The 57,671-nt window shown below is 33.6% G+C and carries 54 protein-coding genes, 2 pseudogenes and 1 other annotated feature (1 of these 57 running past the window's edge); of the genes and pseudogenes, 8 read left to right on the top strand and 48 right to left on the bottom strand.

The genetic code is table 11. The features are described 5' to 3' along the window. From ACFVR2_RS00880 to cymR, 20 genes and pseudogenes are all read right to left on the bottom strand, one after another. Positions 1-800: the 5' end (the start) of a peptidoglycan D,D-transpeptidase FtsI family protein gene (locus ACFVR2_RS00880; protein ID WP_387358027.1), read on the bottom strand. It extends 961 nt beyond the left edge of the window; 800 of the gene's 1,761 nt are visible here — the first part of the coding sequence; its start codon is at positions 798-800; its stop codon lies beyond the left edge, outside the window. A 73-nt stretch (positions 801-873) separates the two neighbouring features. Further along, the gene (gene greA / locus ACFVR2_RS00875; protein WP_098860253.1) at positions 874-1,350 is read right to left on the bottom strand and encodes a transcription elongation factor GreA; all 477 of its coding nucleotides are present in this window, start codon (positions 1,348-1,350) and stop codon (positions 874-876) included. A 211-nt stretch (positions 1,351-1,561) separates the two neighbouring features. Further along, the gene (udk, locus tag ACFVR2_RS00870; RefSeq protein WP_056472723.1) at positions 1,562-2,197 is read right to left on the bottom strand and encodes a uridine kinase; all 636 of its coding nucleotides are present in this window, start codon (positions 2,195-2,197) and stop codon (positions 1,562-1,564) included. A 20-nt stretch (positions 2,198-2,217) separates the two neighbouring features. Beyond that, complete coding sequence (locus ACFVR2_RS00865) at positions 2,218-3,495, bottom strand: peptidase U32 family protein (protein ID WP_387358025.1); 1,278 nt, start codon at positions 3,493-3,495, stop codon at positions 2,218-2,220. A 106-nt stretch (positions 3,496-3,601) separates the two neighbouring features. Then, positions 3,602-4,534 (bottom strand): peptidase U32 family protein, encoded by a 933-nt coding sequence (locus ACFVR2_RS00860; protein ID WP_387358023.1) that lies wholly within the window; start codon positions 4,532-4,534, stop codon positions 3,602-3,604. Continuing rightward, positions 4,527-5,186 (bottom strand): O-methyltransferase, encoded by a 660-nt coding sequence (locus tag ACFVR2_RS00855; RefSeq protein WP_129688114.1) that lies wholly within the window; start codon positions 5,184-5,186, stop codon positions 4,527-4,529. Before ACFVR2_RS00855 ends, ACFVR2_RS00860 begins: the two co-directional genes overlap by 8 nt. 234 nt (positions 5,187-5,420) lie before the next feature. After that, the gene (gene mltG, locus ACFVR2_RS00850) at positions 5,421-6,515 is read right to left on the bottom strand and encodes an endolytic transglycosylase MltG (protein WP_387358021.1); all 1,095 of its coding nucleotides are present in this window, start codon (positions 6,513-6,515) and stop codon (positions 5,421-5,423) included. A 122-nt stretch (positions 6,516-6,637) separates the two neighbouring features. Then, positions 6,638-6,928 (bottom strand): DUF1292 domain-containing protein, encoded by a 291-nt coding sequence (locus tag ACFVR2_RS00845; RefSeq protein ID WP_056472710.1) that lies wholly within the window; start codon positions 6,926-6,928, stop codon positions 6,638-6,640. A gap of 103 nt (positions 6,929-7,031) precedes the next feature. Beyond that, a complete protein-coding gene (gene ruvX / locus ACFVR2_RS00840) occupies positions 7,032-7,448 on the bottom strand; it encodes a Holliday junction resolvase RuvX (protein WP_387358019.1) in 417 nt (138 codons plus the stop codon). Between the two features lie 3 nt (positions 7,449-7,451). Further along, positions 7,452-7,718 carry an IreB family regulatory phosphoprotein gene (locus ACFVR2_RS00835; protein WP_056472706.1) on the bottom strand — a complete coding sequence of 89 codons (267 nt, stop codon included), beginning with the start codon at positions 7,716-7,718 and terminating at the stop codon, positions 7,452-7,454. Positions 7,719-7,832: 114 nt separating this feature from the next. Beyond that, complete coding sequence (gene alaS, locus ACFVR2_RS00830) at positions 7,833-10,484, bottom strand: alanine--tRNA ligase (RefSeq protein ID WP_387358017.1); 2,652 nt, start codon at positions 10,482-10,484, stop codon at positions 7,833-7,835. Between the two features lie 356 nt (positions 10,485-10,840). Continuing rightward, positions 10,841-11,908, bottom strand: coding sequence for an AI-2E family transporter (locus ACFVR2_RS00825; protein WP_387358015.1), 1,068 nt, complete (start codon positions 11,906-11,908; stop codon positions 10,841-10,843). 267 nt (positions 11,909-12,175) lie between these two features. Then, positions 12,176-12,478, bottom strand: a pseudogene (locus ACFVR2_RS00820) (RNA-guided endonuclease InsQ/TnpB family protein); the annotation flags it as partial. A 160-nt stretch (positions 12,479-12,638) separates the two neighbouring features. Beyond that, on the bottom strand, positions 12,639-12,773 hold the full coding sequence (locus ACFVR2_RS00815; protein ID WP_082459514.1) for a DUF3918 family protein: 135 nt from the start codon (positions 12,771-12,773) through the stop codon (positions 12,639-12,641). 13 nt (positions 12,774-12,786) lie between these two features. After that, positions 12,787-12,975, bottom strand: a complete 189-nt coding sequence (locus tag ACFVR2_RS00810) for a hypothetical protein (RefSeq protein WP_248268342.1) — start codon at positions 12,973-12,975, stop codon at positions 12,787-12,789. Positions 12,976-13,087: 112 nt separating this feature from the next. Continuing rightward, the gene (gene recD2, locus ACFVR2_RS00805) at positions 13,088-15,445 is read right to left on the bottom strand and encodes an SF1B family DNA helicase RecD2 (protein WP_387358013.1); all 2,358 of its coding nucleotides are present in this window, start codon (positions 15,443-15,445) and stop codon (positions 13,088-13,090) included. A 33-nt stretch (positions 15,446-15,478) separates the two neighbouring features. Then, on the bottom strand, positions 15,479-16,138 hold the full coding sequence (locus tag ACFVR2_RS00800) for a tetratricopeptide repeat protein (RefSeq protein ID WP_387358011.1): 660 nt from the start codon (positions 16,136-16,138) through the stop codon (positions 15,479-15,481). A 207-nt stretch (positions 16,139-16,345) separates the two neighbouring features. Further along, on the bottom strand, positions 16,346-17,464 hold the full coding sequence (gene mnmA / locus ACFVR2_RS00795) for a tRNA 2-thiouridine(34) synthase MnmA (RefSeq protein WP_387358009.1): 1,119 nt from the start codon (positions 17,462-17,464) through the stop codon (positions 16,346-16,348). 28 nt (positions 17,465-17,492) lie between these two features. Beyond that, positions 17,493-18,638: a cysteine desulfurase family protein gene (locus ACFVR2_RS00790; RefSeq protein WP_387358007.1), complete on the bottom strand. Its 1,146-nt coding sequence runs from the start codon at positions 18,636-18,638 to the stop codon at positions 17,493-17,495. A 54-nt stretch (positions 18,639-18,692) separates the two neighbouring features. After that, entirely contained in the window at positions 18,693-19,109 is a 417-nt protein-coding gene (gene cymR / locus ACFVR2_RS00785) for a cysteine metabolism transcriptional regulator CymR (RefSeq protein ID WP_387358005.1), read from the bottom strand. Between the two features lie 448 nt (positions 19,110-19,557). On the opposite strand from cymR, the gene ACFVR2_RS00780 reads away from it, so the two are divergent. Further along, positions 19,558-23,679, top strand: coding sequence for a S8 family serine peptidase (locus tag ACFVR2_RS00780; RefSeq protein WP_387358003.1), 4,122 nt, complete (start codon positions 19,558-19,560; stop codon positions 23,677-23,679). A 71-nt stretch (positions 23,680-23,750) separates the two neighbouring features. On the opposite strand, the gene ACFVR2_RS00775 is transcribed toward ACFVR2_RS00780, so the two are convergent. Both ACFVR2_RS00775 and ACFVR2_RS00770 read right to left on the bottom strand, forming a co-directional pair. After that, complete coding sequence (locus ACFVR2_RS00775) at positions 23,751-23,963, bottom strand: hypothetical protein (protein WP_088013666.1); 213 nt, start codon at positions 23,961-23,963, stop codon at positions 23,751-23,753. Between the two features lie 43 nt (positions 23,964-24,006). Further along, positions 24,007-24,339: a DUF4257 domain-containing protein gene (locus tag ACFVR2_RS00770; protein WP_056472677.1), complete on the bottom strand. Its 333-nt coding sequence runs from the start codon at positions 24,337-24,339 to the stop codon at positions 24,007-24,009. Positions 24,340-24,648: 309 nt separating this feature from the next. Here ACFVR2_RS00770 and ACFVR2_RS00765 point away from each other — a divergent pair, with 309 nt between their 5' ends. Both ACFVR2_RS00765 and ACFVR2_RS00760 read left to right on the top strand, forming a co-directional pair. Next, the gene (locus tag ACFVR2_RS00765; RefSeq protein ID WP_387358001.1) at positions 24,649-26,409 is read left to right on the top strand and encodes a hypothetical protein; all 1,761 of its coding nucleotides are present in this window, start codon (positions 24,649-24,651) and stop codon (positions 26,407-26,409) included. Positions 26,410-26,534: 125 nt separating this feature from the next. Further along, positions 26,535-27,167 carry a DUF2306 domain-containing protein gene (locus ACFVR2_RS00760; protein WP_387357999.1) on the top strand — a complete coding sequence of 211 codons (633 nt, stop codon included), beginning with the start codon at positions 26,535-26,537 and terminating at the stop codon, positions 27,165-27,167. Between the two features lie 43 nt (positions 27,168-27,210). On the opposite strand, the gene ACFVR2_RS00755 is transcribed toward ACFVR2_RS00760, so the two are convergent. Beyond that, entirely contained in the window at positions 27,211-28,500 is a 1,290-nt protein-coding gene (locus ACFVR2_RS00755; protein ID WP_387357997.1) for a replication-associated recombination protein A, read from the bottom strand. 137 nt (positions 28,501-28,637) lie between these two features. On the opposite strand from ACFVR2_RS00755, the gene ACFVR2_RS00750 reads away from it, so the two are divergent. After that, positions 28,638-29,069 (top strand): SANT/Myb-like DNA-binding domain-containing protein, encoded by a 432-nt coding sequence (locus ACFVR2_RS00750; RefSeq protein ID WP_387357995.1) that lies wholly within the window; start codon positions 28,638-28,640, stop codon positions 29,067-29,069. 99 nt (positions 29,070-29,168) lie between these two features. Beyond that, positions 29,169-29,387, top strand: coding sequence for a hypothetical protein (locus ACFVR2_RS00745; protein WP_387357993.1), 219 nt, complete (start codon positions 29,169-29,171; stop codon positions 29,385-29,387). Between the two features lie 67 nt (positions 29,388-29,454). Here ACFVR2_RS00745 and ACFVR2_RS00740 read toward each other — a convergent pair whose 3' ends face one another. From ACFVR2_RS00740 to ACFVR2_RS00680, 13 genes are all read right to left on the bottom strand, one after another. Then, positions 29,455-29,703 carry a hypothetical protein gene (locus ACFVR2_RS00740; RefSeq protein WP_056472663.1) on the bottom strand — a complete coding sequence of 83 codons (249 nt, stop codon included), beginning with the start codon at positions 29,701-29,703 and terminating at the stop codon, positions 29,455-29,457. A 91-nt stretch (positions 29,704-29,794) separates the two neighbouring features. Next, positions 29,795-30,562, bottom strand: coding sequence for a tRNA threonylcarbamoyladenosine dehydratase (locus ACFVR2_RS00735; protein WP_387357991.1), 768 nt, complete (start codon positions 30,560-30,562; stop codon positions 29,795-29,797). A gap of 165 nt (positions 30,563-30,727) precedes the next feature. Next, positions 30,728-32,497: an aspartate--tRNA ligase gene (gene aspS, locus ACFVR2_RS00730; RefSeq protein WP_387357989.1), complete on the bottom strand. Its 1,770-nt coding sequence runs from the start codon at positions 32,495-32,497 to the stop codon at positions 30,728-30,730. A 19-nt stretch (positions 32,498-32,516) separates the two neighbouring features. Beyond that, positions 32,517-33,782 (bottom strand): histidine--tRNA ligase, encoded by a 1,266-nt coding sequence (gene hisS / locus ACFVR2_RS00725; RefSeq protein WP_387357987.1) that lies wholly within the window; start codon positions 33,780-33,782, stop codon positions 32,517-32,519. Positions 33,783-33,849: 67 nt separating this feature from the next. Continuing rightward, positions 33,850-34,077, bottom strand: a binding site (T-box leader). Positions 34,078-34,149: 72 nt separating this feature from the next. Next, complete coding sequence (locus ACFVR2_RS00720) at positions 34,150-34,323, bottom strand: hypothetical protein (RefSeq protein WP_088013656.1); 174 nt, start codon at positions 34,321-34,323, stop codon at positions 34,150-34,152. A 403-nt stretch (positions 34,324-34,726) separates the two neighbouring features. Continuing rightward, positions 34,727-34,906 carry a hypothetical protein gene (locus ACFVR2_RS00715; protein WP_387357985.1) on the bottom strand — a complete coding sequence of 60 codons (180 nt, stop codon included), beginning with the start codon at positions 34,904-34,906 and terminating at the stop codon, positions 34,727-34,729. 133 nt (positions 34,907-35,039) lie between these two features. Further along, entirely contained in the window at positions 35,040-35,480 is a 441-nt protein-coding gene (gene dtd / locus ACFVR2_RS00710; RefSeq protein WP_387357983.1) for a D-aminoacyl-tRNA deacylase, read from the bottom strand. Between the two features lie 15 nt (positions 35,481-35,495). Further along, positions 35,496-37,691 (bottom strand): RelA/SpoT family protein, encoded by a 2,196-nt coding sequence (locus ACFVR2_RS00705; protein WP_387357981.1) that lies wholly within the window; start codon positions 37,689-37,691, stop codon positions 35,496-35,498. Positions 37,692-37,853: 162 nt separating this feature from the next. Continuing rightward, the gene (locus tag ACFVR2_RS00700) at positions 37,854-38,366 is read right to left on the bottom strand and encodes an adenine phosphoribosyltransferase (RefSeq protein WP_387357979.1); all 513 of its coding nucleotides are present in this window, start codon (positions 38,364-38,366) and stop codon (positions 37,854-37,856) included. Beyond that, positions 38,366-40,717: a single-stranded-DNA-specific exonuclease RecJ gene (gene recJ, locus ACFVR2_RS00695; protein ID WP_387357978.1), complete on the bottom strand. Its 2,352-nt coding sequence runs from the start codon at positions 40,715-40,717 to the stop codon at positions 38,366-38,368. Before recJ ends, ACFVR2_RS00700 begins: the two co-directional genes overlap by 1 nt. 39 nt (positions 40,718-40,756) lie before the next feature. After that, the gene (locus ACFVR2_RS00690; protein WP_387357977.1) at positions 40,757-41,668 is read right to left on the bottom strand and encodes a cation diffusion facilitator family transporter; all 912 of its coding nucleotides are present in this window, start codon (positions 41,666-41,668) and stop codon (positions 40,757-40,759) included. 135 nt (positions 41,669-41,803) lie between these two features. Continuing rightward, positions 41,804-44,041, bottom strand: coding sequence for a protein translocase subunit SecDF (gene secDF, locus ACFVR2_RS00685; RefSeq protein WP_387357976.1), 2,238 nt, complete (start codon positions 44,039-44,041; stop codon positions 41,804-41,806). A gap of 102 nt (positions 44,042-44,143) precedes the next feature. Then, on the bottom strand, positions 44,144-44,419 hold the full coding sequence (locus ACFVR2_RS00680) for a post-transcriptional regulator (protein ID WP_387357974.1): 276 nt from the start codon (positions 44,417-44,419) through the stop codon (positions 44,144-44,146). Positions 44,420-44,575: 156 nt separating this feature from the next. On the opposite strand from ACFVR2_RS00680, the gene spoVB reads away from it, so the two are divergent. Next, complete coding sequence (gene spoVB / locus ACFVR2_RS00675; protein ID WP_387357972.1) at positions 44,576-46,132, top strand: stage V sporulation protein B; 1,557 nt, start codon at positions 44,576-44,578, stop codon at positions 46,130-46,132. Positions 46,133-46,637: 505 nt separating this feature from the next. Here spoVB and ACFVR2_RS00670 read toward each other — a convergent pair. Continuing rightward, on the bottom strand, positions 46,638-47,288 hold the full coding sequence (locus ACFVR2_RS00670) for a DUF421 domain-containing protein (protein ID WP_335412581.1): 651 nt from the start codon (positions 47,286-47,288) through the stop codon (positions 46,638-46,640). Between the two features lie 224 nt (positions 47,289-47,512). On the opposite strand from ACFVR2_RS00670, the gene ACFVR2_RS00665 reads away from it, so the two are divergent. After that, complete coding sequence (locus ACFVR2_RS00665) at positions 47,513-47,896, top strand: TIGR04086 family membrane protein (protein WP_069035161.1); 384 nt, start codon at positions 47,513-47,515, stop codon at positions 47,894-47,896. Positions 47,897-48,058: 162 nt separating this feature from the next. Here the strand turns inward: ACFVR2_RS00665 and yajC are convergent, their stop codons facing one another. The 6 genes from yajC to ruvA form a co-directional block, all read right to left on the bottom strand. Then, positions 48,059-48,331 carry a preprotein translocase subunit YajC gene (gene yajC, locus ACFVR2_RS00660; protein ID WP_387357969.1) on the bottom strand — a complete coding sequence of 91 codons (273 nt, stop codon included), beginning with the start codon at positions 48,329-48,331 and terminating at the stop codon, positions 48,059-48,061. A 27-nt stretch (positions 48,332-48,358) separates the two neighbouring features. Further along, positions 48,359-49,498: a tRNA guanosine(34) transglycosylase Tgt gene (gene tgt / locus ACFVR2_RS00655; protein ID WP_056472622.1), complete on the bottom strand. Its 1,140-nt coding sequence runs from the start codon at positions 49,496-49,498 to the stop codon at positions 48,359-48,361. Positions 49,499-49,518: 20 nt separating this feature from the next. Next, entirely contained in the window at positions 49,519-50,547 is a 1,029-nt protein-coding gene (gene queA / locus ACFVR2_RS00650; RefSeq protein ID WP_387357967.1) for a tRNA preQ1(34) S-adenosylmethionine ribosyltransferase-isomerase QueA, read from the bottom strand. Between the two features lie 87 nt (positions 50,548-50,634). Continuing rightward, positions 50,635-50,832 (bottom strand): DUF2905 domain-containing protein, encoded by a 198-nt coding sequence (locus ACFVR2_RS00645; protein WP_056472616.1) that lies wholly within the window; start codon positions 50,830-50,832, stop codon positions 50,635-50,637. Further along, positions 50,829-51,830, bottom strand: coding sequence for a Holliday junction branch migration DNA helicase RuvB (gene ruvB, locus ACFVR2_RS00640; RefSeq protein WP_387357964.1), 1,002 nt, complete (start codon positions 51,828-51,830; stop codon positions 50,829-50,831). The genes ACFVR2_RS00645 and ruvB overlap by 4 nt, the downstream gene beginning before the upstream one ends. A 5-nt stretch (positions 51,831-51,835) precedes the next feature. Continuing rightward, positions 51,836-52,453 carry a Holliday junction branch migration protein RuvA gene (gene ruvA, locus ACFVR2_RS00635; RefSeq protein ID WP_387357961.1) on the bottom strand — a complete coding sequence of 206 codons (618 nt, stop codon included), beginning with the start codon at positions 52,451-52,453 and terminating at the stop codon, positions 51,836-51,838. 194 nt (positions 52,454-52,647) lie between these two features. Here ruvA and ACFVR2_RS00630 point away from each other — a divergent pair, with 194 nt between their 5' ends. Continuing rightward, entirely contained in the window at positions 52,648-53,259 is a 612-nt protein-coding gene (locus ACFVR2_RS00630) for a GNAT family N-acetyltransferase (protein ID WP_387360410.1), read from the top strand. Between the two features lie 72 nt (positions 53,260-53,331). On the opposite strand, the gene ACFVR2_RS00625 is transcribed toward ACFVR2_RS00630, so the two are convergent. From ACFVR2_RS00625 to ACFVR2_RS00605, 5 genes and pseudogenes are all read right to left on the bottom strand, one after another. Next, on the bottom strand, positions 53,332-53,841 hold the full coding sequence (locus tag ACFVR2_RS00625) for a BofC C-terminal domain-containing protein (RefSeq protein ID WP_387357959.1): 510 nt from the start codon (positions 53,839-53,841) through the stop codon (positions 53,332-53,334). 179 nt (positions 53,842-54,020) lie between these two features. Next, complete coding sequence (locus ACFVR2_RS00620) at positions 54,021-54,479, bottom strand: GNAT family N-acetyltransferase (RefSeq protein WP_387357957.1); 459 nt, start codon at positions 54,477-54,479, stop codon at positions 54,021-54,023. Between the two features lie 27 nt (positions 54,480-54,506). Beyond that, positions 54,507-55,088 carry a TetR/AcrR family transcriptional regulator gene (locus ACFVR2_RS00615; protein ID WP_387357955.1) on the bottom strand — a complete coding sequence of 194 codons (582 nt, stop codon included), beginning with the start codon at positions 55,086-55,088 and terminating at the stop codon, positions 54,507-54,509. A gap of 612 nt (positions 55,089-55,700) precedes the next feature. Further along, entirely contained in the window at positions 55,701-56,474 is a 774-nt protein-coding gene (locus tag ACFVR2_RS00610; RefSeq protein WP_387357953.1) for a YhcN/YlaJ family sporulation lipoprotein, read from the bottom strand. 242 nt (positions 56,475-56,716) lie between these two features. Then, positions 56,717-57,671 (bottom strand): annotated as a pseudogene (locus ACFVR2_RS00605) (hypothetical protein); the annotation flags it as partial.

Below are 57,671 nucleotides of genomic sequence, written 5' to 3'. Positions count from 1 at the left end.
TTTACGTCAATTAGCACTGCAGCACCTTTTTGAAGTTTAGCTTGGTCAACAGCTTGTTCTAAAATTTGTTGTAAATCTTTATCTAGTGTAGTAGAAAGGGAAACTGGATAAAATGGATTACTAGGTTTTGCATATTTTACTTCGTTTCCAAACATCGGTTTACCTAAATTATCTACGTGAAGCATTAAATTAGATGTGCCATCAGATTTTAAGAAATCTTCAAACTGAGCCTCTAAACCAATTACCCCAAATTCTTTAGGCTTATAATCTCGATCACTTTCATACTGTTTTTCATATTGTTCTTTATTTTCTCTAGCTATTCCAATTAGGTGTTCTGCCAATTGTTTATCGTCTTTGTCTTGAGACAACATGGAAATTAATCCAGAAACATGTAAATTATTTATTTCATCAATTTTTTCAGATGTTAATGTTTTTGTCATTCCTTCTAATGTAAAAGGTTCTTTTTTACCATTAAACTGATTTTTAATATTTGCAACCGGAACACCTGTAATCGACGATAATTTTTCAATCGGCCAATCGATTGTTTTTAAAAATGGAAATAGAATAACTTTTGGAGTGTAAGCTGCACTTAATAATTTTCCATTTCGGTCAAGTATTTTTCCACGTCCATTATCAATCCGAAACTGAAATGTTCTTTGAGCAACACTTCGTTCGATTAAATTTACCTTTTGTGGGCCAAAATTCTTTTGATGAAGCACACTAATATCTAAACATCTGTATCCGATTAAAGAAAATAGTAATGAAAATAGTATTAATATGGCTTTTATCCGTCTATGCATATAAAAAACACCTCATCTACAGTGTAGACGGGGTGTTCTTTTTTCAAACAATTAAATTGTTAAACAAATCAAATTATTTAACAGCAAGTATTCTTACTTGCATATCTCCACCTGGAGTATTAATTGTTACTTCTTCACCAACAGTTTTGCCTAATAAGCTTTTTGCGATTGGAGAATCATTTGAAATTTTACCTTCAAATGGATCAGCCTCAGCACTACCAACAATTGTGTAAGTTTCTTCGTCACCAGCTGGTAATTCTAAGAAAGTTACAGATTTACCTAAAGTTACTGTATCTGATGCATCATTATTTTCAGTAATAATTTCAGCATTACGGATCATATTTTCTAAAGTTGTAATACGACCTTCAACAAATGCTTGTTCATCTTTTGCAGCATCGTATTCAGAGTTCTCTGAAAGGTCACCAAAGCTACGAGCAATTTTAATACGCTCTACTACTTCAGCACGCTTTACTGTTTTTAAATTTTCTAATTCTTGTTCTAATTTTTGTTTCCCAGCTAAAGTCATAGGGAATTTTTTTTCGTTAGCCATTTTGTACACTCCTTTTAGTATCCACCGTTTCTTTTATGTAGAACTTCTAAATATATGTTTATACAATATAGTTGTACAAACAGTGTATGAGAATAATTCATGAAACATTCAACTTATGAAAACGCATTCTTTTATATAGAAAGATGAAGAAGTGAGTGCTTCTCCATCTTTCCAAAATTATTTTTAGGAATTATTCTCTCATATGAACGTATTATAATACACTTACTCTTTCAAGTATAGTCTGAATTTTTGTAGCCATTAAATCAATAGCCACAAAGTTCTGACCGCCTTCTGGTATGATAATATCTGCGAATTTCTTAGATGGTTCACAGAATTGATTATGCATAGGGCGTACAACATTTACATATTGATCTACTACAGAATCAACTGTTCTTCCACGTTCTTTTATATCTCGTTGTATTCTACGAAGGATTCGTAAGTCAGCATCCGTATCTACAAATATCTTTATATCCATTAAATCACGTAAACGCTCGTCTTCTAATACTAGAATACCTTCTAAAATAATAACTTCTTTTGGCTCTACAGGGATTGTTTCTGAAGATCTTGTATGAATTGTATAGTCATATACAGGTTTTTCAATTGCTTTGTATTGCAATAAATCTTTTATATGCTCAATAAACAAATCATTATCAAATGCTAATGGATGGTCATAATTTGTTTTCAATCTTTCTTCCATTGGTAAATGCGTTTGATCTCTATAATAAGAATCTTGCTGTATCATTAAAATTGAATGACCTTTAAATTGATCATAGATTGCTTTTGTTACAGAAGTTTTACCAGAGCCAGTCCCTCCAGCAATTCCAATTACAATGGGCTTATTCCCCATACTTCAATCCCTCTTTCTTATCAAACTAACTTTTTTCTCATCATGTTGTAAGGATAAACTTTTTGATCCACTTTAATTTTTACAATTTCTAATGGATGTCTTGCAGCGTCTACTTCTGCTCCTTCTTCATTAACAATTACACCAACTGTTTGTTTGAAGTTGTCCATTTCAGGTCCAAAGAATTCAATTTGGTCACCTGGTTTGAAGTAGTTACGTTGTTGGATTGTTGCGATACCAGTTTCATCATCATAGTCTAATACAAGACCTGCAAAATCATACGTTGTTTTTTTGCTATGATTTCCATACATTTGCTCTTTCATTCCTGGCAACCCTTCAAAGAATGAAGAAGCAGTGTCACGATTAGCACATTTATCTAGTTCTTCAACCCATTCTTCTTTGAATTCAAAGTTTTCTGGGTCAGTACAATATGCATCAATTATTTTACGATAAACAGATACTACTGTTGCTACGTAATGAATTGATTTCATACGTCCTTCAATTTTTAAACTATCTACACCCATTTCAATAAATTTAGGAATTGAACGTAATAAATTTAAATCTTTAGGGCTCATTGCAAATGGAGCATCTTCTTCAGCAAATAAAGCATTTTCAGAAGCATCCGGATTTTGTGACTCAGTTTGAACTAAATCGTAATCCCAACGACATGATTGACAGCATCCACCACGGTTTGAATCACGTGCAGTCATATGATTACTTAAAGTACAACGACCAGAATAAGCAATACACATTGCTCCATGAATAAATGTTTCAATTTCAACGTCTACTTTTTCTTTTATTTCTTTTATTTCTTCAAAGCTCGTCTCACGTGCTAATACTAATCGATGTAACCCTTCTTCTTTCCAGTATTGTGCAGCACGATAATTTGATAAAGATTGTTGAGTACTTAAATGTACCTCTAATTTAGGAGCAGCCTCTTTACATGTTTCAATAATATATGGGTCAGCTACTATAATACCTGTAACTCCTGCAGCTTCAATCCCTTGTAAATACTCAACTAATCCGTCCATGTTTTCGTTATGAGCAAATATATTTGTTGTTACATAAATTTTCGCATTAAATTTGTTTGCAAATGCTACCCCTTCAGCCATTTCTTCTATAGAGAAGTTATCTGCATTCGAACGTAAACCAAACTCTCTACCACCGATAAATACAGCATCTGCGCCGTATCTTACTGCAATTTTTAATTTTTCTAAATTACCAGCCGGTGCTAATAGCTCAGGTTTCTTCACGATTACACGTTTGCCATCAACTATTTTATCTAATTGTCCAATTGCCATTATTAATCCTCCTCTTTAATACAGGACTAATGTCCAAGGCTCTAAAATACCGCTTCACTAGAATTCCCTGGCTGTCCTGCTATTCCATGATTTGATCTTGCTTCTATTAATACACCGTTTCTTTAAAGAAGAATCCTGTGTCCAATGGTCTATTTACAGGTTGAATTGCTTCGATTTTGTCGAAAAGGTCGTCTTTAATTTCTTCGTAAGCTTCACGGTCTTCTACACATAGATCGATAGCTTGTCTGTATAGTTTTGTTACTTCAATGATATACTCTGAAGATTTTAAGACTCCGTCAATTTTGAATGAATCAATACCTGCATCAACTAATTCTTCTAACTCATTAACTATACAAATATCATTTGGACTCATAATATGAGTTCCATTTTGATCTTCAAAAATTGGATATTTATTATTACGCTCGTGGTCAACTAGGAACATATTTTCTTCATATTTCTTTTGTTGAACGATTTCTAAATTCTTTCCTTGGTATTCAAAATAGTTACCGACAAGTGAACGTTTTGATTGGAACATAGCAGTCATCCCATGTACTTGTACTTCGATTTCTACTTTAGCATTTTCTTTAATTTCAGCGACAGCTTCAAAGCTTAATTCTCTAGCTAATACCGCACGTTTAGATCCACGTTTTCCCCAGTAATTACATGTAAACCAGTTAGTTGCCGTTGTTTCTGTATTCCAATGTAATTGCATATTAGGTGCAATCGCACGTACAGACATAAGAACTGCAGGATCTCCGAATACAATTGCATCCACATTTGCATCTCTTAAAAAAGCAATATAATCTTCAATTTCATCAAGAATTTCATTATGGTAGACGCCATTCATCGCTACATATACTTTTACATTTTTTTTATGTGCAATTTCTACTGCTTCTTTTACAGCTTCACGATTAAATTCGCCCGCTAAGCGTAATCCAAAACGTTGTTCACCAATAATAACCGCGTCTGCACCAGCATCAGCTAATTTATCTATATCATTTAGGTTAGTTGGCGTAACTAATAATTCAGGCTTAATCATTATTAACTCCCCTTTTCTTACTAATAGCAACTCCATCACCAATTGGTATAATTGTTGAATCATACTTAGGGTGATTCATTAGCCATTCATTGTAATTTTGAATCTTTTTTATTAAAGCTTTCTTTCGTCGATCATCAACAAGATCCGCACTTTCAGCAACTTGCCCTTTAAATAAAACATTATCTGAAATGATAACTCCTCTGTCTGATAACAAAGGCTCATATAATTCAAAAAATCGTTTATACTGAGCTTTAGCTGCGTCGATAAAAATAACATCAAATTGTCTGTTTTCAGGCAACTTTTCTTTTAAAAGTAAAGCATCACCTTCTAAAAGTAGAATTCGATTGCTGTAATCACTTCGCTCAATAAACTCTTTTGCTTTTCGAATTCTCTCTGCATTTCGCTCCATTGTAACAATCTTCACATTTGGAAACTCTTTTGCCATTCGAATACTTGAATAGCCTATTGCACTACCAATTTCAAGAATGGAAGTTGGCTGTATTAAATAAAGTAAACCAAGCATAAATTCCATACCTGCTTTATCCATTATCGGCACATGATGCTCAAATGCATAAGTTTCCATTTCTTCTATAAAAGGTTCTCTATGTTTATAAAAATTCGCCAAGTATTGACGAACTAAAACGTCATTCATTGCTTATAAAGCCTCCAATAGAAATACAACCTTGTCTAAAAACAAGGTGTAAGTAAAATTTCTGTGTATCTGAATTTTTTTAGACCCGTAATATTCTAACATAAAAAAAAGACCCTTGGCTAGTACCAAGAATGGTTGCAACGCTTTCACTATTTTTAAATTTACAAAATTCCTCAGTAGACTATTTATACTACTGAGGAATTTAATATTTTTTATACAAGTATTTCCAACTTTTTATTTTATATGCTTTTCTTTTTCAGTATTGTGCTCTGCTAACGATTTTGTAAAGATTACTTTACCTGTTTTATCAGCAAGGAAATATAAATAATCTGATTTAGCAGGCTCAAGAGCAGCTTCTATACTATCAACGCCAGCACTTGCGATTGGTCCTACTGGTAACCCTTTAACATAGTAAGTATTATAAGGAGATTTAACTTCTAAATCTTTATATAATACACGTTCTTTATGTTTACCAAGTGCATACAAAACTGTTGGATCCGTTTGTAATGGCATTCCTATTTTTAGTCGGTTATAAAATACACTTGAAATTAACTTTCGATCTGTTGTACCAGTGGCTTCTTCCTCAATTAACGAGGCCATTGTTAACGTCTGATGAGGAGTAAGCTTTTGGTTACTCATTTCTGTTTTATATAGGTCTAATGTTTTCATTGTTTGTTTTAACATTGGTGTAATAATTTCCTCTAAACTTGGAGTATAATCCCCATACATATAAGTTGAAGGATATAAGTACCCTTCTAATGGATAGCGAATTCCAGGTTTAAAAACATCATTCGTTATTAATTGAGGAAACTTTTTTTGTAGCCCCTGAATAAATGCTTTATCATTCAACTGTTTTAGTACAGCTGCTTGATCTAGTTTAAAACCTTTTGCAATAATCGCTGCAATTTCGTTTAATTGAGAACCTTCAGGAATCATTAAATCCTTAACAGCAACTTGATATTTACCACCTACCTGTAAGTGGTTTACAATCGTTGCAACTCCTTGGTTTTCGCTAAAATGATAATTCCCTGATTTTAGACTAGCGTTGTTATGCAACTTCACATATAGTTTAAAAATTGATGTATTTTTTATTAAGTTTTTCTTTTTAAAAATTGCTGCAATATTATCAACAGAGCTTCCTTCAGGAATTGTTACTAATTTAATTTGTTTATTTGCTGAATTAACAGGTTTTAACATATATTTATATGATGCAAAACCCGCTCCAACTACGACAATACAAGCAATAATTAAATATGTAAAAATAAGCATAATCCTGCTTTTTTTATTTGTATTCTTGTATCCATTTTTATCATAATCGTTAAATGACAAACTTATCTACCTCCTTTTCCACGTTATAGTATACTACAAATATGTGCTAAATCGGCAATTTTCTACATAAAAAAAATGCTAAACACTTTTATAAGTGATTAGCATTTTTAAATCCAGAGATATTATTCTCCTTCTTCTTCGTCAAAGAAAGTGTTTAATACTTCTTCAACCATTTCCCACTCTTCGTCAGATTCGATTGGATATAACTCTCCATCTTCACCATCTTCTGCAGGAATAAAGCTAGATGCATGGTAGATTGGGTCTCCATCTTCATCAAACTCTTGTCCAACTGGACTATAAATTACGTATGATTTACCATAATCATCTGATTCAAAAGTCATGATAATATTACAAAGAATCTCATTACCTTCCTCATCGATGATTGTAATTTGTCTGTCTTCACCGTGTTCCATTTATATCACCTCTATTATTTTAATCCTTTTATGTATTAGTATAAAAGTGAATAGGTGGAGGGGCCGTCAACACTTGTTGTCGGCCAATCTCCATTCTTCTTTATCACTTTATACTATCTAAGTAGTTTTGTAAAATAACTACTGCCGCCATTTTATCGATTACTTGTTTTCTTTTCTTGCGACTTACGTCAGCAGAGATTAGAAATCGTTCGGCAGCCATTGTTGAAAGTCTTTCATCCCATAGTATAACCGGAAGTTTGAATTCTTCTTCAATCATTTTTCCAAAGCGCGTACATGCTTCACCGCGTTCTCCAATACTTCCGTTCATATTTTTAGGTAAACCTACCACTACTTTTTCGATTTCGTAGCTATCAATGATTTCTTTTAGTCGGTCTAGTCCAAATTTCTGACGTTCTTCATCAATTCTGACTGTCTCAATACCTTGAGCTGTCCAACCAAGAGCATCACTTACAGCTACACCAATTGTTTTTGTACCTACATCTAGCCCAAGTGCTCTCATTAATTATTCTCCACGATGTTGTTGTAAGTAAGATTTAACTAATTCCTCAATGATTTCATCACGTTCTAATTTTTTCATCATACTTCTTGCGTCATTGTGACGAGGAATGTATGCAGGATCACCTGATAATAAGTATCCTACTATTTGATTGATTGGATTATAGCCTTTTTCTTGTAACGCGTCATGAACCTTTAACAATACTTCATTAACTCGTATATCTTGACCTTCATCTTGCAAACTAAACTTCATCGTTTTATCAAATGAATCCATACAAAGCACCCCACTTATCCGTATATTTTTAGCTAATTACATTGTACCATTTTTATTACGCAGTTACGAATCAGCTGAAAATTTTTATATCTGTTATTGTACACGATTTTTGTATTATTTTGAAATCGTGTTCATCCATTTTTCAACAAAAGCAACAGCCTCATCTAATTTCGAAGGATCCTTACCGCCAGCTTGAGCCATATCAGGACGGCCTCCGCCTCCTCCGCCACAAATTGAAGCAGCTTCTTTTATTAGATTTCCTGCATGATATCCTTGACCTACTAAATCTTTTGTGACACCAGCAATTAAGTTTACTTTACCTTCATTAGCAGAACCAAGTAATACAACAACAGAACCAATTTTATTTTTAAGGTCATCAACCATTGTGCGAAGACTATTCATATCTGCTCCATTTACTTTAGCAGCTACAAATTTTACTCCATTTACTTCTTTCACGTTATTACTAATATTTCCTGCTTCAATATTGCTTAATTTTGAAGAAAGTGATTCATTTTCTTTTTGTACTTGTTTTAAATCTGTTTGTAAAGTTTCAATACGAGCAACAACGTCTTTCGTATTTGATTTTAATAGACTAGCTGCCTCTTTTAGTTGACCAATTTGTTCTTGCATATATTCGTAAGCTGATTTGCCAGTTACTGCTTCAATACGGCGCGTACCAGCTCCAATTCCTGACTCAGAAATTATTTTAAATGTACCGATCGATGCTGTGTTATCTACATGACATCCACCACATAGTTCAAGACTATAATCTCCAACTTGTACTACTCGTACTACATCACCATACTTTTCACCAAATAATGCCATTGCACCCATTGCTTTTGCTTCAGCAATTGCTTTTTCAGAAATTTGAACTGGAATGCTTTCCCAAATTTTTTCATTCACAATTTTTTCAATTGTTTCAAGTTCTTCAGACGTTACTTGACCGAAATGCGAGAAGTCAAAACGTAAGCGTTCTTGGTTTACTAATGAACCAGCTTGATTTACATGAGTTCCAAGTACATCCTTTAATGCTTGGTGTAATAAGTGAGTAGCTGTGTGGTTCTTTACAATACTTGAACGGTTAGCTTTATTAATTGTTGAATCAACTTTAGCACCAACTGATAAAGCTCCTTCAACAACTTTCACTCGATGTAAATTTTGTCCGTTTGGGGCTTTTTGAACATCAAGCACTTCTACTTTTAAACCAGGAGCAGTTAAAGTTCCACGGTCTGCAATTTGACCTCCACTTTCAGCGTAGAAAGGAGTAACATCAAGAATTAAATGAGCTTCTTCTCCATTTGCTACATCTTCAACTTTTTCTCCGTCTTGTACTAGAACAAGAACTGTAGAATTAACCGAACCTTCGCTATACCCTACAAAAGTTGAAGTTTCTTTGATTTCACGAAGTGCTTCACTTTGTACCTGCATTGAGTCAACATCTTGTCTTGCAGAACGAGCACGCTCACGTTGTTTCTCCATTTCAACTTCGAAACCGTCATGATCTACGGTTAATCCTTCTTCTTCTGCATACTCTTCTGTTAATTCAATCGGGAATCCGTAAGTGTCATAAAGACGGAAAACATCTTCACCTTTAATTACAGTACTTCCTTTAGCTTTTGCATCCTTCATTACATTTGTAAGAAGTGATAATCCTTCATGTAATGTTTCATGGAAACGTTCTTCCTCATTTTTAATTACTTTTTGAATGAACGGTACTTTTTCTTTCACATTTGGATAGAAGCTTTCCATGATTTCTGCAACAACTGGAACAAGCTCAAACATAAATGGACGTTCAACACCTAATTTTTTAGCAAAACGAACTGCACGACGGATTAAACGACGTAATACATATCCGCGACCTTCATTTGAAGGAAGAGCGCCATCTGCAACAGCAAAAGATACCGTACGGATATGGTCAGCAATTACTTTAAAAGCAGTATCTTGATCTAATTGTCCATTTCGATATTTTTGACCCGAAATTGTTTCAACAACATTGATAATTGGCATAAACAAATCAGTGTCAAAGTTTGTGTCTACTTCTTGTAGTACACTTGCCATACGTTCTAAGCCCATACCAGTATCAATGTTTTTGCTTGGTAATTCAGGGTATTCTTTACGGTCTAAACCATCTTTTGAATTAAATTGAGAGAATACAATATTCCAAACTTCTAAATATCGATCATTTTCTAAATCCTCTTTTAATAATTTAATTCCAATGTTTTCTAGATCATATTTTGTTCCACGATCATAGAAAATCTCTGTACATGGTCCACAAGGTCCTTCACCAATTTCCCAGAAGTTACCTTCTAACAGGATAATATGCTCAGGATCTAATCCTAATTTAATCCACAAATCATACGTTTCTTTATCCTCAGGATAGACTGTAACGTATAATTTTTCTTTTTCAAAACCAAACCATTCAGATGAAGTTAAAAGCTCCCAACCCCATGTTACAGCTTCTTCACGGAAATAATCTCCGATAGAGAAATTACCTAACATTTCAAAAAAAGTATGGTGACGAGCTGTTTTCCCAACATTCTCAATATCATTTGTTCGAATTGATTTTTGTGAATTTGTTATTCTTGGATTCTCTGGAATTACTCGACCATCAAAATATTTTTTTAATGTCGCTACACCACTATTGATCCATAATAAAGTTGGATCTTCTACTGGTACTAAAGATGCACTTGGCTCAATAGAGTGACCTTTTTCTTTAAAGAAGTCTAAGTACATTTGGCGAATTTGAGCAGCAGTTAGCTTTTTCATTATATTAACCTCCATTTAGTAAAATTATCATGTTATAAAAACAAAAAAATCCCGTCCCTAAAACAGGGACGAGATGTACTCGCGATACCACCCTGATTATGAATAGAAAGCTTGTTGCTTAGGCAAAATGCCTCGAAGTCTATTCATCACCTCAAGAGACCGTAACGTGGTCTGACGCGTCAGTGATTAGCTGCATTCAGGAGTAGCTTTTCTGTCACCCTTCATTAAAGTTTCTTTCAGCCTAGGAAACTTCTCTCTTTTGCATAAGCTTAAATGGTTTAGTGACATACTTGTTCCTTCAAAATTTTGCAAATATAAATTGTATGAAAAAATAGTATCATTGTCAAAAATGAAAGTCAAGTTGAGAGACGTTCTTTTCTATTACTGTAATAACGAATAACAGAAATGATGACAACTAATACTGGAACGGCAATTAACAAACCAATAAAACCAGCTATTTCACCTGCAACTAATAATGAAAACATAATAATAACTGGATGAGTATGAATTGATTTTCCAATTATGAGCGGAGAAAGTACGTTACCTTCGATCAATTGTAAAATAATTAATGTAATACCTACTCTAATTAATAAACTTGTCCCTCCCGAAGCGGCTAGAAACAGAGTTGGTATAGCTCCAATAACTGGTCCGAAATACGGAATGATATCTGTTATTCCTATGACCACTCCTAATACTAGAGCATACTTCATTCGAACAATCCAAAGAAATATTGTTGCTAGTACAAACAGTAAAAAACAAACTAAGATTTGACCACGAATATATTTTCCAAATGTATTATTAAGTTCTTTTGCTAAACCTTTTGCTTCATATCGCCATTTGTAAGGGATAATTTTCCAAAATATATTCAATAAGACCTTATAATCTTTTAAAAAGTAAAAAACGATAAACGGAATGATAAAGAGTGAAATAATATTATTTACTAATTGCTTCATCCATTCACCAGATTTATTCAATAATGATAATCCCGATTTTTCAGCACCATTAATCATTAAATCAATACGATTATGAAGAAAAATTGGCATCCTCGAAGTTTTTCGATCGATTTTTGATAAAAAATTATCATATAATGCCATTACTTTAGGAAAAGCTCTTAAAATATCTTGCCACTGTTGTTTAAAAATTGGGAGTAGTAAATAAAGCCCTAGTACACACCCTCCAAAAAATAATAAATAAATCAATAAAATCGCAAATACTCGTTTTATCCCTTTTTTATGAATATATTCAATTGCTGGATGTAACAAATAGGCAATTATTAACCCAATCAAAAATGGAACCATCGATTTTAAAACACCAATTACAATATGTAGATACACTGGTTTTAAATAATAAAAAACTATTCCAACTAATCCAATGAGCAAAATTAAACATAATCGATATATCCACTTCAGCTTTAAACCGTCCATAAAAAAACCCCCATACTGATAATAGTATGGAGAATTTCAATTAAATTATGTGACTTGTTAAAAATGTTGCGAAGTCTTCTCTCTTCACAACATTCAATACACATTTCGTTTTTGCCGTTGCCAAAAACTTATAAAAATCTATAAATTGATGTTTTCTTCCCTGTTCTATGTGTTCAATTTTGCCGAAGCTACTTTCGTTGGTTTAACACTCCAAGGGCGTAAATTCGGATACAACGAATCCTACATATTAGTAATGACGTCTAGGTGTCAGATTACTAATTTATATCTTGACAAGTTGATCGCAGCGTTAAAATCTCGATCTATTTCATGACCGCATTCACATTGGTATAATCGGTCTGATAGTTTTAAATCGTTTTTCAAATTCCCACAACTTGAACACGTTTTAGAAGATGGGTACCATTGATCAGCTTCAACAAATTCAATGCCATATTTTTCACATTTATAATGAATTTGGCGTTTGAATTTAAATAAACACTGCTTCGTAATTGCTTTTGAAAGATGCTTATTCTTCATCATCCCTTTAATATTTAGATTTTCCATTACGATGCGGCGCCGAGGAGGCTAAAGAATCTCGCCCCATGGAAAGCGAGCACACTGTAGTGGAAATCAATAGGCACAACTTACTTATCAACGATCAATCCAAAAACTTAAACTAACTCTTTTTCGACAGTAAAAAAGCACATGCCTTTTAGACATGTGCTTAAAAAAATTAAAGCATTTTTTTCAATGACTTTCTCATACGTTTCATGTTCTTTGAAGTAAGCCATTTGTTATCGTACATTAACTTCATCGCAAGTGCACCTGCACCTAAACCTAAACCTAATAAAGAGCTTTTTCTAGCCATCAATTACCCACTCCTACATACTAAGTTTTCGATCCTCTTCGTCAAATAAATCATCCAACGAACTTAACGTACCATCTTCTTCAACTTGGTGGGTATAAATCATGCCTTTATTAATTGTTAGTTCAATATAACATCCCCAACAATAATATTGATTTACACCTATCTTCCCTAAGTCTTTACTATGACAATTTGGACAATTCACAACGCTCGCTCCCTTAGCCTAAAAAAGGCAATGTTTCTAAGCATTGTGACCAAATTTTCATAAAAATATACGTTAGTACAGGAATCGTCTTGCACTATATATTCTTAGTCAATTACATGAAATCATAAGGTGAAAGATTTGGTAATTCATCTGAAAGCTGAAATGGTAAATCCTCATTTAGTTGAACTTCACCATTTTCAATCCCTTTTAGTTTCATACAAAGAGTAGTTTGTCTTTGACCATCATCTGTTCTTCCAATGCCTTGAATAAATGCATCTTGTTCACCACACATGATTAAGAACTTCTTACTTCTTGTCACTGCAGTGTAAATTAAATTTCTTCGAAGCATTCGATAATAACTTTTAACAATTGGAAGCACAATAATATCAAATTCACTACCTTGCGACTTATGAATTGAACAACAGTAAGCAAGAGTTAATTGAGAAAAATCTGGTCTAGTATAGGTCACTTCATTTCCATCAAATGAAACGATAATAATATCTTGTTGTTCTACATTCTCTTTGGCGAAAAAAATGTTTACAATTTCACCCATATCCCCATTAAAAACATTATTTTCAGGAACGTTTACAAGTTGGAGAACTTTATCACCTGTACGGAAAGATGTATCCCCAAAATTCATTTCACGTTGCTTTTCTTTTTTAGGGTTAAACACTTCTTGTAGTCCTTCATTTAGGGCATCAATTCCTGCTGGACCACGATACATCGGTGCTAATACTTGGATATCTCTTACAGGAAAACCTTTTTTATTGGCGTTTTCACACACTTTTTTGACGACTTCAACAACTTGTTGACCTGAACAACCGATAAAAGAACGATCTTTTCTTTGTTCAAATAAATCCTCGGAAATTGTTCCATCTTTTATATAATGTGCAAGCGTAATAATCGACGAATCTTCTGATTGACGGTAAATGTCTTTTAATCGTACTGTTGGAACTGTACCAGAGTTTAATAAGTCCTTTAAGACTTGACCTGGGCCAACAGAAGGTAATTGATCCTCATCCCCTACAAAAATGACTTGGCAGCCTTCTGGAATGCTTTTTAATAATTGATTCCCTAACCAAACATCGACCATTGAAAACTCATCAATGATCAGTAATTTTCCATTTAAAGGATTTTCCTCATGATGGCTAAACTCCCCTTCTCTTGTCCAACCGAGTAAACGATGAATTGTTACTGCTGGTAATCCAGTTGCTTCACTCATTCGTTTTGCCGCTCTACCTGTAGGTGCAGCAAGCAAATAAGGGAATGGATCATCTTTCGGATAAGAATGCTGATCTAATGATAAATCATGGATTGTTGAAAATAGATTAACGATTCCTTTAATAACTGTCGTTTTACCTGTCCCTGGTCCACCTGTAAGGACCATCATAGCTGACTCCATCGCCTTTTTGATTGCTTGCGCTTGTGAAGGTGCATATTTTACATTCATTTTTGATTCAAGGTCTTCTAACTCTTTTGCAAATCTAGTTTCAGTCATTTCTCCTAAATCTGGAGCACTGCTTAATAATTTTTGAATCGCATTTACAATGCCTTTCTCAGCGTAATAAAGAGCAGCTAAATAGATTCTCTCGTCTTCCATTACTAGCTTTCCGTCTGCTACCAATCGTTTCATTTCCCGAGAAATGTCGACTGCTTCGACAAGTTCTTTATCTTGTTTCATTAATAATTGTCTAGTTTCATCAATAAACTGATCTTGCGTTATATAAACATGTCCTTCTTGCATCGATAAATGCTCTAAAATATAAATACAACCCGCGCGTATCCGATCTGGATGATTTCCTGTAATACCGATTGCTCGACCAATTTCATCTGCTCTTCCAAACCCAATCCCGTCCACATCTTCAATTAACTTAAACGGATTTGTTCGGATAACATCTAGAGTTGATTCATTATAAGTCTTATAAATTTTAATCGATAGGCCCGTTCCAATGCCGTAGCTACTTAAAAAGCTGATTACTTTTTCAAGACCTTGATGAGATAGAATTGTTTCATAAATTTCTTTAGCTTTGGATTTTGCCAGTCCGGGAACACTCTCTAAGCTATCAGCATTATCTAAAATTTTATTAATTGCACCTTCACCTAAATGGTCAACGATTTTCTCAGCTGTTTTCTTTCCAATTCCTTTAAACAAATCCGATGATAAATATTGAATAACACCTTTTTTAGTAGATGGAAGCTCTTTTTCAAATGATGAAATTTGAAATTGTTTACCATACCTCGGATGGTCTTTTACAATCCCCTTAAATGTATATGTTTCATCCTCATTCATCCTTGGAATATTCCCAGTAATGGTCATTTCCTGTTCACAATTTGATAAATTTGTATCAACCACTTTTACCTTTGCAACAGTATAAAAATTTTCTGCATTATAAAAGATGATTGTTGTGATATGCCCTTTAATATATGGTGTCTCATCAACAAACAATTCCATTTCACTTTGGGTTTGCATTTCTCCACCTCCCCGTCTTACACTAAACTAGCTTCATTCTTCTTCTTTATTTTCAATTACTTTTAAAGCATGCATAGCAAGCATATGATCATCTTGACTTTCAATCGCTTTAATAAAATGGTCTTTCGCAGTTGTAACCTCATCATTAAACATCGCAATAATGCCTAGATTATAATGTGCATCAGCATGCAGTTCATCTAATTGTAAAACCTTATCTAAATTAATTTTTGCTTCATCTAACATTTCTAATTTAGCTAAAGTAAGGCCATATTGGAATAATGCGTCTACATCTTGATCATCTAACTCAATCGCTCGTTGAAAAAATGGAAGTGCAAAACGATCTTCTCCATTATTAACACAGCATAATCCAATCATAAAATGGACATCGCTATCATTCATGCCAAGTTTCACACAATGTTGAAAATGCTTTTTAGCTAATTCGTACTTTCCATCTTCAAAATACACTGTTCCAACTGCATAATGCGCTGCTGCTAATTCCGGATCAATTTCTAAAGCTTTTTCAAAAAAACGACAAGCTCGTTCTACATCTCCCATCGATAGTAAAAGCTGACCAAAATTAACATACGCTAATGAATTAGTAGGATTTTCTTCAATTTCTTTCGTTAAAAAATTAGCTGCATCCTCTAAGTTACCCTCTTGCAGGGCTGCTACACCACGTTCAAAATTATTCATATATGACACCTCTATGTATTTTCTTTCAATTATTTTGGATGTACTTCATTTTCTATACTAATCAGTTTAAGAAACTTAATATATCTATTTAACACTATCACACCATAGTATACATTTCAAAGGAACGTTTCTTCAAAATTCTAACGATAATTTAAGTATTTTCATTCAAAAAAACAACCCCAACCATTACGATTGGGGTAAATAGATTTATCTTAAATAAGTTAATTCATTACCATCGATAAATGCACGATCAATTGTACCTCCACCTAGGCAGTCTGTTCCGTCGTAAAATACAACGGCTTGTCCTGGAGTGATTGCACGAATTTTTTCGTGGCAAAGAATTCTTACTGAGTTATCATCTAAAATGTGAACTGTTACCTCGTTATCTTCAGAACGATAACGGAATTTAGCAGTACATGTAAATGAACCTTCTTTTGGTTTATCTGATGTCCAACTAATATCAGAAGCAAGTACTTCATTACTATAAAGTAAGTCATTATGAAAACCTTGTTCAACTAATAAAACATTATTTTTTAAGTCTTTTCCTACAACGAACCAAGGATCTCCATTTCCACCGATTCCAAGTCCATGACGTTGACCAATTGTATAATACATAAGTCCATCATGTTTACCTTTAACTTCCCCGTTCATAGTTCTCATTTCACCAGGTTGTGCAGGTAAATAATTACTTAGAAATTCTTTAAAGTTACGTTCACCTATGAAGCAAATGCCAGTACTGTCTTTTTTCTTAGCTGTTGCTAAATCTGCCTCTTCAGCAATTTTACGGATTTCAGGCTTTAAATAGCTTCCAAGTGGGAACATAACTTTCGATAGTTGTTCTTGGCCAAGTTGATTTAGGAAATAAGTTTGGTCTTTATTGCTATCAATTCCTCGTAACATTTTATATTCTCCGTCACGAAACTCAACTCCAGCATAATGACCTGTCGCTACATAATCTGCCCCAAGCTCCATTGCATGTTCAAGGAATGCTTTAAACTTAATTTCTTTGTTACACATTACGTCGGGGTTTGGTGTTCTACCTTTTTTATATTCATCTAAAAAATAAGTAAACACTTTATCCCAATATTGCTTTTCAAAATTCACTGCATAATACGGAATTCCTATTTGATTACAAACTGCAATTACATCTTCATAATCTTCAGTTGCTGTACATACGCCAAATTCATCTGTGTCATCCCAGTTTTTCATAAAAATACCGATGACATCATATCCTTGTTGTTTCAATAAATATGCTGTTACAGATGAATCTACACCACCTGACATTCCTACTACTACGCGAGTGTCTTTTGGATCTTTTTTATTCATAAATGATATCCCCTCGCATTTTTAAAATTTATATTTTAACCAATCGTTTTACAATTGAAGATACACGTTCTCCAAGTATACGGATTTGTTCGTCTGTATTTCCATAACCAAAGCTGAATCGAACCGAAGAACGTATTTTAGGTGAATTTATTCCAAACATTTCAACTAAAACATGTGATGGATCAATACTACCAGCAGTACAAGCAGACCCGCTTGAAGCTGCTATGCCTGATAAATCAAGGTTTACCAAAAATGATTCAATTGAAATATCTTCAAATGATAAGTTTAACACATGTGGTGCAAAAAACGATTCATTTCCATTTTTTTCAAAACGAATGCCATTTTCTTTTAGAACATCCAATAAGATTTCATGGAAACGTAAATAGCTTTTTACACGTTCATCTCTTTCAATGTGAATAACTTCAACCGCTTTTGCTAATCCAACAATACCAGGAACATTTTCTGTACCCGCACGTCGTTTACGCTCTTGCTGTCCACCGAATTGCAATTGTGTAAAAATTGCATTTTCACTTACATAAAGAAAACCTACACCTTTAGGTCCATTAATTTTATGTGAGGAAATGGATAAAAAGTCGACACCAAGTTCTTCAACATGAATAGGAATTAAGCCGTAAGCTTGTACTGCATCTGTATGGAAATGAGCTTTATGGTCACTAAGAAGTTCACCGATTTCTTTAATTGGTTGTACTGTTCCGATTTCATTATTAACCATCATAATTGATACTAAAATCGTATCATCACGCAGTGCAGATTTTACATCCTCTACATTCACACGACCTGTATGATCTACAGGTAAATACGTAACCTCAAAGCCTTCCTTTTCAAGAGCCTGGCATGTATGTAATATAGCATGATGCTCGATGCTAGAGGTAATAATGTGCTTACCATATTTTTGATTCGCATAAGCAGCGCCTCGAATAGCAAGGTTATCACTTTCCGTTCCACCGCTTGTAAAAATAATTTCGTTAACTTTTGACCCTATGCTATTCGCACAAATCATGCGTGCAGTATCAATCTTTTGGCGAGCTTGTCGGCCAAATGAATGAATACTAGATGGATTTCCAAAAGTCTCTTGCATTTCTACAACCATCTTTTCGATAACTTCTGGATGCATCGGAGAAGTCGCAGCATGATCTACATAAATACGTTCCATTTTTATTAAACCCTTTCTTTATGAAGCGTTCAACTATCCTTGAACGCACTAAAATTAAATATAAAACATATATCCATTTAAATCATCAGATTCTAATTTTGCTAGGTCCTCAAGACTCGTATGGTCTAACACTTCATTAATCGCTTTTTGAACACGAGTCCATAACTCTCTTTGTGCAGGATTTTCTTCTTCAAGATTTTCGATTGGAGATAGTGATCCTTCAAGTGCAGTTATCACTTCACCTGCAGAAATTTGATTTGGTTCCTTTGTTAAAATATACCCACCATATGCTCCACGAATACTCTTAACTAATCCTGCATTACGTAATAATGAAATAATTTGCTCTAAATAATGCTCAGAAAGATTTTGTGCTTTCGCAATACTCTTGAGTGAAATTGGTTTATCACAATATCTTTTAGCTAATTCAATCATAACTGTCAGTCCGTATCTTCCCTTAGTTGAAATCTTCATTCATTCACTCCGTTCAATAAACTGTATCTCTTATTTTAATCAGATTTATCTTATTTTTAAACTGTAGTAATACAATTATTGTACACTATTTATCCTATAAATTCACATGCCAGGAAAAAAATGCACTAAACCAATTGGAAAAGTGCAATATCAATCAAAAAAATAGTAAGTAAGAACTTTTAATTTTACTAGTCTACCTTTTTAACAAACCAACGATTAAAAGCTTTTAGACTTACCCCTCCATTTTCACCAATAATCTGCTATCCCAAAAAATCCGCCCAACATATTTTCACATGAAATGTTGTTCATTCAAGGTTTCACTAAATTACTTAAAATTTAATCAGTTAAAATTAACATAAATGCATCAAAAATAACCCGCCTTCCATTCAAGGAATATTCTGTAAAATAAAAACTAGTAGTTTATTAATAGAGAAAGAAGTTGGGAAAAATGAGAAAATCAAGGAAAAGTAAAACGAATCAGCTTACATCCATTGGATTAAGTACTTGTCTTCTGTTTGGAACCTTTGCACCTATAACTGATCATTTTAATGCAAAGGCAGAAACAATTTCTTCAAGTGAAGCGATATTAGCTAAACTAACACCAGAACAAAGAGAGGCACTACAAGCATTAAATTCGAACGAAATTAAAACGGGATTGCATCTTTCATCAGATGTAGACTTAAATAGTTCAAAAGAAGTTTCCGTAATTGTTGAATTTAAAGTTCTTCCTGCAAAAACTGAACTGTTAACAGCAGCAGCTGAAGGAAAAAACATTTCACTTGATACAGCTATGGCAAAAGTTGAGAAATCTCACATTCAATTTAAAAAAGATTTACAAGTAAAAGTAGGAAAAGATACCAAATCAAATCGAACTCTTTATCAGATAAAACATACTTATAAGCATTCACTTAATGGGGTCTCATTAACAATCCCTGCTAATCAAATTAAAAAATTATTGCAATTTAGTGATGTTAAAGCAATTTACAGCGATTCTCAAGTTCGAGTAAATCCTCCAAATCAGAATGATGAAACAAGGGACAAAACAAACGTTGACAGTATACCATTTTTAAAAATAGATCAGCTTCATAAAGAAGGGTTTACTGGAAAAGGGATAAAGATTGGCGTAATTGATACTGGAATTGATTATAATCATCCTGATTTAAAGGATGCGTATAAAGGTGGATATGATTTCGTAGACAACGATAATAATCCAATGGAAACTACTTATGATGATTGGAAGAAATCTGGAAACCCGGAATTCTATAATGGTAGTTCTTATTATACCGAGCACGGTACTCACGTTTCAGGTACAATCGCTGGACAAGCTAAAAATGATTCAGATTTCAAAGTAACAGGCATAGCGCCTGATGCTGATTTATATGTATATCGTGTTTTAGGTCCGTATGGTAGCGGCGCCAATTCTTCAGTAATTGCTGGAATTGATAAGTCCGTAGAAGATGGCATGGATGTGATTAACCTCTCATTAGGAAGCGATTATAATGATCCATTAGACCCTACAAGCCTAGCAATTGATAATGCTGTACTAAGTGGCGTCACAGCAGTTGTTGCAGCAGGAAATTCAGGCGAGTACGGGATATCTACATTAGGCTCGCCGGGAGCAGCTGCACTAGCATTAACAGTTGGTGCAAGCTCAGCATCTACTAAAGTAACAACCTTTAAAAGTAGTTTCAAAGTAGGAAAAAGAAAAATAAATGGAACTTTACAGTTAATGACTAAAAAATGGACCGATGACTTTAGCAATCTTTCTGGAAACTCATTTGATATTGTAGGTGTTGGAGAAGGTGGTCCAAATGATTATTCTGGAAAAGATGTAAAAGGTAAAATAGCATTTGTTGTACGTGGCACATATGCTTTAATCGATAAAATGCAATATGCAAAACAAAACGGTGCAAAAGGAATTATTATATACAACAACAATAGCAACGAGGGGCAAATTCCATACTTCTTAGGAGAGAGTAATGACAATATTCCAGTATTTTCGTTGGATAATAATACTGGCTCGGCGGTTAGGGATATATTAACAACTGGTCCATTAACCGTTTCATTAGGTGCACTCGGAGAGAGTGAAATTCCTGGTGACGTATTAGCAGACTTCAGTTCAAAAGGTCCATCAGGAACTTTATACGATATAAAACCAGAAATAACAGCGCCAGGCGTAGATGTACTTTCGACAGTTCCTTCCTATATCAATAATAAAAATGATAAGAATGATTATTCATCTGCATATGAAAGAATGTCAGGTACATCAATGGCCACTCCCCATGTTGCAGGTATTGCGGCATTATTACTGCAAGCAAACTCAAGCTATACACCTGCTGATCTTAAAACAGTATTAATGAATACAGCAGACCCATTAAAGGGTAAGAATAGTGTATTTGAAATAGGCGCAGGTAGAGTTGACCCTTATGAAGCTATTCATTCAGATACAGAAATATCAGTTTTAGATGAAACTCCGTATATTGAAAATGGACAGGAGCAAATCATCCAAGAGCAAACAGGTGGTCTTAGCTATGGTTTTATTCCTATGAATAATGAAACTTCTTTCAACGAGTCAAAGAAAATAGTAATCTCTAACTCAAGCCAAAAAATGAAAAAATATGCTATTTCTGTTGAATATAATGTAGGCGCGCAAGGTTCATTGGATGCAGAGAAAAACGGTGTAAATGTAAAATTATCTGAGGATTCTTTTAAGGTAAAATCAGGTACCAAAAAAGAGCTTTCTGTCTCATTAATCGTTCCAAAAACAGCTGAAAAAGGAACATATGAAGGATACATTCGTATTGAAAATGAAAAAAACCCTGAAGAGAATTATCAAATACCATTCGGCTCACGTGTTGTTGAAGAAGGGTTTAAATATTTTGCGATCCACTCCCCATCTATCTCAACTAATCGTGTAATGGCACTATATAGTGTTAAAGATACAGATTTAGATTTCAATTTAAATTCACCTATGAAAACGATCGATTTTGTTTTAGTTGATCCAAAAACAGATAAAGGTTTAGGATTAATCACATCAATTAACACAACAGGTGCTGCTGTAGACTATGATTATTATTTACAAGATGGATTTGCAGGAAGATACTTCCCTTTTACTGGAAATGCTAAAAAGCCGATTGGATTTACTTCTATTTCAGCTCCAGATGGCGTTTATAAAATTAAAGCAATTGGAACAAATCAAGCTGGAAAACAATTTGTAAAAACTGATAAAGTCTATATTGATAATAACGGAGCGACGCTTTCGTTAGATCAAACAAATGCTATACCAAAAGGAGATCTACCATTTGTTGAATTAGCACCTGATCAAAAAACAGTTACATTATCGGGCACAGTAATTGATAACGAAGTAAGTGAGATGCAAAAGAACGGAATGAATATAACACAATCTAATAACAAGGTATATTACGGCTCTAATGGACCAGCATTAAGTATAAGCGTAGATGAAAATGGTAAATTCTCGAAAGAAATTTCTGTAACTGGGTCTTCGTCCGCTACAATGCTTCAATTTGTAGGAGCTGATCGAGCTGGTAATTCATCTGTTGCACCCAAGGTTATTTACTATGTAAAAGCTGGAACGCAATACATTTACGCTAAGCCAAATAAAGAATCTATAACTATGGGCGATAAAGTAACCTATACTTTGTATAGCCATGGATTAAAGAACGCTAAAGAAATGAGCTTTTCGCTAAATTATTTAAATAAATATTTTGATTCTGTTGAGATTGTAAAAAACAAAACATTACCAGAAGGTACAGAACTTACTTCTACTACTAGCGGTACAACCAGCTTAACTTCAAACATTACACTGAAAATGCTTAACGATGGTATTTCAGGCGATGTGCCATTAATCGATCTAGAATTTGATACTAAAGCAGATGAGTTTGTAAATGTACTTAGTCAACTATTTAGTATTTACGGAGGGGGATACAAAGATTTGAGTGGGGCAACTGTAAGACCACTAATTCAAACCGGTCTACTTCCAATCTTTGCAGCCTATTCAAAAGTACAAGCTCAGCTTGGAGCCCAAGGCCTATACAAGGAAGATGGCACTTACAATTATTCAACGGATTACACAACTGTTGGTGCAAGTGTTAAAGCACAAGATTCAAAAGGTAATTTATATACAGGAGAAATACAAAAAAACGGACAAATCTTTATTAATAACTTGCCTGCAGACGAACTTCTTTACACTGTTATTGTAGATGTTCCAGGACATTTTACTACTTACACTCCACTTGAAATTGGAAGAAAAGCTGGAAATATAAGTATTGGAGAAAGCATTTATTATTACACTGCTAAATCGAAAGCTGGAGACATCACTAAAGACAACGTGGTCGATCTAAATGATGCACTTTTGCTTGAAGCAAACTGGAATAAAAACAATCGAGATACTGATATTAACTTTGATGGCATTACCGATGCTAAAGACTTTAAATTACTAGAATCTAATTATTTAAAAGAAAATGATTATGTGCTAGATACACCGAGTCCAGTCCAAGAGCTTAAAGGTCAAACACTCCAAACAATTAAAGCAAAACTAGGAATTAACTAAAATAAAGAACTGGAACTCTAATTCCCGAGTTCCAGTTTTTAGTTGTTGAATAAAGTCAATTAATTGATTGCTTAACTTTTCAATTTACCTGCTCTTACGAATTGAGCGGCTGCTGCTTTTTCATCGAAATCTTCAACATTTTTTCTAGATTCTTTTATGTTTTTTAAAAAGCTTATGACTTGGAATTCGATACTTTTTATTTCGTATTCAGTATCAGCATTTAATAAATCCTCTAATAGATCTAAATAAATGGCTTTCTCTTCGGGTGTTAGCACTAGCCTCATTACATGCCTCCTTCATCTTTTGCTAAGTAAATTATTGAAAATACTACACAATTTGCTTAGAAATATTATGCAGTGAACTTACCCTTTCCCGTTCAGTGTTAAGTGCCCTACTTAAAAGAAAGCTTTGAGATGAGAGACCAGCTAATATACAGTATCCGATTACCATTCGCATATCTTTTAACATGTTTTCTGGTATAAATAAAGAAACAAATAATGTCGCGGCTGTTGCTCCAAATAAAATATCCGCAAGAAAACCTAAATAAAAGCCTTTCTTTCGTCTCACCGGAAGCATAATCGTACCTTTGTTAAACAGGATGTGAAAAATAAATCCGGTCACTCCACCAATGACAACCGCCAGGACATAGAGTTTAACCATGTTCATCCTCCATTCTTATTTTTAGGTACAAAAAAAATTCCTACTTTCGTTTCGAGAATAAGTTAATCGAAATGATCGCTAGGATTGGACAAGTTCTATATAAAAATATGAACAGCTTGTTCTTTTTATTATAAAAGCTTAAAAATAAATTATCAAAACATTTTGTAAAATTTATCCAATTGTGACAATAAATAAGGTAAAAGACCTGAATTTTCATTTAAACAAATACACTACAAGACTATTTAACTATTTGCCATTACCCTTATTATGATATATTGGAATTAAAAAGAAGCTAGAGGAGGTTTTAAGTTGGCTGTACAAAGAAAGTTCAAGAAAATAGTAAATCAATTACGCCAGCAAGATCTATATCAGCGCGCAAAAGGCATAGACCAACTTAGAAAGTCTCTTCAATCTGGTGCTTCTATTGAATCATTAATTTATTTATTAGAAGAAGCGGGAACCAATTTCCCGACATCAATAGAAGATTGGGATGATGGAAGCTATCACTTAGTTGGATTTTGTTCAGAGTTCGAGCTCCAAGAATTAATAACTCCAATCGAAAAGAATTTTGAAACATATAGTGAAAGAGCAAAACATCAAGCCCTCTATTTATTAATTAGTCTTAAATCAGAGCTAGCTAGAGATGCTTATATACGAATCATTGAAAAAAATAGTAATCGATTCTCGCTTGATATCGATGTTCAATTCATTTTCGAAGAGACAAATTGGGCTCCAGAACTTGTAAAAAAACTATTACGTTTAATTGAAAATGAAGAAACTGCTGTTTCAATTTTCCATCTGATTCTATTATGTAAAAGGAATTCAATTTCTCTACCATTTTCATCCGATGAGAATGATTATATAATCGAAAAAATTAAAGTTTTATATAAGCTTAAACGAGATTCATATTTAAATTATAATCAAGATTACAACTTAAAATATGTGTACCAGGCTTGGAAGGAATCTTACCTCATCGTTCGAACAGAGATGGGTATTTGTCTTCAATTAATGCAATATTATTCTGATGATAGCATTCATGAATATTTAAAAGAGGCACTTGAATATCATGATCCTTACCTAAAAGTGGATGCTGTTATATCACTGATGGAACATGGCGTACAAATTGAAAAAGAAATCCTTGATTATTGCGCTCACAATATTGAATCTGCTGTATGGTTTTATACAAAATTAAATGAATTTTCAAAGAAAGATATATATCCATTTACGGAAGAACATCAACAAAGCTTTGTGAAAAACAGACTGTTTCTTTATTTAATTGCTCATGAGGATTTTGGTGTGATCCCCGACGAGATCGAAATTGTAAAGCGTTATGATACTTCAAACTATTATGAACAAGAAGTAACTTATTATTTAGCTAAATTTCGTAGTCAGCAAGAAAATTGGGAAGAAAATGATTGGATGGCTGCATATGTAGGGGCTTATATTTCTGAACAAATTCCTAGTCCACGATTTTATGATGAAACAATTACGGCATTTACAAAATGGGATAAATATACTGAGGATGAACATAAAACCCAACTTGAATTATTGAATAAAGAAGAAAATGATAAATTAGGTCAAGAAGTCATTTTGGAATCAAAGCCAAGTTGGCATTTTGGTACTTATTTTCTTGGATTCCTAACAGCTGTTAGAACAGGTACTGCTTTCGGAAATCACGATCCTATTTATTTTTTATTACTAGCTTTACTATGGCTTATTTTCTTATATAAAGTGTATGCAACAATTCAACTTCGAAAAGACTCTAAATTAATTTTAACAAGTAGACAGCTAACCTTAAAAAAAGGAAATGAATTGAAGTCGATTGAGCTTCACAAGATAAACAAGATGACAATCGAACTCCGAAAATGGGGTAAAAACGAAGGAAAAATGGCAGCATATCAACGAAAAATAAATTATATTGTTTTCTATGATAAGGATGACGAAGAGATTTTATCAATCCCTTCTACATTTATTAAACCTGATCTACTTTTCCTCGAGATAAAAATATTAACTAGTCATTTAGTTGATTCTCCAACTATTGAGGTTTTTGAAAATGATGTTAGTGCCTAAAAAAGTCGAGATTGTATCTCGACTTTTTTATTCATGTTCCGTTCATATTAGGTTGTTATGATATTACTTAAAGATTTTTATATTAAATTAAATATCAAACTAAATATCGGGGGACAGGTTAATTTATGTATTCTAAGAAAAGTTGGTGGATTTTATTTATTATTTCGCTTTGTGTCATTATTCCATTTATGGCTCCTTATTTCCTAATTGATCCTGCGAAAAGTCGTATCCAAATTAGTTCAACTTCAATTCAATATCCTGCTTTAATTACTCATATCTTTTTTGCATTTATTGCTTTAATTGCTGGGTTCTTACAGTTTTTAAAAAGGATTAGATCTCGTTATCCAAGAATCCACCGAATGATTGGAAAGATTTACTATACTAGCGTTTTTATTAGTGGAATTTTATCATTGATTGTAATTTTCGATATTGAAAATTTTTCAAAAGGAATGTCTTTTCTTGCTTTAGCTATACTTTGGATTTTCACTACAATTAAAGGTATTCATAGCGCTAAGAAGAAAAATTACATAGCTCACCAAATCTGGATGACTCGAGGTTTTGGAATCACATTAGTAGCAGTTAGTGGTAGAGTTTTAGTGCCATTTATATTATTAGCCTACTTTTTGCTAAATGGATTACATATACCAGGTGGAAGAGAACGAATGGTTGAGGAAGCTCTAAACGTGAATATATGGGTAGGTTTATTAATAAATTTAATCATAATTGAGTGGATTATATTAAAAAGGAAGGTAGATTAAGCGACCAAATTCGCTTTAATCTACCTTCTCGTTAATTATTGACCTAATTTCGATTCTTCTTAAACTGCTGTAGTTTTTCAAAAATAGCCCCGTAACGTTTTTCGTTTCCTGCTTCTTTTGGTTTATAGTAAACTTGATTTACAAGTCGATCTGGAAGATATTGTTGATTTACCCAACCGCCAAAATTACCTAAAGGATGATCATGCGGATAAATATAACCAATCCCATGCCCCATATCCTTGGCTCCAGCATAGTGACTATCTTTTAAATGTGCTGGGATATCATCATGTAGCCCACTTCTCACATCATTTAATGCTCGATCAATTGATGTAACACTAGAATTAGATTTGGATGACAAACAAAGCTCAATTACCGCATTTGAAAGAATAATTCTTGCTTCAGGAAATCCAACTTGCTTTGCGGCTTCACACGCCAGAACAACCTTCCATGGATCGCCAGCTAATCCGATATCCTCGTAAGCAATAACTAATAATCTTCGAATAATACTAGTTAAATCACCCGCTTCAATGAGCCTCGCCAAATAATAAAGTGCAGCATTTACATCACTTCCACGAATACTCTTTTGGAAACCAGACAATGTGTCATAATGAAAGTCTCCATTTTTATCATGATTAAAACCTTTTGAACGAAGAAATTCATCAATAATTTCATCTTGTACTATAATCGTTCCATCTGACTCTTTTGTTGAACCGTATACAATTGATTCCAAAATATTTAATGATGATCTTGCATCACCGTTTACTCCATGAGCAATTTTTAAAATTTGCTCCTCTGAAATTTGGATTTGCAAATTTCCTAATCCTCTATCCTCATCTCTTAAGGCCTTATCTAATAATTTATAAATATGTTTTGGTAAAAGTGGTTCTAATTTTAAAATGTGGTTACAGCGAGATCGTATTGCACTGTTAACATCGTGGTATGGATTCTCAGTTGTTGCCCCAATTAGCGTGATAAATCCGCTTTCTACATATGATAATAAATAATCCTGTTGTAGCTTTGACCAACGATGAATTTCATCTGCAAAAAGAATGATCTCACCGAACATTTTCGCCTCATGAACGATATCCTCAAGTTCTTTTTTACCAGAAGTAGTCGCATTTACAGTTACAAAACGTTTATCAACCGTACCTGCAATTGCATGGGCAAATGATGTCTTCCCTATTCCAGGTTCCCCGTGTATTAACATTGAAGGAACTCGTCCGTTATGTATTAATCGATATAACGCTGATTCTTTTCCGATAATTTTTTCCTGACCAATTAATTCATCAATCGTTCTTGGTCTCATACGGTATGCTAGAGGTTCATGACTCATTTTTCTCCCTCCTTTATAACTCTTTTTACTATTGTAAATGAATTGGAAACATTTTTCATCTGCACCTGAAAATATTTCTTTTTACTAACAATTTATTTGGTGAAGATAATAATAGATGAATTAAAGAAGGTGAAAAAATGAATGCTCCGAAAACAAAATGGTCACTTGAAGATGAAAACACATTAATTGAACTCGTTGAAAAATATGAAAGTAAAGGTAAATCGAAGCAAGAAGCATTTGAAATGGTAGCAAATATTATTAATCGGACAAAGACAGCATGTGCTTCTAGATACCGAAAACTATCAAAAGATCAATGTAAAGAAATAAACACACCTAAAGAAGTTACCAAATTAAATAAACCTATAAATCCTCCTTCACTGAATATTGATATGGTCATCCAATTCTTAATGAATTTCGAACAAAAGCATCAAACTTCGGAGGAAAATATGCAGTTAAAAGAAAGAGTAGTTAAATTAAAAATTGAAAATGAAAATTTAAACAAAAAAATTGTTAATTTAAAAACATTAATCCAAAAGAAACAAAATGTATTAATCAATCTAACAGAATAAATTTGGACAAAATAATGTAAAACATTCACAGTATATTATCACTTGTACTATTGTATAATGAAGTAACGAAATGCAAGCAATAGTAAGGAGTATAATGAAATGAATTGGAAAAAAGGCGGTTTATGGATAATTATATTTTTTATTATTAAAGGGACGTTATCTACACTTTTAATTATTACTGGTGCTAAATACTTTAACCTATCATATATTCAAATTCTACTTCTTGTAGTTGGACTTTTAGTTATTTCTTTAATTGGACGTCAATTTGTGAGAAGACGTAAAAATAGAGCTAAAAATGAGAAGGATTTAAATATGTAATCACTTTTACCTTATCCGGTAATGTGTCCGAGCAGACTGAAACCCCCAATTAATTTGGGGGTCTTTTTTATTTATTAGGCTTACGTTTATTCATTTCAATCGATTCCATATCGTTAACGACGCCATCTTTGCCAACCTTACCATTTTTCTCGACAACATTATTTTTCTTTTTATACTTAACATTAATCCGATTGGATAAATTATCTACATGATGCTGTTTTGAATCTTTTTCCACGTCACTTGTACTATTACAAGCAGTTAATATTGATAATGATAATCCGAAAGTACAAAATACTTTCAAGGCTCTATTCAACATCAAACACCTCCTATTGAAGGTAGTTTTTACATTAATAAATAAAAAAACTGTAGGAAATTAATTCCTACAGCCAGTTTGCTATCTGTATTAGTTATTCTTTGCCCACACGCTTAATTTCAATATCCTTTATTAATTCACGTACTGCATGACTAGCTGCGATTAAGCCTGCAACTGATGGTACAAAGGCGTTTGAAGACGGTGGCATTTTGGCTTTTCTAATTTTTGTATTTTCATCTGGTACGATTTCTTTACGTACCTCTTCACGAATAACAATTGGACTTTCGTCTGAATAAACAACTGTAACACCTTTTTGAATGCCTTCTTTGCGAAGTTTAGTTCGAATAACCTTTGCAATAGGATCGTGAGTTGTTTTTGAGATATCAGCAATTTTAAATCGAGTTGGATCCATCTTATTAGCGGCACCCATACTTGAAATAAGTGGAATTCCCAGGCGGCGACACTCTTTAATTAAGTGAATTTTATATGTAATTGTATCAGAAGCATCAATTACATAATCTAATGGAATTTCGAAAAACTTTTCAAATGTTTCTTCTGTATAAAACATTCTATGTGTAATTACTTCGCACTCAGGATTAATCTCTAGAATACGTTGCTTCATCATCTCTACTTTAGGCTCTCCAACTGTTGATAATAAAGCATGAATTTGTCTATTCACGTTTGTTATATCAATAACATCTTTATCCACTAGTATTAAACGCCCGACTCCAGAACGCGCTAAAGCTTCTGCAGAAAACGAGCCAACGCCTCCAATACCTAAAATAGCTACCGTACTGTTTTGTAATCGCTCTAAACCTGCTTTACCAAAAGCAAGCTCATTACGAGAAAATTGGTGTAACATTTATTCAACTCCCACTATCTTAATCAGATTACAATGATTTAAATATACATGATACAAGCTATTTACATCAAGCTTGAATGAAAGAAAAACAGAATTTTTCTTAATCCTTCAACAAGAAAAAGGAAAGGATTAAGAAAATTAATTCCTTCACCCTTCCTTTTTATTTTACTCTTCTATAGTTGTTTTTAACGCTAATTCTTCTAATTGTGCAGAAGAAACTGGACTTGGTGCATTTGTTAATAAGCAACTTGCTGATGCTGTTTTAGGGAATGCAATTGTGTCACGTAAATTTGAGCGACCTGCAAGTAACATTACAATACGGTCTAAACCTAACGCAATTCCGCCATGTGGTGGAGTACCGTATTCAAATGCTTCCATTAAGAAACCAAATTGCTCTTGTGCTTCTTCTTCAGAAAATCCTAAGCATTTGAACATTTTTTCTTGTACGTCTCTTTCGTAAATTCGAACTGATCCTCCACCAAGCTCGTAACCATTTAATACCAAGTCATAAGCTTGAGCTTTTACACTACCTGGGTCAGTATCAAGTTTCGCAATATCTTCACGAACAGGCGACGTGAATGGATGATGAGCCGCAAAATAGCGATCTAATTCTGCATCATACTCAAGTAATGGCCAGTCAGTAACCCATAAGAAATTGAATTTAGATTGATCAATTAAATCTAAGTCTTTACCAAGTTTTAATCGAAGTGCACCTAAGCTATTTGCAACTACTGAAGCATCTGAAGCTACGAATAAAATTAAGTCACCTGCTTCTGCCTCTACAGCTAATTTTAATGTAGCAAACTCTTCTTCACTAAAGAATTTAGCGATAGGACCTTTGAAACCATCTTCTTCAAGTTTTAACCAAGCAAGACCTTTTGCTCCATAACGACCAGCATATTCTTGAAGACCATCGATGTCTTTACGAGAATAATTTGCTGCTTGACCTTTTACATTTAAACATTTTACTTGGCCACCGTTTTCAACAGCTGAAGTAAATACTTTAAATCCACTTTCTTTAGCGAACGAAGAAACATCAATTAACTCTAATCCGAAACGAGTATCAGGCTTATCAGAACCGTAGCGATTCATCGCTTCATCATAGCTCATTCGAGGAAGTGGTGTAACTAGTTCAACACCTTTTGTTTCCTTCATCATTTTAACCATCATTCTTTCAGACATTTCCATTATTTCCTCTTGTGAAAGGAAGCTAGTTTCAATGTCTATTTGAGTAAATTCTGGTTGACGGTCAGCACGTAAATCTTCGTCACGGAAGCATCGTGCAATTTGGAAATAGCGTTCAAATCCTGAAACCATTAATAATTGTTTAAAAATTTGAGGTGATTGTGGTAATGCATAAAACTCACCTGGATGTACACGGCTAGGTACTAAATAGTCACGAGCTCCTTCTGGAGTACTCTTCGTTAAAATTGGCGTTTCAACTTCTAAGAAGTCTTCACCATCTAAGAAATCACGAATTGATTTTGTAATTTTTGAACGTAATTTAAATGTATCATACATAACTGGACGACGTAGATCTAAATAACGATATTTTAAACGAAGGTCTTCTGCTACCTCTGTTTTATTTTCAATTGCAAATGGAGGATTCTTAGCTTTATTAATAAGATCAAGCTTTTCAACAGAAACTTCAATAGCTCCCGTTTCAAGATTTGTATTAGCTGTACCTTCACCACGAGATACTACTTTCCCGTGAACGTGTAGAATAAATTCATTACGTACAGTTTCAGCTAGAGCTAAAGCTTCACCTGAAGTTTCAGGATTAAAAACGATTTGTACAAGTCCAGAACGATCACGTAAATCAATAAAAATTAATCCACCTAAATCACGTCTTTTTTGTACCCATCCTTTAAGTGTTACACTTTGACCAATATGCGATTCTCTTAGTTCTCCACATAAATGCGTTCGTTGTTCCATTTTCAATTCCCCCATTTGTTTATTTAGAGCTTACGTATTTTACAAAGATGTCTAATGCAACTTCTTCTTGTACACCAGTCTCTTGGTCTTTTAAATTAATGACTCCTCGAGATAATTCTTCCTCACCTAGAACCGCTACAAATCTTGTTTTATAGCGTTCCGCTGCTTTGAATTGAGCTTTTATTTTACGATCTTGGTAATCTTTTTCACAAACAAGACCAGCTTTACGCAATTGATATAAAATAGCAGTCGCTTCTTTTTTCACTTCTTCTCCAAGTCCGATTAGGAATACATCCATTTCTTGTTGGATTGGAAGTTCGATTCCTTCTGTTTCAAGAGCTAATATTAAACGCTCTATACTTAATGCGAAACCAATACCTGGAGTATTAGGACCGCCGATTTCTTCAACTAATCCGTTATAGCGGCCACCACCACTTAAAGTTGAAATTGTACCGAATCCTTTACCTTCTAACATGATTTCAAATACAGTGTGATTATAATAATCTAAACCACGAACTAAATTTGCATCGATCTCAAACGGAATTTTCATAGCTGTTAAGTAAGATTGAACAGCTTCGAAATAGTTCATAGATTCTTCATTTAAATATTCTAAAATCGATGGTGCTGTCTTCATTGAAGGGTGATCGTGATCCTTTTTACAATCTAAAATACGTAAAGGATTCGTTTCGAAACGATTATTACAATCACTACATAGCTCATGTGCTACTGGTTTAAAATGATTCACAAGCGCTTCACGGTGTGCTTTACGGCTTTCTAAGTCACCTAAACTATTAAGAACTAACTTAACATTTTTCAATCCAAGACCACGATATAATTCCATTGATAGAGCTAATACTTCTGCATCGATAGAAGGATCATTACTACCTAAAGCTTCAATACCGAATTGTACGAACTGACGATAGCGACCAGCTTGTGGGCGTTCATAACGGAACATAGGACCGATATAGTACAATTTTGTAGGTTGATTGCTATATCCGTACATTTTATTTTCAACATAAGAACGAGCGATTGACGCAGTTCCTTCTGGACGTAATGTTAATTGACGATCTCCACGATCAGTAAATGTGTACATTTCTTTTTGAACAATATCCGTTGTATCTCCAACACCACGCTGGAATAATTCAGTATGTTCAAAGATTGGTGTACGAATTTCGTTATAGTTATATCGTTTGCATAAGTCTCTTGCAAACTTTTCAATATACTGCCATTTTTCAATCGTACCAGGTAAAAGATCCTGTGTACCTCTTGGGATATTAATCGACATTTTAAATCCTCCTAAATAATAAACCTTAATAAATACAAAAAACCCTCGTGCCTACTGAAATAAAAACAGTAGGGACGAGAGTTATAAACCCGTGGTGCCACCCTAATTGAAGAACAATAAACTGTTCTCCCACTTTCATCGTTAACGCCGATTACGTTTATCCTTACTAAAAATCGTTCAGAATAAAACCTCGGGAGTGTCTTTCAAATAGTCTACTTGTGGAAATGCTCTCAGCCACGGCACTTCCTCTCTCTACAAGAGATCCTATCCTACTTTTCTCCGTCTATGGAATGTTACTATGTATCAATATGTTATTTAATATCTTACGTTCGGATACAACAAATGTCAAGAACAGTTAATTTTTTTTTTACGAACGCTCCAACTGTCTTTTTAAATCACGCACTTCTCTTAAAGTTAAACCAAACTCACTTGCCATCTCTAATGAATTGGATTCTTGTCCCCTATTTTGAAACTCATGAAAATCCATATTCAAGACACCTTTTCTACCTGATCCTAGACTATTACGATTATTTATTCTCATGCTGCAGTCTCCTTCCAAGTATGTTGTTATATAGGATGTCCAAATAATTAATGGATTAAACAATTAAAATATTGTTGATAACTTAGGCAAGTTTTTTGGGGATTAAACAATCTAAAAATTAGGTCTATGGATTTAGAAAAAATGAAGTGAAATTTGATTAAATTTAAGTAGTTTTTAGTGTAGATTTTATTGAAAGTAGATTTTAATTAGTAAAATTTGATGATTTTATTAATAATTACATAAATCTACAAAGTTTAATTGTGATTATCGGTTTTTATTTGCGATTCCTGATTTTCAATTGAAATTATCGATTTTTATTTGCGATTCCTAGATTTCAATTGCGATTCTCGCACATCCACCAAATCTCATCTCAACTAAAAAAACCATGGCACACAACCATGGTCTAAATAAATATTCTTAAAGTAGATTGAATGCTTTCAACTGATCCGTCTATGAAATACATTAAACCGTAATAAACTAGGATGATTAAAATAACAAATAAAAGTGCTTTTAAGAAACTTTTGAGGATTGTAAACAAAATTACACCAGCAATAAGGATTAACACGATAGTAATTATGTCCATATAGTGACCTCCTCTAAATTCTTTGAAAGAACCCGTGTACTTCAGTATATTCGCTATTTGAAGTTATTATTTTAATAATTTATTCTATCAAAAAAAAATGCCTCCTTTTTGGAAAAGGAGGTTAAAGATTGGCTTATTTACTTTCAATCATAATTGTAATTGGGCCCCAATTTGTAAATGTTACATCCATATCTGCACCAAAAATGCCGGTTTGTACTTCGTATCCTTGTTCGCGTAAATATGAATTAAAATATTCGTATAATTCATTTGCGATTTCTGGCTTGGCTGCATCTGTAAAGCTTGGACGTCTACCTTTTCTCGTATCACCATATAAAGTGAATTGAGAAACAGATAGAACCTGGCCTCCAACATCATTTAAAGATAAATTCATTTTTCCAAGTTCATCTTCAAAAATTCTTAGGTTAACTGCTTTGTCAGCACAATATTTAACATCTTCTATAGTGTCTTCATGCGTTATTCCGACTAACAATAATAACCCTTTAGGTATTTGACCTACTACTTGTCCGTCCACTACGACTTTTGCTTCTTTTGTGCGCTGTAATAATACTTTCACTTTCGGCACCTCCTATTAGTGGAAAATACGTCTCACAGAGTAAATGTCTGGAATTTGTTTAACCTTATCCACTACTTTTTGCAGGTGGTTTATATTACGAATAGACAAACTCATTGTAATAGTTGCCATTTTATTTCGGTCATTTTTTCCTGTTACTGAAGAAATATTTGTTTTTGTTTCATTTACTACTGAAAGAACTTCATTTAAAAGACCACGACGATCGTAACCAAAAATTTCTATATCAACGTTATAATCACGTTCAAATGTAGGACTTTCCTCCCAATCAACTTCAATAAAACGATCTTCTTCACTATCATTTAACATGTTTACACAATCGCTTCTATGAACTGAGATTCCTCTGCCTTTTGTGATATAGCCAACAATATCATCACCAGGTACAGGATTACAGCATTTTGATAAGCGAATTAATAAATTATCTACACCTTTTACAGAAATACCAGCATCTTTACGACGTGATGGAGCTTTTTTAAGGTCCGAAGAAAGTTCTTTTAATCGGTCTTCCAGCTCAATTTCAGTACGTTTACGGAATTTATCTGTTAAACGGTGAGCAATCTGTGTTGCAGTAATTCCATTGTATCCAACTGCTGCATACATATCTTCTGCATTAGAGAAATTAAATTTCTCTGCGACGCGTTTTAAATTTTCAGACGTTAAAACTTCTTTTAAATCACATTCTAATGCTTTAATTTCTTTTTCAACTAATTCCTTGCCCTTTTCAACATTCTCTTCTCTTCTTTGCTTTTTAAAATATTGACGTATTTTATTTTTAGCATGTGAAGACTGAGCGACCTTTAACCAGTCTTGGCTAGGTCCATACGAATGCTTCGATGTCATAATCTCAACGATATCACCGGTTTTAAGTTTATAATCAAGTGGTACCATTTTTCCATTTACTTTTGTACCAATTGTTTTATTTCCGATTTCAGAGTGAATTCGGTAAGCAAAATCGATTGGAACAGATCCTAGTGGTAATTCAAAAACATCACCTTTTGGAGTAAATACAAAAACCATATCAGAGAATAAGTCCATTTTTACTGATTCCATGAACTCTTCTGCATTTGTAGAATTATCTTGCCATTCGATAATTTCACGGAACCAACTTAATTTATTTTCTAAAGTTTTTTGTGAAGGAAGATTTGCATTATCATCTTTGTATGCCCAGTGTGCTGCAACACCATATTCAGCAATTTGGTGCATCTCTTGTGTACGAATTTGTACTTCTAATGGTTCACCTTTTGGACCGATTACAGTCGTATGAAGAGATTGATACAGATTTGCCTTAGGCATAGCAATATAATCTTTAAAACGACCTGGCATTGGTTTCCAGCTTGTATGAATAACGCCTAAAACAGCGTAGCAATCTTTAATACTATTAACAATCACACGTACAGCTAATAAGTCATATATCTCGTTAAATTGTTTATTTTGCTTAGCCATTTTATGATAAATGCTATAGATATGCTTAGGACGTCCAGAAATTTCTGTTTTAATTTCGACATCTTCAAGTTGAGTTGTGATTTCGTTAATAACCTCTTCTAAATATTGCTCGCGTTCTGCTCTTTTTCGCTTCATTAAGTTAACTATTCGATAGTATTGCTGTGGATTTAAATAGCGTAACGCCGTATCTTCAAGCTCCCACTTTACTTTACTAATCCCTAGTCGATGAGCTAGCGGTGCAAATATTTCTAACGTTTCATTCGCAATTCGCATACGTTTTTCTTGAGGTAAGTGTTTTAACGTTCTCATATTGTGAAGGCGATCGGCTAATTTAATTAATATTACTCTCAAGTCCTGTGCCATCGCTACAAACATTTTGCGATGATTTTCAGCTTGCTGTTCTTCCTTCGATTTAAACTTGATTTTACCTAACTTTGTTACACCATCTACAAGCATAGATACTTCTTTGCCAAAATGGTTCTCTAAGTCCTCTTTAGATACTTCAGTATCCTCTACTACATCATGAAGAAACCCAGCACTAATGGTTGTAGCATCCATCTCTAAGCCAACCAGGATACCTGCTACTTGAACTGGGTGTATAATATACGGTTCACCTGACTTACGAAATTGCTCACTATGTGCGTCACGAGCATATTCATAAGCACGTTTAATAAACGCCACATCATCTTCTTTTAAATAATGGGACGCTTGCTCTAAAACCTGTTCTGCTGTCAAAACTTGCTCAGTAGCCATCTAATCACCTTAAATCATTATTTCTTTTATTATCATGAAAATTTCGTTTTTTGTAAAGCAGGAGTCGTCAAATTTCATTTTTTTTTGTAGATCTTTGATAGAAAAAGAGCACTCTGATTAATCAGAGTACCCTATTTGGATAACATTATCATATGTTAAAAATTAATATGTCATTAGTGTAAATATATCATAGCCCTCTAATTTTTTACGACCTTCTAAGTAAGAAAGCTCAATTAAGAAAGCGATTCCTACTACAATTCCACCTAATTCTTCAACTAGGTTGATTGTAGCTTCAATCGTACCACCAGTAGCTAATAAATCATCAGTGATCAGTATACGTTGACCTGGTTTAATAGCATCTTTATGCATCGTTAACGTATTTGTACCATATTCTAAATCGTAGTTGTAGCTAATAACTTCACGAGGTAATTTACCTGGTTTTCGAACAGGTGCAAAACCTATTTCTAAAGCGTAAGAAATTGGACAACCAACGATAAATCCACGAGCTTCTGGTCCAACTATTAAATCAACATCTTTTTCTTTCGCATAAGCTACAATTTGATCAGTTGCTTCTTTATAAGCTTTTCCATCATTCATTAATGATGAAATATCTTTAAACTGAACGCCTTCTTTTGGCCAGTCCGGTACGATCGTTATATAATCTTTTAAATTCATTAAATAAGTGCCTCCCCATTTTCGGAAAAATGACTTTTCATATTTTGAAAAAATGTAGTTAATTCATCACATTTTGAGTACAGAAACAAACGTTCTAGTTCAATACTAGCTAATTTTCTTGCATACGTATTAGATAAAGAGAGATCTTTCTTCTCAGTTTGTGGCAACAAACGAATTTTCCCATCATTCATTGTAACAAATTCTAAATCAAAAAACACCTTTGTCATAAAATCGACTTGTTCTTTTTTCCATCCCATCTTACGACATAATGCCACTTCATACATGTTCATGTCAAATGGATTGGTATTCGCTAAGATTGAATAGAATTTTTTAAAACTTTCTCTACTTGGAATTGGTGAGAAGAAATGTAATTCTTCTTGATTAAAAATTAAGTAGATGCGCTCTGATAACCCGTTACGAAAAACTTCTTTCAAATCATTTTCAGAACTAGGTAAATCAAGTAGGATCACATAATTATTTTGTATATTAATATCTAAGTTTAGTACATCTTCATATGCAACAAACGTAGAAATAGGATATTTAGTCTTTAAATTTTCATATTTATTTGATGATTGATGTAAAAATATAAACTTTTCTTCGGTAAAAGGTAAAGTTAATCGATGTGGCTCTTGACCTCTTAAGTCAAATAACTGCCAATGATTTACTTTAATATCATGTATCATTAACTGTGGCTTTCGTTTACCATTCCATTCGTTAATAGAAGCCATCCCTAAACAAGATACTTTTGATCCACTTGCAATTTCATTAGCAACATGTCCAAATCCAAACCCTACAGCATCAAGGAATGTAACGTCATCTTTTAGTTGTACTTTAAGATGTGCACCTTCATTACCGATTTGTTTAATATTTAGAGCATCAACCTCGTTTATTTCTAAAACAGGTTTTGGATTATGCATACCAAAAGGTGCCAGCATATTTAATTCATTTATAAATGAGATTGAAACTTCACTAGCCTGACATTTTAAATCGACTTCTTTTAATGGGATAAAATCTTCATCTGTCATAATTTGATCTGCATATTCATTTAAACGATGTCTTAATAGCTCGACATCTTCTATTGCCAATGTCATACCAGCAGCAAGTGTATGACCTCCAAAATGAGGTAAAATATCTTTACATTTTGTTAAGTTTTCAAATAGAGAAAAACCTTCAATGCTTCTTGCTGAACCTTTTGCTATTCCTTTTTCACGATCGATACTTAGAACAATTACTGGCTTGTAGAATCGATCAACTAATTTTGAAGCAACGATCCCAACTACTCCTGCATTCCAGCCTTCTTTTGCGACAATAATCACTTTATTTGAACAAGATGAATCAAGCTCGTTAACTTGCTTAATTGCCTCTTCTGTCATACGTGAAACTAATTCTTGACGTTCTTTATTTAGAATTTCAATTTGCTCTGCTCTTTTTTTAGCAAGTGCTCTATCATTTTCTAAAACTAAATCTACTGCAGGCTTAGCATCACCAAGTCTACCAACTGCATTAATTCTAGGTCCAATTGCAAATCCAATTGTTTCTTCGGTTATTGAATCTGTTGTAGTTCCACTAATTTCTAAAAGAGCTCTTAGTCCTTCACGCTTAGTTTGCTTTAGTTGCCTTACACCTTTTTTTACGATTAAACGATTTTCATCAACTAAAGGTACTAAATCAGCAACCGTACCAATTGAAACTAGTTCCAAATATTCCTCCGGTTCTCTACCTAATAATGCGGAAGCGAATTTAAACACAACTCCTACACCAGCTAATTCTTTAAAAGGATAGCTAGGACTTAGCTTTGGATGAATAATAGCAATAGCGTTTGGTAATTCCTCTGGTGGTTCATGATGATCCGTAATAATTACATCCATACCTAGTTTATTTGCAAAATCAACTTCCTCTGCTGCAGAAATACCGGTATCTACCGTAATGATTAATGAATAACCTTGGTCGTTCGCCCATTTAAATGCATCCTTATTTGGACCATACCCTTCAGTAAAACGATTTGGTATATAAAAATCTACTTTTGCTTCTAGTTCGATTAATGTTAAATACAATACTGAAGTACTGCTAACTCCATCTGCATCATAATCGCCAAAAATTAATATTTTTTCATTTTCTTCAATCGCTTGAAATACTCTGTCAATTGCAATATCCATACCCTCTAATAAAAACGGGTCATGAAAGCTCATTTGATCTTCATATAAAAACTTACTTGCTGCATCTACTGTATTAAATCCACGAGTAACAAGTAGTTTAGCTAATAGAGGGGAAATCTGTAATTCTTTACTTAATAATTGCTCTTCTTGGTGATTCGATAATTTCGGTTTCCAACGTGCTTTTGACTTTAACAATACTCTCACCCCTAACTGTACTATTATACTAAAGTAAACTTATTGGATGAAAGAGTTATTTTTATCATTATATGGATTAATATGGACAAAAACATTTTCCACATCATTGTGTTCCATCAACTTTGTTTTAACATTTTTACCGATCTTATGTCCTTCTTCAACCGTTATATATGGGTCTACGGAGACTTTTATATCAATTATGACGTAATATCCGTGTTCTCTCGCATAAAGAGTATTTATTTCCTTAATTCCTTCTATGTTTCTAACGATTTCTTTATATGGTTCAATATCTTCTTCATGAAGGACATGATCCATTGTCGTATGTATTGATTCTGCTCCAATATCCCATGCCATTTTTAAAATCATAATGGCTACAATAAGACCAGCGGCAGGGTCTGCATATAATAGTATTGGCATATTAAATTTAGTACCTAGAATTGCAATCCCAATGCCAATCATAGCTGCAGCAGATGAGTATACATCAGAACGATGTTCATATGCATTAGCGATGATCGCGTCACTATTTAACCTTTTACCTAAAGCATATTTATAGCGAAACATCCATTCTTTTAAAAAGATAGATATAAAAGCCGCTAATAAAGCGATTAACTCTGGTGCATGCACGGGCTTAAAAAATGCAGTTATAGAAGATTTAGTTATTTCAATTCCAACGATAAATAATAGTACAGCAACAATAATTGCAGCGATTGATTCAGCTTTACCATGTCCATAAGGATGATCCTCGTCTGGAGGCATCTTCGCAGCTCTTAAACCAAATAAAACCGCTATCGAACCGACTACATCTGACGCAGAATGTACTGCATCTGCCATTAACGCTTTACTATTTCCAATATAGCCTATAATTGCTTTAACAATCGCTAGAAGTAAATTTCCATATATTCCGATATAAGCCCCTTTCTTGGCTTCTTTATAACGCTCTTCCTGGTTCATATACTTTACCTACTTCCCTTTTTCTAACTCAAAAAAATTACACTAATCATTATTAACACATTATATTAGTATCTTCAAATCATAATGAATTTAATACAAAAAAGAGTATAAGCATGAGCCTATACTCTTTTTAATTTATTTAGCTTCTTCAACATCAATTACTTGGTTTTTATCAAGTTGGCGACCTTTAATAAATAACCAAATTTGTGAAGCGATAAAGATTGAAGAATATGTTCCAACAACTAAACCTATTAATAATGCAAGTGAGAAGTTAAGAATTGCATGGCTTCCGAATAAAAGCAATGCAAGTACTGCTAATAGTACGGTAAGAACTGTTTTAACAGACCGGCCTAAAGTTTGACGAATTGATTCATTTACAACTTGTTTCAATTCTTCTCTAGAACGAATTTTCTTCTTAAGCTTCATATTTTCACGAACTCGGTCAAATGTAACGATCGAGTCATTTATCGAATAACCAACAATCGTTAGAACCGCTGCGATGAAAGTAATATCTACTTCTAATCTAAAAATACTAAACACTACAACAATGAAGAATGCATCATGTAGTAGGGCAATTACTGAAGCAATTGCATATGAGAATTGGAAACGTAATGATACGTAAAGAATGATACCTGCTGACGCGATAATCAATGCTTTAATGGCATTACCTGCTAATTCTCTACCAACAACTGGATCAACAGTACTTACGTTTGGTTCTACCCCAAATTTAGTCGTAAAATCTTTTTTCAAATCATTAATTTGATCTTTTGTTAATACGCCTTTAAATACGATTGAACCTGTTTTTGCATCATTTGTTGAAATAGTAATACCTTCAGGCTTCAAGTTCATTTTTGAAATTTCATCATTAACAACTTGTTTTGTAACTGCTGATTTTGATTCAAATGTTACTCGTGTACCACTTGCAAAATCAATTCCTAAATTTAATCGGAAAATAGAAAGTAGAATAACACCGACAACTAATGTGACAATTGAAAAATAAACAAATTTTCGACCTACGCTTACAAAATCGATTTTATCATATTTTGTAGGAGGATGTGCTAGGTTATGATTTAAACCAAGAATTTCACTTTGTTTAATACCAAACCATGTTTTCTTATTATTTAAGTAACGACTTTGAACTAATAAAGAAAGTAATAAACGAGTACCGAATACTGCAGTTAAAAAGCTTACTAAAATACTTACAATTAAACTTGTTGCAAATCCTTTTACTGAGCTTGTACCGAATGAGAATAATACTACTGCAGCAAGTAGAGTTGTAATATTAGCATCAAAAATCGTTCCAAATGAACGCTGATTTCCTGCACGATACGCAGATGCAACTGATTTTCCTAGTTTTAGCTCGTCCTTCAATCTCTCAAAAGTGATAATATTGTTATCAACCGCAATACCAACACCAAGTATTAATGCAGCTATACCAGGAAGTGTTAATACTGCATTCATGCCGTCAAATACTAGTAATGTTACATAAGTATATGCCATTAACATGATGCTTGCGATTAAACCTGGTAAGCGATAGAAATAAAGCATAAATAAGAAAATTACTGCCACACCAATAATTCCAGCAAAGATTGTTTCATGAAGAGCATCTGTACCAAATTTTGCACCGATTGATGTTGAATACATTTCATCAAGGTGTACCGGAAGTGCCCCTGCATTTAATAAGTCTGATAGTTCTTTTGCACTTTCAACCGTAAATGTAGAGCCTACAATAGAAAGTGAATCGTCTGTAAATACTTGATTTACACTAGCTGCAGATAAGAATTTAGGTTTTGCTTTTGCAGATTCCTTTTTGAAAGAGTCTTTTCCTTCTTTGAAATCTAACCAAATAACCATCATATTATTTGGAGCACCCATTTTTAACACTTTACTTGTAACATCTTTAACCTTAGAAGCATCCTTAAATGTGATTGATACACTAGGTTTACCCATTTGGTCAAATGTTTGCTTTGAAGCGCCTTCTTTTAAATCCGCTCCAGTCATCAGAACCTTATCATTTACGTCACGAATTGTTAAATTCGCTTCTGTCGAAAGAATGTCACGAGCTTTAGCTTGATCTTTTACACCAGCTAATTGTACACGAATACGATCTTTCCCTTCGATTTGAATGTTTGGTTCACTTACCCCTAATACGTTTACACGTTTTTCAAGGGCTTTTGCTGTACTTACTAAAACATTTTTGTTAATTTTGTCACTCTTCTTAATCGGTTTAACTTTATAAAGTACCTCGAAGCCGCCCTGTAAATCCAGACCAAGCTTAATATTTTTCGCTGTACCAAAAACAGTTGTTCCGACTACTGCTGCTAATACAGCAATAATTAAGAAGAAGGCAACAATTCTGTTACGTTTCACCATGTTGTGAATTTCCTCCTCTAACTAGTTCAAGTTCTAGTACGAAAATGGTATGTTTTCATTCTTATATTATACAAATGCAATTTTTTTATTGTCAATTAATGGTTAAAGTGACTCAAACTGCCAAGTAGGTGATTTAAATGCTTCGATTCGAATATAATTCATATAATCGTTTACAGTTAATGAGAGTATGTCTTCTACCAGTTGAAAAAGCTTTGGTTCGTCCTCTTTCTTTCGCCATAAGGTTCTTTCAAGGCATTCCCATAAGTCATCCTCACTGACAGTATCGAATCCAAGCATTCTAAATTCATCCAGTTTACTTTCAATTACTACCTGTAGCTTAGGTTTAAATTCTGCAGCTTGTTGATGAAAAGTCGACATACTCTTCCCCCCTAATTTTCTGTATTTTTAGAAAAATGATTTTAGACTTTCATATTCATTTCCTAGATGTTGAACTAACTTGTCATGCTTGCCTACATTTCTAGCATATATATAATTGTAAATCATTCTAGGCTGTTTGAGAAGGTGGTAAAAGTAATGACAAAGCAAACGTTTTTAAGAGGAACGTTTTTTTTACTTATTGCAGGGCTCATCACAAGAATATTAGGGTTTTTTAATCGTATTGTTGTAGCAAGAATAATGGGTGAAGAAGGCGTAGGATTATTTATGATGGCAGTCCCGACACTATTTTTGGTCATGACGCTTACACAACTTGGCTTACCAATTGCCATCTCAAAATTAATTGCAGAAGCAGTTGCTCAAAATAGACAAGATCGGATAAAAAAGATTTTAGCTGTTTCAATGTCAATAACTGGCATATTAAGTATTATTTTTACAACAGCAATGATATTTTTATCCCCTTTTATTGCTAAAAACTTATTAACAGACGAAAGGACTATGTACCCACTAATTGCAATCGCACCAGTTGTTCCAATTATTGCAATCTCATCAGTTTTACGTGGATATTTTCAAGGCGTACAAAATATGCGACCTTCTTCCTTTTCCCAAGTTATTGAACAAGTTGTTCGTATTGTACTAGTTGCAGTTTGTACTAAAACTTTTTTACCATATGGAGTTGAATTTGCCGCTAGTGGCGCCATTATCTCTTCAGTATTAGGAGAATTAGCTTCTTTAATTTACATGCTTTATGTTTTTAAGAAAGAAAAAAACGCAAAGTTCATTTCTGGATTTAAGAACAATATTAAAGATGGAAGAAAAACTCTTAGCGACCTATTAAGTATTGCTCTACCGACAACTGGAAGTCGTTTAATTGGTTCAATATCAATGTTTTTAGAACCAATAGTTGTCTCACAAAGTTTAGCGATCGCAGGGGTAACCGCAGCTGTTGCAACTAAACAATATGGATTACTTGCAGGATACGCTTTACCTCTATTACTTTTACCAGCGTTTATTACTTATGCACTATCTACAGCACTTGTGCCAGCTATTAGTGAGGCCATGGCCAAAAAAGATCGTGTAACTGTTGAAAGAAGATTGCAGCAAGCACTACGCTACTCAATGATTGCGGGTGGTTGGTCTGTTGTTGTTTTATACGTCTTTGCCTCACCGATTTTAACACTAATGTACAAAAGTGACCAAGCTACGAATTTTATATTACTTTTAGCACCTTGCTTTATTTTTTATTATTTCCAAGGACCATTACAAGCTGTATTGCAGGCACTTAATCTTGCAAATTCAGCCATGATTAATAGCTTTGTCGGTTCGGTCGTTAAAATTGCTAGTATTTTATTACTAGCTACAAATCCAAAGTTCGGTATTAACGGTGTTGCCTTAGCTATGAATATTAGTATTGTAACAATAACAGTTCTTCACTATTTCACTGTATTAAAGGCCATCAACTTTTCAATTTTTGTTAAGGATTATGTTTATTGTCTAATCATTTTAGGAATTTGTATTTATGTCGGAAAATTCATCAAAGAATACGTCGTTTTTTCATCCTCTTTATTAGTACAAACCTTGGCAAGTATTTCTGTTGTCACATTAATGTATATCTTATTAATTCTATTATTTAACTTAGTTAAGAAAGATGAGATCATCCGAATCCCATTCTTTAAAAAGCTAATTACAAGATAATAGTTCATAACAAAACCACAAAGTAATTAATGTACTTTGTGGTTTCATGTTGTTGAAAAAAGAATTTGTCAATTAAATTGTTGGATTGATCATTGATAAGTAAGTTGTGTGTCATGATTTCCACTACAGGGTGCTCGCTTTCCATGGGGCGAGACCTGAGCCTCCTCGGCTCCGCCTGTGGGGTCTCAGCCTTCCCGCTACTCCCATAGGAGTCGAGCACCCTTGCGTTCCAATCAGCTCTTTATAAAAAAATAATAACCTTAAAAACAAAAGAATGTTCAATCGAACAAATGAATTACCCTTTATTAATCATATTGCAATATGATGACGACTTAAACATCTTTACAAATATTGATCGTCAAAAAAGAAGATAGTTAAATTTTTGCAAGTTAGTTAAAACATTTATATACAAAACCACTTGTTTATCAAAAAAATGACAGATCAAAACAATAATAAATAGACTTTTTTTCAATGAGATTCATTTAATGTTTGTATTTTTCAATAATTATTCGTCTTTCTTATCAAAAAATATTTCTCCTCCTCGTAAGCTACAATAAGATACTTGTTTAAATTCATCATATCCGTGTTTTTTTAACTCTTCTAATAACCATTTTTTATCTTTATGATACTGATTTAAATTATCTTCTTGTACGATACCATCTAATATTAGTGGAAATGTGAGTGAACTATAATTTATATCACCGTTTATTTCCTTTTTAAATATTGATAATTTTCCTGTAGGCTCTAGTAATGCATAATCAACATCCCTTACATCTCCAATATCCTTCTCTCTTAGTTGTAGCAATAGATCATCAAATGTGTATCTTTGTTTTTTCATCTCTTTCTCTAGTACTTTTCCCTTACTAATAATTAATACTGGATGTCCATCTAATATTTTTCTAAACATAACACTTTTTAATGAGATAAGAGAAAAAATTATTTGTATAACCACAATTAAAAACATTGGATAAATCACTTTTATAATCGGTTCATTGTGGGTTTCAATTCCGATAGCTGCTATTTCAGTTAACAAAATATAAACTACCAAATCTAACAAACTTAACTCCCCAATTTCTCTCTTACCCATTAATCGAAAGAAAAGTGCAATGATTAAATAGATTGAAATCGTCCGAATCGTCATAGAACCTAATTCCATTTTACTAACCCTCACATCCAAAACTTGTTGATTTTCAAAAAAATTGATCTTAAGCTAGCGCTTGACACCTGTAAATATGAGTCCAAATCCTACTAATTTCCCATAAAGAAAATAATAGTAGAATTTTGTTCATAATTTTACTATTTGTAATTGTCCTATAAGTATTCTAAAAATTCATCTCATGAATATGCTTGTATTAAAAGAGTGTACAAGGGGGAATATGAATGAAAAAAACAGCTGTAGCTGTCTCTTTTGGCTTTTTAACTATTCTATTATTAGTATTGTCAATTAGTTTGATTTTATCATTATTACTTAAACTAACTTCACTTACAGAAGCAAGTGTCACGACAACAACTCTTATCCTATCATTTATCGTTATGTTAATTGGTGGTTTTGTTACAGGAGCAAAAGGGAAAGAAAAAGGTTGGATTCTTGGATTATTAACGAGTGGAGCGTATTCTATTTTTGTATTTTTTGTACAGTTTCTTGGCTATGACCGAACTTTTTCACAGGAACAAATAATGTATCATGGTATTTTCTTAGGTGTTTGTATGTTAGGCTCAATTTTTGGAGTGAATGCGGCAAGTAATAAATCTTATAATAAATAATGTTTTTCAGATTTTTGACAAGCGCTTGCAATCAGTCTGATAATCAACTTTTTTTGAGTTATATCTAAATCGCTTGAGATTTAATTTAAATTTCTTACAAAATAAACAAAACGCTAGTTTCCAAAATGGAACTAGCGTTTCTTACGATACAATTAATTAAAATTAAGCTTGTGTTCTTGTTTCACGAATTGCGCTTTTTTCAAATACCATACGTGATCCATCAGTAGTTTTTAATGTAATTGTATTATTTTCTTCGTTAATAGCATCAACTAATCCGTGTAATCCACCGATTGTTACAACCATATCGCCTTTGCTAATTCCAGCTTGCATAGAAGCTGTTTGCTTTTGACGCTTTTGTTGTGGACGGATTAGTAAGAAGTAGAAAACTATGAACATTAATATTAGAGGTAAAATCCCCATTAAACCATTACCCATCTTAATCTTCCTTTCAATATGTAAATTTTAGAAGTTCCTAGCGTTCGGCTTATTAAAACCGTATTGTTCAAAAAACTCTTCTCGGAAATCACCTAAACGGTCTTCGCGGATTGCTTGGCGAACTTGTTCCATTAATTGTAACAGAAAATGTAAGTTATGGTAAGTAGTCAAACGCATTCCAAACGTCTCTTCGCATCGGATTAAATGGCGGATATATGCTCTTGTATAGTTTTTACATGCATAACAGTCACAATTAGGATCAAGTGGAGAATAGTCCTCTGCATATTTTGCATTCTTTATAACTAATCGTCCTTCGCTAGTCATACATGTACCATTACGAGCGATACGCGTTGGAAGTACACAGTCAAACATATCCACACCTCGAATTGCGCCATCAATTAATGAGTCAGGAGAACCTACTCCCATTAAATATCTTGGTTTATCCGTTGGTAGGAAAGGAGTCGTAAACTCTAAAACTCTATTCATTACATCCTTAGGTTCACCAACTGATAATCCACCAATTGCATAGCCTGGGAAATCTAAAGAAACTAAGTCTCTTGCAGATTGTTTACGAAGGTCTTCGTACTCTCCCCCTTGAACAATTCCAAATAATCCTTGATCTTCTGGTCTTTGGTGAGAATTTAAACAACGCTCTGCCCATCTACTTGTTCTCTCAACTGAACGTTTCATATAATCATACTCAGCAGGGTATGGTGGACATTCATCAAACGCCATCATGATATCAGAACCTAATGCATTTTGAATTTCCATCGCCTTTTCTGGTGAAAGGAATAATTTATCGCCATTTAAGTGATTTCTGAAATGTACGCCCTCTTCTTCGATTTTTCGGAATTGACTCAAGCTAAATACTTGGAATCCTCCTGAATCTGTTAAAATTGCACGATCCCAGTTCATAAATTTATGTAAGCCACCAGCTTTTTTAATAATCTCATGACCAGGTCTTAACCATAAATGGTAAGTATTACTTAAAATAATACCTGATCCCATTGCTTTTAAATCTTCAGGAGCCATTGTTTTAACAGTGGCTAAAGTTCCAACAGGCATAAATGCTGGAGTTTCAAATGAACCATGTGGAGTATGGACAATTCCTAATCTCGCACCTGTTTGTTTACAAGTTTTAATATGTTCATAACGAATTGCTGTCATTTTTCGATTCCTTTCAATTCTTAAAGTATTAACATTGCATCGCCAAAGCTAAAAAAGCGATATTTTTGATCTACTGCTTCTTTATAAGCAGATAAAACTGGTTCTCTTCCTGCTAAAGCACTAATCAGCATAATTAGAGTTGATTTTGGTAAATGGAAGTTCGTAATCATCCCATCAATTCCCATAAATTTATATCCTGGGAAAATGAAGATAGACGTCCAACCACTAGCCCCTTCAAACTTACCATTATTAGCTGTAGCAATCGTTTCAACTGTACGAGTAGAAGTTGTTCCGACAGTAATGATTCTACCACCGTTTGCTTTCGTTTCATTTAACAGTTTAGCCGTTTCATCAGACATATAGTAGTATTCTGAGTGCATATCATGTTCTTCAATTGATTCTACACTTACTGGTCTAAATGTACCTAAACCTACATGCAATGTAATAAATGCTAACTTTACACCTTTTTCTTGAACTTTAGCTAAAAGTTCTTTTGTAAAATGTAAACCTGCAGTAGGCGCAGCCGCTGAACCAATTTCTTTTGCAAATACTGTCTGATAACGATCTTTATCTTCTAATTTTTCTTTAATATATGGAGGAAGTGGCATTTCACCTAGTTGGTCTAAGATCTCATAAAAAATCCCATCGTATTGGAATTTTAATTTTCTTCCACCTTGATCACTAGAACCTACACATTCTGCCTTTAATCTGCCATCTCCAAATAAAATGATTGTACCTTCTTTGACTCTTTTAGCAGGCTTTACTAATGTTTCCCATACATCCTGCTCTTCTTGTTGAAGTAATAATACTTCAATTTGAGCACCTGTATCTTCTTTTACACCAAATAATCTAGCAGGCATGACTTTTGTTTCATTTAAAACTAAACAATCGCCCTCTTGTAAATAATCTAACACATCAGGAAACTGTTTATGCTCTACATTTCCTGACTCTTTATGCAATACCATTAGTCTCGATGCTTCTCGGTCCAACAAAGGAGTCTGAGCAATCAACTCTTCAGGTAAATCAAAATCAAATAAGTTTACATCCATTTCTACACACCTCATAAATTTCAGGAGTAAGGAGAAAGGGAGATTATCCACAATTCCCTTTTCCAAACTCTATTTATTCCTACTCACTTATTTTCTCCCAAATAGTGAAAAAATAAGTGAGAGTAAAATACTTATGATAATACAAGTTACAATCGGAAAGTAAAACGATACATTCCCTTTTTTTATAAAAATATCGCCTGGAAGTTTCCCAACAAATCGAATAAACAATCCAACAACTAATAAGATAATTCCTAATGTAATTAAAATTTTTGACAAATCAATCATTGCTCTGGCACCTGCAACCCGAAATGTTTGTATGTTAAATCAGTAACAATTCGTCCCCTAGGAGTCCGCTGAAGAAAGCCAATTTGAAGTAAATATGGCTCATATACATCTTCAATCGTTTGTGACTCTTCCCCAATTGAAGCTGCAATCGTATCAACCCCAACAGGACCACCTCGAAATCGCTCAATAATCGCTAGTAACAATTTATGGTCGATATGATCTAGACCTGCTTCATCTACCTGCATTTGAATTAAAGAGTCTTTAGCTATTTCAAAGGTAATGATTCCACTCCCTTGAACTTGAGCAAAATCTCTAACCCTTCGTAATAAACGGTTTGCAATTCGAGGTGTACCTCGAGACCTTCTAGCTACCTCTAAAGCAGCGTCATTTTCAATTCCCATTCCAAATAACTCTGCTGTTCTTTTAACGATCAATGCGAGCTGTTCAACAGTATAAAATTCTAATCGATTTAATACTCCGAAACGATCTCTAAGTGGTGAGGAAAGGAGACCTGCTCTAGTTGTTGCACCTATTAATGTAAATGGTGGCAACTCAATTCTTACCGACCTAGCAGTTGCATCCTTTCCAATTACGATGTCAAAGAAAAAGTCTTCCATTGCTGGATAAAGTACTTCTTCTACTGTTCGAGGCAATCGGTGAATTTCATCGATAAATAATACATCACCTGGTTGAAGTGAAGTCAAAATAGCTGCTAAATCTCCAGTACGCTCAATCGCTGGTCCTGAAGTCGTTTTGAATCCAACACCTAGTTCATTCGCAATAATCGCTGCTAAAGTGGTTTTACCTAATCCAGGAGGACCGTATAATAGAACATGGTCTAAAGACTCATTTCGCATTTTTGCAGCTTCAATAAAAACTTGCAAATTCTTTTTAACTTTATCTTGCCCTATATATTCCCTTAATGATTGAGGCCTTAGTGAAAGCTCTTGATCAAATTCCTCGCCACTACTTTCACCAGATAAAATTCGGTCATCCATTTTCATCACCTCTTAGCTTGCAATAGTAATTGAAGTGCTTTTTTAATATATTCATCAGTTGAAAGTTTCTCATTCTTTAATAACGGTACGATCTTTTTAACTTCTTTTTCTGCATAGCCTAATGCTTTTAATGCTTCAATTGCATCATCTAATGAAGATGCTGCACTTTCTTTCTCTTCAATAGCATCTAGGTCAGTAAATAAATCGACTTGAACTGCTCCAAAGACTTTTTCAAGTTTTCCTTTTAAATCAAGGATCATTTGTCTTGCTGTCTTTTTACCAACACCAGGAAATTTTGTTAAAAATACCTCGTCCTCTTCTTCTATCGCATGAACTATTTGATTTGGCTCTCCAGTCGCAACAATTGCCAAGGCACCTTTAGGACCGATTCCTGACACACTTAACAATTTTTGGAATAAAGTACGTTCATCTAGTGTTTTAAAACCATATAACATCATAATATCTTCTCTTACATAATGATGTGTATAAACTTTTATGATTTCATTTGAAGGTCTAAAAACATATGGATTAGGTGTAAATAATTGATAGCCCATTCCATTATGATCAATTACTATATATTCCGGTCCAACCCATTCTATCTTTCCAATTATGTATTCGTACATGGTTTTCTCCCCTTTTTACATGTATTCCATTGTACCATAGATAGAAGAAGGAAAAAAATAGTCGGCTGTCGAAAATAAAAATTTTATACATATGATTTAACGAAAAAGTTTCTATAAAAATGACTAATAAATTTAGCAAAATTTTAAAAGCTACATACTTAAGAAAATCCATAGGGAGGCCATTCGATTTGAACATGTTTCCAATTCTAACTACAGAGCGACTTTATTTAAGAGAAATTAAAGTCACTGATCTTAATCGAATGTTCAATATTTTATCAAGAGAAGATGTCACCAAATATTATGGACTAGATGCACTAAAAAATAGTAGTGAAGTATTGGACGTAATTCATTATTTTAGAGAAATGTACGAAGCGCGCAATGGCATCCGATGGGGGATGATTGATAATGAAACAAACAAATTAATCGGAACATGTGGATTTACTGCCTACCAAGAACGAAACAAAAGGGCTGAAGTTGGCTATGAACTACACCCAGACTATTGGAGGAAAGGTTTTGCGACAGAAGCTTTAAAAGCATTATTATCTTACGGATTTGATATTCTTCAACTAAATCGGATTGGAGCGATCGTTTATCCAGAAAATCTACCTTCCCAAAAACTTCTTGAAAAAATAGGATTTACGAATGAGGGTCTACTACGCGAGTATTTAATACAAGGTAGTTCAGTGCATGATACTTATGTTTATTCAATTTTACGAAGTGAATGGGAAAGAATTGAGGAATTGGAAGTTCCAGATAGAAAAAATGACTCGAACCATACAAATACAAAAAATCCACATGGAAAATGAATTACCTTGTGGATTCTTTTTTATATGATATTTTAGATCGTCGTCCGATTGACCATCGTTGAATTCCGAAATTTAATTTACGATTCTTTCATACTCTTTTAAGTAATGTAATAGATACTCGTAATGATTTTTGGTCGAAATTTTAATCCCTTTTTCAAGCTGCTTTTGTTTATTTACTTCTAATCTATTCGTATCTATTTGAAAAAAAGATTCAATAATATTATTACCACTTGGCACTCCAATATATAAATTCAAAACTCCCTTTGAATTTATTCCTAAATAACCTTTCGACTTTAAAGTAGGTGAAAGATCATTTATTTTTTTCAATAGTACGATTTGATCATCGTTTTCTTCAATGACTTTCCAACCCTTAAATTCTTTTTTTACTTGACCCAACGTTTTGTGTTGATTAATATAAATTTCCTCAATGACTTCACCGTTTATATATACTTTATGTAAAATGATTGTAATTCCCTTTTTGTTAGAACTCTGATGAAGATCATTATGAGCCGCCAATGTTTCAGTTTGTGCCGGTATTAATAAAGCTAGTAAACAAACAAATATTAAAATGAACTTTTTCACAAACATCCACTCCTTTAGACAAAATCATACAAGCTTTTTTAGTTTGACCATTCCTTTTTTCTTTATCCAAGATGTTTATAATTTTTATATGTAAATGGCCATTAATCTTCTAAACAAAAAAACCTAAAGAGTTGTCTTTAGGAAAGGGGGATGAAATGAACATAATTGAAATTTTATCTTTAATTACCAGTTGTATTTTCAAATAGAGATATAAAAAAATTAGGTGCCACTTCAATTTTCTTATGAAATTTAAAACCAGAAGTTTTATATAAATTAATGGCTGGTATGTTATCTGAACCTGTTGAAACAATTACCTTTTTCTTTTTGGCAATTTCATTTAAAAAATAATTAACTAATTTTCTTGCAATGCCCCGATTAAAGCAACTAGGATGTACTACTAATCTACATATTTGATATTCGTTATCGTCTTCTGTATAGGCCAAAAATCCTTTTAAATCATTCTCAATCACATAACCGATAAAAATTTCTTGGGAATCTCTAATACATTCGACATTGTCATTTAATTGTGGTATTCCTTCAAAATTGATTAACTTTGCTTCTACCTTATATGCGGGTAACTGTACATTTAAAATTAAATTTGCCATTTTTTTATCTTTATTGTCTAATTTAAAAATCAAAATTTTCTCCTCCTAATCCTCTGACCCTTAATCCTGCCCTTTTGACAAACCATTTAGGATATAAAAATTAAATAACTCAGTAATTTTTTTAGGACTTAGAGCTTCGTGCTCTTTCTCCCAATCAATTTTAAGTGTTGTATAAAGTCGAAACATTACCAAAGCAGTTATTTCGGGATCACATTCAACAATTTCTTTCTTTGCTATTGCTTCTTCAATTTTTTTCTGTATGTATAGAATGATTGATTGATTCAATCGTTTTAAAGCATCATGTACTATATTCGTTCCAATTTCTCTTTGTTCCTGAAGTAACTTTATTGTTAATTCATGTTCATTATGAAAAGCAATAAAAACTTCAATTCCTTTATGAGCTTTTTCAATGAATGAATCTTCATCATGAATGGATTGTTCAGCTAAAAATTTCATTTCAGTAATCAAATTATTGATGATTTCATCAAACAATTCTTCTTTATTTTGGAAGAAAGTATAGATCGTTCCCTTTCCAACATTTGCCTGTTTTGCGATTTGACTCATTGTAGTTGCTTTATAGCCAAAAATGGTAAATGACTTTGTGGCAGCTTGTAAAATATTTTGCTTTTTCAAAAAACTCACCTCAAATTCTCGTATTAACCAATTGACCGCTTCGAACTTTTGGTCAATATAAAAATCACTTTACCATATTGTTTAACCCTCATCAAACGAATTGTTAAACTATTCTAAGAACTAAAAGGTTCTTATTTTCGATTATCAAATTAAGAAAAGTTTTGTAAGTTGCAAAGAAACAAGAGATTTATGTAACTGTAATTATCATTTTTTGGATAATTTATTAATTGTATTAATTGTTAATATGATTGAGCAATTTTATGATTCCAATAACTAATTAATGTTCGATGTTAATTGACCTACAAACTTATTAATAAACAACTGTTAGTTTACTCTAAGTAAAGGCTATTTGATTAGGATTTATTGCAGACTTTTTTAATGAATAAGTTGATGGGAACGAAAGGGGTGCTCGACTCCTATGGGATAAGCGAGAAGGCTAAAGCCCCCGCAGGCTCGCTGAGGAGGCTTAAGAATCTCGCCCCATGGAAAGCGAGTATCCCGTAGTGGAAATCATTATCACTATACTCCTTTTACGAAAATTTGATATGGTTGTTTGTTTTTCAACAGCGTGAAAAGGAAGAAGCAAAGAGCTTCTTCCTTTTCAGTGTAAAAAATTGATTATTATCGGTTTGGATTAGTTGCATCCTTAACATCATTTTTTACATTACGATACATATGTTTAACATTTTCTTTTGTATCGTATAATACATTTTTAGTGGCATTTGGAACATTATTTGTAATGTTATTTAAATTATTTCTAATTGTTCCATCAAATGTTACATATACTTTTTTACCACTCGTGTATGGTGATAAAGCGTCTTTGATTTTTGATCGAAATGCGCTTTCATCAACATTTTTATTTACCAAATCTACTGCAACAAGAACCTGATCACCAACAGCAACCGTGCTTGCTTTGGCTACATTTGACATTTGTTCTACTCGTTTAGAAATTTGGTCCGCAAACTTTCGTTCACCAGCATTCATATTAGTATTTGTACTAATATTTGTATATGGTACAAGAGGAGCTGTGTTTAAATCGTTATTATAACGAACTTGATCCATCGTGTAGTTTCTATTCATATTGTTGACATTTCTTCCATATGTTCCGTTATGGATTACGCCATCATTAGAATACTCACTACTTAAGCCTTCATTTATACGATCATTTCCGTAGTGATTATTTTTCTTTGTGAAATAATCTTGGTTATTAGGATAGTTTACGTTTTCATAACGATAATTAACCGCATAAGGGTTTGTCGGTCTATTGAAGTTTACTTTTTCATAACCAACATTTCTTTTATGGTCATTCATGGCATTATTGTTTGTTCCACAAGCAGATAATGTTAAAACTGTTAGCACCGTACCTGTAGCAACGATAAGACCTTTTTTATTCAATATAAAACCCTCCCTTTAATTACAGCTAATTGTAATACTAAAGTTGTATTACAAAGTTAGGTTGACCTTTTTAGGTGGATTTTAAATTGTTAATTGATGGTTCGAAACTCATTTTAAGTAAAAAAGTGGTCTTTAAAGGATGTTACATGAGAACTAATTTCTAATCCAATTAATTCCTGTATTAAAATAACTAAATAAAAAAAAGACGATTAGTAATTAATCGCCTTTTTAAATAAAATTCTTTATTGTTCATCTTCCTCAAAATAAGGCACTCCGTAGGAAGACTGATTTTGTGCATAAGGAGTAAATAATTGCGAATTTGGATCAAAATAAGGTTCTGATGCATCACGATACATTGGAGTCGGTCCTGTAGCATACGGTGAAACAACTGGTCCGCCTTGGAATTTTGGATAGTCCATAGCTGGCATTGTTTGTGGGAAGTTTTCATTTGGTCCCATATATGCCGGCATTGTTGCTGGGAAATTTGCGTTTGGTCCCATATATGCTGGCATTGTTGCTGGGAAGTTCGCGTTTGGTCCCATATATGCTGGCATTGTTGCTGGGAAGTTTTCATTTGGTCCCATATATGCTGGCATTGTTGCTGGGAAGTTTGCGTTTGGTCCCATATATGCTGGCATTGTTGCTGGAAAGTTTGCGTTTGGTCCCATATATGCTGGCATTGTTGCTGGGAAGTTTTCATTTGGCCCCATATATGCCGGCATTGTTGCTGGGAAGTTTTCATTTGGTCCCATATATGCTGGTAATGTTTGTGGGAAGTTTCCGTTCGGTCCCATGTATGCCGGTAATGTTTGGGCTACATTTGGATTCGGTCCCATATATGCCGGTAGTGTTTGCGCATTATTTCCTGGCATTGGTGCCGGTAATGGCATTGGTGCTGGTAATGGTGTTGGCATCGCAGTTGGCGGAACTGGTGCTTCTCCAGTTACTCCTGGCATCATCGGCATAGCTCCAAAACTCGGTAATGTTGGTAATGCCCCTCCTTCACCACGTGGATAAAAAGGATAATTTGAGTTTGGTCCCATATACGCTGGTAATGTTTGTGGTGCATTTGGTCCCATATATGCCGGTAATGTTTGTGGTGCATTTGGTCCCATATATGCCGGTAATGTTTGCGGTGCATTTGGTCCCATATATGCCGGTAATGTTTGCGGTGCATTTGGTCCCATATATGCCCGT

The sequence above is a fragment of the Gottfriedia sp. NPDC057991 genome (assembly GCF_042886615.1).
In the GTDB taxonomy this organism is placed as follows: domain Bacteria; phylum Bacillota; class Bacilli; order Bacillales; family Bacillaceae_G; genus Gottfriedia.
The sequence above is the reverse complement of the archived record's forward strand: the minus strand, read 5'-3'. Positions and strand labels throughout refer to the sequence as shown.

Coding starts and splice junctions, on each gene's coding strand:
- greA (WP_098860253.1), bottom strand. CDS start 1,350: ATGGCTAACGAAAAAAAATTCCCTATGACTTTAGCTGGGAAACAAAAA.
- tgt (WP_056472622.1), bottom strand. CDS start 49,498: ATGACAGCAATTCGTTATGAACATATTAAAACTTGTAAACAAACAGGT.
- ACFVR2_RS00790 (WP_387358007.1), bottom strand. CDS start 18,638: ATGGAACGTATTTATGTAGATCATGCTGCGACTTCTCCGATGCATCCA.
- ACFVR2_RS00670 (WP_335412581.1), bottom strand. CDS start 47,288: ATGGAATTAGGTTCTATGACGATTCGGACGATTTCAATCTATTTAATC.
- ACFVR2_RS00825 (WP_387358015.1), bottom strand. CDS start 11,908: ATGGACGGTTTAAAGCTGAAGTGGATATATCGATTATGTTTAATTTTG.
- ACFVR2_RS00720 (WP_088013656.1), bottom strand. CDS start 34,323: ATGAGAATAAATAATCGTAATAGTCTAGGATCAGGTAGAAAAGGTGTC.
- ruvX (WP_387358019.1), bottom strand. CDS start 7,448: ATGAGAGCACTTGGGCTAGATGTAGGTACAAAAACAATTGGTGTAGCT.
- ACFVR2_RS00690 (WP_387357977.1), bottom strand. CDS start 41,668: ATGAACCAGGAAGAGCGTTATAAAGAAGCCAAGAAAGGGGCTTATATC.
- ACFVR2_RS00760 (WP_387357999.1), top strand. CDS start 26,535: ATGTATTCTAAGAAAAGTTGGTGGATTTTATTTATTATTTCGCTTTGT.
- alaS (WP_387358017.1), bottom strand. CDS start 10,484: ATGAAAAAGCTAACTGCTGCTCAAATTCGCCAAATGTACTTAGACTTC.
- ACFVR2_RS00665 (WP_069035161.1), top strand. CDS start 47,513: ATGAAAAAAACAGCTGTAGCTGTCTCTTTTGGCTTTTTAACTATTCTA.
- ACFVR2_RS00775 (WP_088013666.1), bottom strand. CDS start 23,963: ATGAGGCTAGTGCTAACACCCGAAGAGAAAGCCATTTATTTAGATCTA.
- ACFVR2_RS00780 (WP_387358003.1), top strand. CDS start 19,558: ATGAGAAAATCAAGGAAAAGTAAAACGAATCAGCTTACATCCATTGGA.
- ACFVR2_RS00835 (WP_056472706.1), bottom strand. CDS start 7,718: ATGGATTCATTTGATAAAACGATGAAGTTTAGTTTGCAAGATGAAGGT.
- queA (WP_387357967.1), bottom strand. CDS start 50,547: ATGGATGTAAACTTATTTGATTTTGATTTACCTGAAGAGTTGATTGCT.
- ACFVR2_RS00645 (WP_056472616.1), bottom strand. CDS start 50,832: ATGATTGATTTGTCAAAAATTTTAATTACATTAGGAATTATCTTATTA.
- cymR (WP_387358005.1), bottom strand. CDS start 19,109: ATGAAGATTTCAACTAAGGGAAGATACGGACTGACAGTTATGATTGAA.
- ACFVR2_RS00865 (WP_387358025.1), bottom strand. CDS start 3,495: ATGGCAATTGGACAATTAGATAAAATAGTTGATGGCAAACGTGTAATC.
- ruvB (WP_387357964.1), bottom strand. CDS start 51,830: ATGGATGACCGAATTTTATCTGGTGAAAGTAGTGGCGAGGAATTTGAT.
- ACFVR2_RS00700 (WP_387357979.1), bottom strand. CDS start 38,366: ATGAATTTAAAAGATTATATAACGATCGTACCGGACTGGCCAAAAGAA.
- udk (WP_056472723.1), bottom strand. CDS start 2,197: ATGGGGAATAAGCCCATTGTAATTGGAATTGCTGGAGGGACTGGCTCT.
- ACFVR2_RS00770 (WP_056472677.1), bottom strand. CDS start 24,339: ATGGTTAAACTCTATGTCCTGGCGGTTGTCATTGGTGGAGTGACCGGA.
- recD2 (WP_387358013.1), bottom strand. CDS start 15,445: ATGCAAACCCAAAGTGAAATGGAATTGTTTGTTGATGAGACACCATAT.
- ACFVR2_RS00715 (WP_387357985.1), bottom strand. CDS start 34,906: ATGGACATAATTACTATCGTGTTAATCCTTATTGCTGGTGTAATTTTG.
- ACFVR2_RS00855 (WP_129688114.1), bottom strand. CDS start 5,186: ATGAATGACGTTTTAGTTCGTCAATACTTGGCGAATTTTTATAAACAT.
- secDF (WP_387357976.1), bottom strand. CDS start 44,041: ATGGTGAAACGTAACAGAATTGTTGCCTTCTTCTTAATTATTGCTGTA.
- ACFVR2_RS00740 (WP_056472663.1), bottom strand. CDS start 29,703: ATGTTGAATAGAGCCTTGAAAGTATTTTGTACTTTCGGATTATCATTA.
- ACFVR2_RS00800 (WP_387358011.1), bottom strand. CDS start 16,138: ATGAATAATTTTGAACGTGGTGTAGCAGCCCTGCAAGAGGGTAACTTA.
- spoVB (WP_387357972.1), top strand. CDS start 44,576: ATGACAAAGCAAACGTTTTTAAGAGGAACGTTTTTTTTACTTATTGCA.
- aspS (WP_387357989.1), bottom strand. CDS start 32,497: ATGGAACAACGAACGCATTTATGTGGAGAACTAAGAGAATCGCATATT.
- ACFVR2_RS00630 (WP_387360410.1), top strand. CDS start 52,648: ATGTTTCCAATTCTAACTACAGAGCGACTTTATTTAAGAGAAATTAAA.
- ACFVR2_RS00860 (WP_387358023.1), bottom strand. CDS start 4,534: ATGATTAAGCCTGAATTATTAGTTACGCCAACTAACCTAAATGATATA.
- mnmA (WP_387358009.1), bottom strand. CDS start 17,464: ATGAATAAAAAAGATCCAAAAGACACTCGCGTAGTAGTAGGAATGTCA.
- hisS (WP_387357987.1), bottom strand. CDS start 33,782: ATGTCGATTAATATCCCAAGAGGTACACAGGATCTTTTACCTGGTACG.
- ACFVR2_RS00705 (WP_387357981.1), bottom strand. CDS start 37,691: ATGGCTACTGAGCAAGTTTTGACAGCAGAACAGGTTTTAGAGCAAGCG.
- ACFVR2_RS00755 (WP_387357997.1), bottom strand. CDS start 28,500: ATGAGTCATGAACCTCTAGCATACCGTATGAGACCAAGAACGATTGAT.
- yajC (WP_387357969.1), bottom strand. CDS start 48,331: ATGGGTAATGGTTTAATGGGGATTTTACCTCTAATATTAATGTTCATA.
- ACFVR2_RS00845 (WP_056472710.1), bottom strand. CDS start 6,928: ATGGAACACGGTGAAGACAGACAAATTACAATCATCGATGAGGAAGGT.
- ACFVR2_RS00745 (WP_387357993.1), top strand. CDS start 29,169: ATGAATTGGAAAAAAGGCGGTTTATGGATAATTATATTTTTTATTATT.
- ACFVR2_RS00815 (WP_082459514.1), bottom strand. CDS start 12,773: ATGGCTAGAAAAAGCTCTTTATTAGGTTTAGGTTTAGGTGCAGGTGCA.
- ACFVR2_RS00680 (WP_387357974.1), bottom strand. CDS start 44,419: ATGTCGACTTTTCATCAACAAGCTGCAGAATTTAAACCTAAGCTACAG.
- ACFVR2_RS00750 (WP_387357995.1), top strand. CDS start 28,638: ATGAATGCTCCGAAAACAAAATGGTCACTTGAAGATGAAAACACATTA.
- ruvA (WP_387357961.1), bottom strand. CDS start 52,453: ATGTACGAATACATAATTGGAAAGATAGAATGGGTTGGACCGGAATAT.
- ACFVR2_RS00735 (WP_387357991.1), bottom strand. CDS start 30,562: ATGTTACACCAATTTTCTCGTAATGAGCTTGCTTTTGGTAAAGCAGGT.